Source organism: Streptomyces sp. NPDC050549, from assembly GCF_040655035.1.
Taxonomy (GTDB): domain Bacteria; phylum Actinomycetota; class Actinomycetes; order Streptomycetales; family Streptomycetaceae; genus Streptomyces.
Genome location: NZ_JBFAJD010000010.1, coordinates 56,395 through 112,953, shown reverse-complemented (window position 1 = coordinate 112,953; position 56,559 = coordinate 56,395). Strand labels below are relative to the sequence as shown.

Below are 56,559 nucleotides of genomic sequence, written 5' to 3'. Positions count from 1 at the left end.
AGTCGATGGTCCAACAGGTCGTCGGCAGCGGCATGTTCAAGTCCCTGGCGCGTTCCGTCGGCACCCAGATCGGCCGTGAGATCACCCGCTCGCTGTTCGGCACGGCCCGGCGGAAGCGGTAGCGCTCCGCCGGAAGCCGAAAGGGTGGCGAGCGCTGTCGGCCGGCTGCGGCGCCGTTGTGGCCGGGATCGCCCACGCGGCGGCAGCCGCACACGGGTACGGCCCCGCGCCCCTTTGGGGGGCGCGGGAACCGCAGCCGGTTCGTCCGACCTGCTCAGCGCTCCTGTTCCTTCGGGGCCCGTTGGGGTTCGGGCCGGCGGACGTCTGGCTTCGGCGCGTTGCGTACGGCCTCCGCGCGCAGCAGGGCGCGCAGGACCGCGTACGGGTCTGTGGGCATGCCGGTGTTCCTTGCGTCGTACTGACTTGGCTGACCTTGCTCGGGGCGGTCGGTCCGTCAGCAGCGCAGGACCACGGTGCGCCGGGCCCGCAGGGTGTACGACGGCCCGTGCGGCGCGGGGAGGGATCGGCTCGCGGGGCCGTGGAACACCGGGGCAGGCGCGGGGCGCAGGGGCGCGGTGGCCCGGTGGACGGTGAGGGAAGGGGGTCGTACGGCGGCCGTGTCGAGGACGTCGTACTCGATGGTCGTCTCGACGGACGAGGCGACGGGCATCACACGCATCTCCGCGTGCGTGCCCGGTACCAGCAGGGCGAGCAGCAGCACGAGCGCCCGCAGCCAGGCACGGCTGCGGGGGAGGCTGCGTGCGGTGCTCACGGGGGTCAATCTGCCCTGTGGATCCACGGCGTTCATCGCGTCCGGAGCGGGATACGCCCGCATGGAGTACGGGTCCCGGTCACAGGGAGGTCGGTACCTGCTTGGCCCGGCTCCGCATCCGGACGGCCGTGATGATCTCGACGACGCCGACCGCGACCAGCCAGATGCCGCCGACGAGGGTGAGGACGGCGACCGAGCGGAACGGTGAGTCGATGAGGACGATGCCCGCGATGAACGTGACGATCCCGAGGAAGATCTGCCAGCCGCGCGCGGGCATGTTCTTGTCGGAGGCGGCGGCCAGGGTCTGGGTGATGCCCCGGATCAGCCAGCCGATGCCGATCCACAGGGCGAGCAGCAGGATCGACTGCATCGGGCCGCGGAAGCAGAACAGGCCCAGCACGATCGACAGCGCGCCGCTGATGAACGCCAGCACGCGCAGCGAGGTCGCCCTGTGGGTGCCGAAGGCGGCGACCAGCTGGAAGACGCCGCTGATCAGCAGGTAGACGCCGAAGAGGATGCCGGCCGCGAAGAGGGACGCGCCCGGCCACACCAGGACCAGGACGCCCAGGATCAGGGACGCGATGCCGGTGAGCAGGACGACCTGCCAGGCGGCCCTGGACAGGGCGTGCAGGGGACCTTCGAGGTCCGGTTCCCGGTAGCCCTCGTCCTGCGGGGGCCGCGGTGCGTGGGCGCGGCGGTCGTCGAACTCCGGGCCCCAGGAGGGGCCGCTCGGTGCCTCGTTCATGGTCCATCGTTTGACCGGGGTCGGACGGCCCGCCACCGGGGGCGGGCCACCTGGCTGACGCGGTGGCCGACGCGGTTACCTGCCGTCGGCCGCCTTCGCCGCCTTGGCCGCCGCCTTCATCTCCTGCTTGTGCGCGCGCACCTTGGCCAGTGACTCGGGGCCGGTGATGTCGGCGACCGAGCGGTAGGACCTGGGTTCGCCGTAGGCGCCGGCCGCCTCCCGCCAGCCCTTCGGGGTGACGCCGAGCTGCTTGCCGAGCAGGGCCAGGAAGATCTGCGCCTTCTGCTTGCCGAACCCGGGCAGTTCCTCAAGGCGCTTCAGCAGGTCCGCCCCGGTTCCGACGCCCGCCCAGACGGCGCCGGCGTCCCCGTCGTAATGCTCGACGAGGTACTGGCACAGCTGCTGGATCCGCTTGGCCATCGAGCCCGGGTAGCGGTGCACGGCCGGCTTCTCGGAGAGGAGTGCGGCGAAGACCTCGGGGTCGCGGGCTGCGATGTCGTGCGCGTCCAGGTCGCCGGCGCCGAGCCGGTCGGCGATCGTGCGCGGCCCCTTGAACGCCCACTCCATCGGCACCTGCTGGTCGAGCAGCATCCCGACCAGCGCGGCGAGCGGGGAACGGCCGAGGAGTTCGTCGGCCTCGGGGTCCTGGGCGAGGTGAAGGGTGACGTCCATGGATCGATGATGGCGCGGACGGGAGCGGGATGCCTCCTCTTGCGCGTCCGGCTCAGGACGCCCGCCAGTACCCCAGCGCGTGCATCCGCTCCCGCCGTACGCCCAACTCCTTGCGGACGTACGACGACAGCGCCCGGGTCGTCGTCGTGTCGCAGGTGATCCAGACGTAGGGGGCGGGAGTGGCCTTCAGGAGGTCGGGGAGTTCCGCGCGGACCCGCTCGACCAGCCGGCCCCTGGGGAGCGCGCGGATCTCGTGCCGGTCCGGGTCGGTGCGGAGGGGGAGTCCGTCGGGCTCGCCCTCGAACCAGATCGTCGCCGGGAGCGTCGAACCCACCGCGCCCAGCAGGGAGTTGACGGCGGGGACGGATGCCGGGTCGCCGATCGCGAAGAGGTGGGAGGGTGCCGGGTCGGGGGCCTCGAAGCCGGTGCCCTGAACCGTCGCCTCGATGGTGTCGCCGGGTTTCGCGGACCGTGCCCAGTCGCTGGCGCGGCCCTCGTGCAGGGCGAATTCGAGGCCGAACGTGCCGGCCGCCGGGTCGGGGTCGACCAGGGTGTACGCCCGCTGGTGCGGCTTGCCCGCGTCGTCGAACCAGAGCCGGACCCACATCGTCGGGTGGACGCCGGTCGCCGCGAGCATGCCGCCGTCGGTGAGACGGAGGCGGCGATAGCGCGGGGTGACGTCCTCCGCCCGCGTGACGGTGAACTCGAAGTCCTTGGCGCGCAGCAGCCGGAGAACCGCGCCCTCCCATCCGCGCCCCTGTGCCATCGTCCTTTCACCTTTCGCGTACGCTTTCTCCACCAATAACTTAGGCAAGGCTAACCTAAAGAACAGCCTGCAAGCAGAGAAGCAGAGGGGCCACAGGGTGACGACCCAGATCTACCGCGATGCCTGGGGAATCCCCCACCTGCGCGCCGGAGACGCCGACGAACTCGCCCGCGCCCAGGGCCGCGTCACCGCCCACGACCGCGCCTGGCAGCTGGAGGCCGAACGGCATCGCGCACAGGGCACCTCGGCCGCCTTCCTCGGTATCGGCGCCCTGCCCTGGGACCTCTTCGCCCGCCGCGCCCGCCTCGACGACACCGCGAGACGCTGCTTCGCCGCCCTGGAGAGGCGGGACCCGGAGACCGCGCGCTGGGTCCGTTCGTACGTCGACGGTGTCAACGAAGGTCTCGCCGAAGCGGGAGCCGAGGCACCCGAGTTCGCCGAGTCGGGCCTCGCGCCCGGCCGTTGGGAGCCCTGGACCCCACTCGGGGTCTGGCTCGCCACGCACATCCTGTTCGCCGGGTTCCCGGCCAAGCTCTGGCGCGAGGAGGCGATACGGCACCTCGGTCCGGACGCCGTCGGCCTGTTCGCCACGGACGGGCCCGGCACCTCCGGCAGCAACGGCTGGCTGGTGAGCGGGGCCCGGACCACGACCGGCCTGCCCCTCCTCGCCGGTGACCCGCACCGCTTCATCGAGGACCCCGGCGTCTACCAGCAGATCCACCTCTCCTGCCCGGAGTTCGACGTGGTCGGCCTCGCCGTGCCCGGCGTCCCCGGCATCGCCCACTTCGGCCACACCGGCACGGTCGCCTGGGCCATCACCAACGCGATGGCCGACTACCAGGACCTCTACCGGGAGCGGTTGCGCCGCACCGGCGCCGGAGTGGAGGCCCTCGGCCCGGACGGCGCCTGGCGGTGCGCGGCCCGGCACACGGAGACGGTCGAGGTGGCGGACGAGGAACCCGTCGAGGTCGAGGTCGTCGAGACCGAACGCGGGCCGGTCGTCATCGGCGGGCCTGAGGGACTCGACGGCGGAGTCACCGCGCCGCCCGGCACCCCACCCCTCGCCATCAGCCTCCGCTACCCGCCCCGCGTCACCGAGGACCTCGGCTTCACCACCCTCCTCCCCCTCCTCCGCGCCCGTCGAGTCGCCGACGTGGACCGGGCGTTCGACGACTGGGCCGAACCCGTCAACGTCGTCCAGGCCGCCGACACCGAGGGCGGACTGCTGCACCGGGTGGCCGGAAACGTGCCGCTCCGCGCCGAGGCCAACCGCACCCGGCTCGTCCCCGCCTGGGAACCCGGCCACGAATGGCACGGCCGGCACCGGCCGCCCCGCGCCGAACCGGCCGCCGACGGCATCGCGGTCATGGCCAACCAGCGCGGCCCGGCCACCCCGCTCGGAATCGAGTTCGCCCCGCCCCACCGCGCCGACCGCATCACCGCGCTCCTCGCCGGGCGCGCGTACTGGTCGGCCGCCGACCTGCCCGCCATCCACATGGACACCCATCTCGGCTCCGCCGCACCCCTGTTGGACCACCTGGCCGCACTCACCGACCTCACCCCGGAGGCCGCCGTACTCCGCGACCGGCTGCTGACCTGGGACCGCCGCATGGACGCCGGCAGCACGGACGCCGCCGCCTACGCGGCCGTGCGCGGCGCGGTCGTGCGACGGCTCGCGGCCCATCCGGCGTTCGCCGCACTGGCCGAGCCGCCCGCCTACCCGGAGGTGTTCCTGCCGTGGCTCGCGCTGCTCCCGCGCGTCGGCTTCGCGCTCGAACACCTGCTGCGGGCACGGGAGCTGTACGGCATCGAGCGGTCGGAGATCGTCCGCGAGGCGGTCGAGGAGGCCGCCGCCGAGCAGGCCGGTGCGTGGGGTGACACCCACCGCCTGACTCCCTGGCGGGCGCTGACCGACACCCCGACTCCGGGGCCGGGCCTGTCCGGTGACCACGACTGCGTGCTGTGCACCTCCTCCGTGCCGGGCCTCACCGACCTGAGCGCACGCGGTCCGGCGGCCCGCTTCGTGTGGGACCTCGCGCGGCGGGAGGACAGCCTGTGGGTGGTGCCGCTGGGCGCGTCGGGGCTGCCCGGTTCACCGCACCACCACGACCAACTCCCCTTGTGGCTCAAGGGAGATCTGGTCCCGGTGATCACCGACTTCAGCCGCCTCGAACCCGAGACCCCCGCCCGTGAACCGGTCCACGAACAGCACGTCGACGGCTTCGGCACCGTCCGCGTCCTGCCCCTGGACCCGGCGGCCGACGCCGAGGTGGTCCACCGCTGGGTCAGCGAGGAACGGGCCGCGTTCTGGGGCATGAACGGCCTCACCCGGGACCAGGTCGCCGCGATCTACGCCCACATGGACACCCTCGACACCCATCACGCGTACCTGGTGCTCAGGGACACCGAACCGGTCGCCCTCCTGCAGACCTACGAGCCCGCCGCCGACCGCGTCGGTGACTGCTACGCCGTAGAACCCGGGGACATCGGCATCCACCTCCTCCTCGCCCCCGCCGGACCGGACGGCACCCGCCCCGGCTGGTCGGCGGCGCTGATGGGCGTCCTCGCCGCGTACGCCCTGCTGGGTCCGGACCGGCGCCGGATCGTGGTCGATCCGGACGTGCGGAACGAGAAGGCGATCACGCGCTTCCTGCGGCAGGGCTTCGTGGCGGGCCCTCAGGTGGTGCTCCCGGAGATCGACGTCCCGGACGTGTTCCTGCCCGAAAAGCACGCCCAACTGGCGTTTCTCCCTCGCGAGGTGGCCTTCCCGTAGCCTGCCGGAGTGACCCCAGAAGACCTCGTCGCCCACTACGACCTGGAGCCGATCCCCCGCGAGGGCGGCCTGTTCCGCCGTACCTGGGCGGGCCCGGAACGGTCCGACGGCCGTCCCGAGGGCACCGCGATAGTCGCCCTCCTCGCCGCACCGGACTTCTCCGCCCTGCACCGCCTGCCCAGCGACGAGGTCTGGCACTTCTACCTCGGCGACCCCCTCGAACTCCTGCTCCTCGCCCCCGACGGCACCTCCCGCACGGCGGTCCTCGGCCCGGAGATCACCCGTGGCCAGCACCTCCAGTTCACCGTGCCGGCCGGCACCTGGATGGGGGCGCGGGCGGTCGGCGCGTGGACGTTCTTCGGCTGCACGATGGCGCCCGGTTTCACCTACGGGGGCTACGAGCACGGCGACGCCGCCGAGCTGACCGCCCGCTACCCGTCCGAGGCCGCCCGCATCGCCGGGCTGTGCCGCCCGTGAGCGGCCTGCTGTCGGGCCAGGTCGCCCTGGTCACGGGCGCGGGCGGCGGCATCGGCCGGGGCATCGCCCTGCGGTTCGCCGAACAGGGCGCGGCGGCGGTCGCGGTCCACTGTCGTACGGCGGTGGAGGCGGCCGGTGAAGTCGCTGCCCGCGTCAGGGAGTTGGGCACCCGGTCCGTCGTACTGCGAGCAGATCTGACCGACGAGGACGACTGCCGGGCGCTGGTCCGCGAGGCGGCGGAGTTCGGTGGCGGGCGGCTGACGGCGCTGGTCAACAACGCGGGCGTCCAGCCGACGCAGCCGCTGGACGGGATGACGGCCGCGGACTGGCGGGCGGTCGTCGACACCAACCTCGGCAGCGTCTTCGCGTGCACGCAGGCGGCGGTGGAGATCATGCGGGAGCAGGGCGCAGGCTCCGTGACACACATCGCGTCCATCGAGGCGAGCGCGCCGGCGCCGCTGCACGCGCACTACTGCGCGTCCAAGGCGGCCGTGGTGATGCACGCGCGGTCGGCGGCCCTGGAGTACGGCCCGTACGGCATCCGCGTCAACACGGTCTCGCCCGGTCTGATCGACCGGGAGGGGCTGGGGGAGGCCTGGCCGGAAGGGGTGCGGAGATGGCGGGAGGCGGCACCGGCCGGGCGACTGGGCCGGCCCGAGGACGTGGGTGACGCGTGCGTGTTCCTGGCGTCCCCCCTCGCCTCCTGGATCACCGGGCACGACCTGGTCGTGGACGGCGGAGTCTCGGCCCGGCCCACGTGGTGAGCGAAAGGCGGGGCGCGTCCGTACGTAGTCCGAGGCCTGCAAGTCCGAAGACGGAGATATGACGTGCGCCGACGACGGAACGAGGGACAGCGTTTTGGACGCGACGGAGTCGACCGGGACCACGGAGGCAGTCGGCGGCGAGGAGTTCAAGGGCTGGTGCTGCTGGGCACCGTGCTGGTCCTGCTCCTCCTCGGCGGCGCGGGCACCGCGTCCGCGCACGCCGCACTCGAATCCACCGACCCCGCCGACGGAAGCGTCCTCAAGTCGGCCCCCCGCACCCTCACCCTCACCTTCTCCGAGTCCGTCGCCCTGCTCGACGACTCCTTCCGCGTCTACGACCCAGACAACCGGCGGGTGAAGACCAGCTCCGCGCACCATGCGAAGGACGCCGCAGACACGGCGAGCGTCACCCTTCCGGCCAGGCTCGGCAACGGCACCTTCACGGTCGCCTGGCGCGTCGTCTCGGCCGACAGCCACCCCGTCTCGGGCGCCTTCACCTTCTCCGTCGGCAAACCCTCCGCCACCACCCCGATCAGCACGGCCCCGAACGAGAACCCGCTGACGGGCAGCCTGTACGACGCAGCCCGCTACTTCGCGTACATCGCCGCCGCCCTCCTCATCGGCACGGCCACCTTCATGGCCCTGTGCCGCCCCCCGAACCCCACGGTCCTCAACAAGCCGATCCTGACGGGCTGGTGGACCCTCCTGGCGTCAACCCTGGCCCTGCTGCTTCTCCGTGCCCCCTACGAGGCGGGCAGCGGCCTGGCCACGGCCCTCGACCCCGCCGCCCTCCCCCGCACCCTCACCACCCGCCCGGGCCAGGCCCTCGCGGCCCGCCTGCTCCTCCTCGCCGCAGCGGCCTTCTACCTCCTACGACTCCGGGGACGGGAGCGCTTCGGACGAGTCGCCCTGGGCACGGGCGCCGCCCTGGCCGTCGGGCTGGCCCTGACCTGGGCGTCGGCGGAGCACGCGTCCGCCGGCATCCAGGTACCGGTCGCGATGACATCGGCGGTCCTGCACCTGCTCGCGATGTCGGTCTGGCTGGGCGGCCTCACGGCCCTCCTGACCGTCCTCTACCGCTCACCCGAGCTGGACGCGGCCCCGGTGGCCCGTTTCTCCCGCCTCGCCTTCATCTCGGTCACCGTCCTGGTCGTCACCGGCGTCTACCAGTCCTGGCGCGGCCTCGGCTCCTGGAACGCCCTGACCGGCACGTCCTACGGCCGCATCCTGCTCGTGAAACTCGGCGCGGTGGTGCTGCTGCTCGCGGCGGCGGCCTGGTCACGACAGTGGACGGCACGGCTTGCCGGGGCTGAAGTACGCCTCGCCGTGCCCGAGTTGGTGCGCACGGGCGCCGACGCGACGACGACGGCGGCCTCCACCGGTGACGACGAGAACCTCCCGGACCCCGGTGCCGGTGACGGCTCCCCAAACGGATACCGCCGCGGCCTGCGCCGCTCGGTCCTGCTCGAAGTCGCCGTCGGCGTCACCGTGTTGGTGATCACGACCCTGCTGACCAACACACTGCCGGGCAGGGCAGCGGCGGAGGCACAACAGACGGCGACCTCGGCCGGCATCCCCGCGGCCTCCGTCACCATGGTCCCCTTCCGCGTCGGCGACGCCGGCGGCAAGGTACAGATCACCCTCGACCCCGGCCGCGTCGGCGAGAACTCCGTCGAGGCGGTCGTCTACGGCCCCGACGGCGGCTTCGCCACGGTCCCCGAACTCCGCCTCTCCTTCACCCTCCCGTCCCAGAAGATCGGCCCCCTCGACGCCGACATCAAGGACGAGGGCGGCTACTGGGGCACCAACTCCCTCAACCTCCCCATCGCCGGCACCTGGACGATGAAGGTGACGGTCAGAACGTCGGACATCGACCAGGTGAGCGTGGAACGGCGGGTGCGGATCGTGCGGTAGGGCATGGCTCCTCAGACCTGGAGCACCGGAGTCGGACGCCCTGACGGTGTCGGCCCGACCGTGGCCCGGGGAGCGTCCTACCGCTGTCCCCGGATCCGCTGCGCGACCTCGCTGTTCTCGGTCTCCCACCAGGGGCGGACGAGTTCCGGTCCGTCCACCGAGGTCTCCGTGGGCGTCGCCCGGACGCGTTCCAGTTCCGTGTCCAGCCGCCGGTCCAGCGCGACCGTCTCGGCGCGTTCGGTGCGCGCCCACTGCACCAGGATCGCGAGCAGGAAGGGGATCGCCACCAGTTCGGCGATGCCGACCATCGCGCCACCGCCGAGCTGCTGGTCGTGCTGGACGTCCGGCGCCCAGGACGGGGAGTGGGCGAGGTACCAGGAACCGGCGATCAGCGTGCCGTGGGTCATCACCACGATGCCCGGCACCGCGTCGATGATTCCGTCGACGAAGACCAGCGCCGCCCGCACCGGATGCGTGCACCAGGCGGGCAGGGCCTCCTCGCGGGTGAGTACGGGCAGGACGAACAGGCTCCCGGCGAGCAGCAGCTGGAGGTACATCAGCTGGTGCAGCCAGCTGTTCGCCAGGGCCGTCTCGAAGTACGGCGTGAAGTAGATCGTCAGTTCTGTCGTCAGCACGAGGGCCGTGCTGACCAGGGGGAAGGTGAGCAGCCGGAGCAGGCGGCCCGTCACTGCTCCCTGCGTCCGAGCCGCCGCGCGTTCGGGCAGGGCGCGCAGGGCCAGCCGCAGCGGATCGCCGAGGGCCAGGCCGAGCGGGGCGATCAGGTCCAGGAGGACGTTCTGGACGGCGGCCGGCCAGAACAGCACGCGGTCGTACACGGCGAGCGCGGACATCGTCGCGACCACGATCGTGCCGAGGCCGAACAGTGCGAACGCGGCGGTCCGCGCCACCGGCCAGCTCTCGCCGCGGCGCCTCAGCCGCAGGACGCCCCAGCCGTACAGCCCGCCGAGGAGCACGACGAGCAGCAGCGCGGGGACGTCCGCCTGCCAGGAGGAGAACAGCCGTCCCACGGTGAGCTGTGGCAGGTTCTCCATCGCGATCTACCTCCACCCACGCCTGCCGGACCTGCCGCAGCACTCTATGCCGCCGAGTGCCGCGGCCAGGACCCGCCCCCGTGGCCGAGCGGACCTACATCGACTGGCGCATGATCCAGTCCCGGATGCCGGGGATCGTGTACGCGACCTGCCAGGTGGCCATGTGCGCACTGGTCGTGGATCCGTCGGTACGACTGTGCCGGCCTCGAACGCGGCGAAGTTCACCTGCGTCCGCTGGGCCTTCGTGCTGCGCACGTCGGCCGCGAAATCGGCCGCGGCGGACTGCCCGTCCCACAGCGCGGTGCTGACCTGCGTGCCCTGCTCCTGGATGACGGCGGAGATCGCCTGCTCGCCGGGGTGGGCCTTGGTGTCGTCGGCGGAGACCAGGATCCACAGGTCCTTCTTCGCCAGCGGCGCGGCCTGCGCCTCGGGCCACTGCCCGGCGACGATGAACGCCGCCGCGAACAGGTCGGGGTACTTGATGTTCAGGCCGAGCGACATCATCGCGCCCATCGACTGACCGGTCGTGTAGCGGCGCCTGCGGTCGATGCTGTACTGCTGCGTCACGGACTCGACGAGGTTGGCGGTGGCGTCGAACAGCGTCGACGGCGGACAGTCGTCGTCGATCACGACGGAGCCGTACTCGGGCGCGAGCACGAAGGCCTCGTGCCGGGCCTGGTCCTCCGGGCTCGCCCAGCACACCGCGCCGAGACCCCGGACGAGTGGACCTTCGGTGGCGACGTTGACCACGCTCGCATCGTGCAGGAACAGCACCAGCGGGTAGCTCTTGCGCGGGTTGTGGTCCTTGGGTACGAACAGGTTGTAGTTCAGCAGCGCCGGATCGCTGAGCAACGCCCGCGCGATGGCGACCCGTTGACGCTCACCACCGGACAGCCGGTCCGGCCGGAAACCCACCCGGTGCCCCAACCTCACCTGTCCCAGAGCCGGATGGGCCCGCGCGAGCGCCCGCCGCGCCCGCGTTCGGGACGCGGTCTGCGGCAGGCCTCGGCCAGCATGACGTTCTCGTCGACCGTCCGGTACGGCAGCAGATGGAAGGACTGGAACACGAACCCGATACGGCTCCCGTGCAACGAGGTCCGCTCCAGATCCCCGAGTCCGGTGGTCTCCACCCCGTCCGGCAGATACGACCCCGCCGTGGGCCGGTCCAGCAGCCCGAGCGTGTTGAGCAGCGTCGACTTCCCGGGGCCGGACGCCCGACGATGGCCCGGGTGTTCGCCGCGCCGGACGGTCAAGTGGACGTCACGCAGGGCGTGCACGGGCGGTTCGGAGGGGAACGTCCGCTCCACACCGGTGAGTTGGATGACGGTGTCGATCGTGCTCTCCACAACGGTGTCGGTCACTCGCCCACCGCCACCCTCTCGCCCGCCTTCAATGTGCCCTCGGCGGGCTTGACTTCGACGATCCCGGCGACGGACAGCCCGACGGTGACATGGACGTCGGTCACGGTGGTGCCGTGCTCGACCTGGACCCGGGCCCGCTCGTCGGACGAGGTGTGGATCGCGGCCATCGGCACGGTGAGCACCTTGCAGTCGGAGGCGCCGACCTTGACGGTCACCTTCACGGCGGCCCCGGCCTCCCCCAGTCCCCGCACAGGAGATGAGCCGAACGCCGCAGATGCGCCTGCCGACTGCGCGCGAAGTCGTCGAAGTCCAGACCGTTTTCGACGACACCACCGGCATCGGAGACGTCCTGCCCGACCTGCGTGCGGATCACGGGCCACCTTCGCCCGGCACCGGCGCGGTGCGCGGTGAGAAGTACTTCATGCCTGAGGAACGGGCATACAGGAGTGGGAGGTTGTCACCTCCGGAGAATTTTCTTCACCGCCGATCACGGCACTGCGACAATGAACGACCGCATCGGACACGGACCGGAACGACGACAACGGGGTGGGTGGCAGTGATGGAGGCTTCGCCGAGCAGGGCAGAGTTGCCGGTCGAGGTGCGGTACCGCATGACCGTATGGCAACGGGCGATCCCGTTTCTGCCGGCGTTCGCCATCTCAGCGGCCTTCTTCGGCACGTCCACAACCGAGGCCGGGACCACACCCCCGGGCGGACTGCCCGGCCTGCTGGCGTTCTGGATCGCCCTACTGATCCTGACCGCCCTGTTCCCCCACCGCTTCGGCATCACCCTCACCCCGTCCGCGGCCGTGGTCCACAACCTGCGCCGCCGCACCATCCCCTGGTCCGACATCCAGGCAGTCCAGCCCGAATCCCTTTTCGGCACCACAACGATCGTGCTCTACGAGGCAAACGGCCGCCGTACCCGCCTACGGGCACCCAGCACCGGATTCCTCGCCCGGGACCGCCACTTCGAGGAGAAGTTCCACACCATAGGAACCTGGTGGCTGACCCACAGGGGCCCCGACTGGACCCCGGTCCCACCGCGACCGGTCTGGCCGACCACCCCAACCCCACCCGCACCGGACGAGAACCCGTTCGCTCCTCCTGCATGACGGCCGCCAGGGGGAGGCGCATCCGGACGACGACGTACCGGTCCGCGTTCACCGGTGGTGGGTCGTCCTGCTCCCGAGCCGGGGCCCGCTCCCGAAGAGGCGGGCGCGCCGAAGGCGGGAGAGGAGCCTCGGCGCCGACCGAGGGGGCCGGCCGACAGGCAGGCCGGCCGACGGTCAGGCGATGATCTTGCCCTTGAGCCGGACGTCGACCCAGTGCGGCGCGACATCGCCGTAGAGCCGCACGGTCACCGTGTTACTGGTCCGGTTGGTCCGGACGGAGCGTTCCGTCGCGCCGGGGTCCAGCGAGCCCGAGTCGTCGAGACTGGGGGGCGTCGGGCTACGGCTTGCGCGCGTCCCGGGCGCTGGTCTGGCTGAGGTTCCCCCCACGGGCCGCCTCCACTCGCCCGCCCGCAGACGCCTACGTCTGCAGCCACCCCCGCCCCCACCAAACCCCTCGCTGACGACCTGACGGAAAGTGAAACCCCATGCCTGCCACCGACTCAACCACCCTCCCGGTCCTCGTCGTCGGGGCGACCGGCTCCCTGGGGAGCAAGGTCGTCGACGAACTCCTGGCGCGCGGCAAGAACGTCCGCGCCCTGGTGAGGCCGGCCAGCGACGCCAGCCGACTCGAAAGCCGGGGCGTTCAGATCGCCCGCGGCGGCATGCTCGACGTCGACTCACTCGTGGCCGCCATGAACGGCGCCGACGCCGTCATCACCACCGCCGCCGGCTACACCCGCGGCGGCAAGAACGCCAACGACATCGACACCATTGGCAACGCCAACCTCGCCGAGGCCGCCCACCGCACCGGCATCCGGCGGTTCGTCCTGACCAGCATCCTCACCAGCGACCAGACGCCCGATGTCCCGCACTTCTGGCACAAGAAGCTCGCCGAGGACAGACTCGAACAGCGGGGCGTCCCGTTAGTCGCCCTGCGCCCGGGGGCCTTCCTCGACCAGGTCGCGACCATGGCGGGCAACCCGCTCGACAAGGGCCGCCTGATCTGGATGTCCAAGGCCACCGTTCCGCTGACCTTCGTCCGCACCTCCGATCTCGCGGCCTACCTGGCGGTCGCGGTCGACGCCGAGGCGGAGGCCGGTGAGCGGATCGACATCGGCTGGGACCGTCCGGTCAGCATGCGCGAGGTGGCCGACGCGATGGGCCACCGGGCCGGAAAGAAGATCAAGGTGTGGGCCCTCCCCTCCGTCGTCGTCCGCGCCGCAGGAGCCGTCGTCGGCCGCTTCAATCCGGTGGTCGAGGACATGGCCGCGATGTTCGGCTGGTTCGACACCGGACGCTACGTCGCCGACCCCCGCCGCCAGGAGCAGCTGTTCGGCTCCGTCCCCACGGCCGAGGACGCCCTCGCCCAGTTCACCGACGAGCTGCGCACCGCACAGCACCGATGACAGGCCCGCGTCCCGCCCCTCGCCGCCCGGCGATCTGACCAGGAGGCCTCGGGCCCACCCCTCCTGGACCCGAGAAAGGAAACACCCATGAACGGACCGACCCTGCAGACGTTCGCTGCCGAATGCGCGCAGGAACTTCCCGGAGCCCAGCTGGAGCATCCCTTCGGCCCCGACTGGGAGGTCTTCAAGGCACGCGGCAAGGTGTTCATGCTGATGACCGAAGTCCCCGGGCGCCCCGTCGTGATCCTCAAGGCGGACCCCGGCGAGGCCCAGGCTCTCCGGGAACACAACAGCCGCATCACCCCCGGCTACCACATGAACAAGAAGCACTGGATCACGCTGGAGGGCGGGACAGGCGTCGACGAGCAGCTCGTCACGGAACTCGTCACCGACTCCTACCTGCTCGTCGTCTCCCACCTGCCCAAGGCCGAGCAGCCCGTCGACCCGCACACCTACGGCACCGGCACTCGGGCAGGCCGGTGAGCGCAGCCGGTGACCGCCTTCGGATCACCGTCCGCAAGGCGGCCCTCGATCCCCCCGACGTCAGCCACGGCTACCCCTTCACTCCCGGACTCGACGTGTACAAGGTCGCGGACAAGGTGTCCTGATCGTCACCGACGACCCGGACGAACAGATCATCACGGTCAAGTGCGAGCCCGAGCACATGCGGGCACCGGAACGCGGTTCCCCCGAGCGCAGGCCGTATGAGCCCCTGCTGCCCCAACCGGCTGGACGATCGCCGTCCCAACCTCAGATGGCCGGCCAAGTCGCCATCTTGAGCCCCCAGGAATCCGCGAACCTGTCGGCTTCCACCAGGGCCCAGCCCGAGCCGCACAACGTGCGTCCCTCTCCGCCCGGCCCCCTGGCCAGGCCCACCCTGGCGCCGGCCGCCGCGCTCTCGGCCACCGGATGCGGGGACTTTCCCGGAGCCGAATCGCCGACCGTACCCGGCTCGGGGGTCAGGGGCCGCACCATGGTCGACGGCGGCTGCGGCCACAGCCCCTGCCCCGACCGGCCCCTGAGCGCCCGCCTGACCATCACCAGCGGCGATGCCGAACAGGCGGTCACCGAGACCACCAGCGACGCCGACGGCCACTTCCGCATCCCGCTGCCGCCAGGCACCTGCACCATCAGCCCGGCCAATCTCACCGGCGCCGTCGTCCCGGTCGCCCAGCCGGCGTCCGTCACCGTCAGGAGAGGACGGTTCACCACGGTCGAAATCTTCTCCGACTCGGATATTCGCTGACGGGTGATACAGCAGCGGTGGACCTGCCGTTGTCCATCAGAACGGCACCGAGCACGGGTCCGTCGACACCACGTCCAACTCCTCGTCCTCCGGTTCGAAGGAGATGTGGCGCAGAGCCGCCCCGGCGAACCTGCCGGGGCGGCTGTTGCGATCAGGGGTTTTCGGTCAGGGGCTGTCCTCGCCGCCCCCGGTGCCGCCGTTGGCCAGCCATTGGGCGTAGGCGATCGCGGCCAGGCGGGCCGAGAGGGCGTTGTCACGTGCGGTGGCGGTCGTTGCGGTGGTGGTGCCGGTGGCCGCGGTGAGGCCCGAAGTCGGCGTGTACATCGCCTCGTTGAAGACCGATCCGCTGGGGGCCGAGGCGACGGCGAAAACGGGGTGTGCCGTTCCGCCGGAGAAGGACGTCGAGATGTAGTCGCCGACCATGGTGCCCTGCGTGGTGCTCGCCAGCCAGGAGTGGGTCATCGGACCGGCCAGCTGGGTCGGCGCCGTCCAGGTGCTGCCGCCGTTGGTCGAGGAGACGTACCCGACGTCCAACTGGCATGTGACGGCCGTGCAGTTGGCGACCGGGTGGTAGTAGTACGCCAGCGCCAGGTGCGCGGTGCTGCCCGAGGTGGTCGGGTCGACGGCGAGGCCGGGGATGAAGTGGTCGACGGTGCTGGTCGTCGCGTCGATCGGGATGCGGGTCACCGACGACCAGGTGGTGCCGTTGGTGGTCGTCGCCATCACGATGTCGTTGGCGGTGCAGGAGCCGCCGCTCGCGCGGAAGCGGCAGTCCTGCCAGACGACGTAAACCTTCCCGGCGGCGTCGATCTCGGCGGAGGGCAGCGGGCCGCTGCGCAGGCTCCCGCGCACGGTGAACGTGCTGACGGTGGCCACGGTGGTGGCGTTGGTCCAGGTGCTGCCGCCGTTGGTGGAGGTGAAGGCGCGGATCGCGGTCTCCGAGGCGTTGGCGATCGGTACCACCACGGTGCCGTTCGGCTGGACGACGGGCTGTCCGCCCAGGCCGGTGGCGTTGTTGCCGGTGTTCTTCGAGGCGCCCCAGGTGAGTCCTCCGTCGGAGGAGGTGGTCATCTTGATGCGGTCGCCGTCGCCGTTGTTGTCGTACTCGGTGTAGCAGTTGCCGTAGAAGGCGCTCGTGGCGGTGTTGTCGCAGACGATCCAGTTCTTGTCGAGGCTGGAGCCCGTCGCGGTGATGACGGGGTTGCTCCAGGTCAGGCCGCCGTCGGTCGAGCGGCTCGTGTACACCTGGGGCACAGTGACGGAGGACGTGATGGGGATGGAGGAGATCAGCCAGGTGTTGTGCTTGGCGTCGTAGGCCACCGACGGGTCGCTGACCCGTTGGAAGGTGCCGCCTGCCTGTGTGGTGATCCCCGGCAGGAATCCCTTGGTCCAGGTGCCGCCGCCGTCGGTGGAGGTCGCGAAGCCGACGTTGGAGGAGCCGCCGTCGGTGAACCGGCCGACCTGGAAGGCGGAGACGATCGTGGAGCCGTACGAGAACGTGTCCGGCTCGACCTCGGTGGCGTGCTGGCTGGTGGAGTTGGTGTAGGGGTCGGTGCTGATCTGGGTGAGGGCGGGCGCGGCGCTGGCGGTGGTCGTCGACAGGGTCAGCAAGCCGGCCGCGAGGGCCGCCGTCACCAGGCCGGGTCTCGCCAGGCGGTGGAGCAGGGATGCCAGGGACATGATCCGTTCCCTTTCGAAGAAGGGGCACGTCCGGCATCGGTGCGTCGCGAAGTTGGGTCGGGAGCATGCCTCGTACACGTCCGCGCCGTGAGGGCGGGCGGAGCCCGGCCGAACCGAACGTCGTGCTGGACGTGCTGAAGGACGCCGCCACTCTGCTGCGCAAGCATGGTCATGTCAACTCTTTCCATGGCAACACAGCCCGTATCGGCGGGAATTGACATCCCCTTGACCCTCGGACACCCCGACGGCCGGCCTTGCCGCACCACGCCTGATGACGGCCAGCCCTTGCCGGTGGGACGGCACACGGCAGGACCAGAACTGCGACCACGGCACCTCAGCCGCTGCTCATGCTCATGCTCTGCGCCAGGCACTGAGCAGTTCGTCGGGCCCGTACGCCGCATGAAGCCCAGTACAGCTGATTCCATTTCGGGAAACTGCCACGAGCGGCACTGGCTCGTCGGTGATCGCCGCCCGGTGCTTCTGCAGCGCGGCCAGGTCGTGGTTGTCGAGCGGGGAGTTCTCCAGCCACTTGATCGAGCCGAGGAAGAGCAACTGCTTGGCCACCGGCTGCCGGTCGGCGCCGACCAAGTCGATCTCGACGTCGTTGCTGCGGGTCCAGTAGCCGCCGATCGCCGGGGCGGCGGGCAGGAGCCCGTCCGGCAGGAGACGGGCGAGGGATTCCCGGACCAGGGGCTCGATCGCGCGGCCCCGCCAACTCGTCCACTGCTCCCTGATCCGGCTCAGCGTGAGATCTCCCCGCATCCGCTCGATCTCAGCCATGTGCGGATCCAGAAACGCGAGCCAGAACCGCAGGTAAGGGTCTGACACCCGGTAGCGGCGTTCTTTCGACGGGCGCATGGAGAGGGGCAGTTCGGCTGCCACCACCCGCTTCTCGGTCAGGACGTCCGTTGCCCGGGTAAGCGTGGTGTGGGCGATGCCACCGGCGGCGCGCGCGATGTTGGTGAAGGTTCGTTCCCCGGCTCCGATGGCCCGTAGGACTTCCCTGCTCATCGCCTGCGGTGGGAACTCCGCGGCCAGTGAACGTTCGGCGGAGACCAGCAGCGCCGAGATCGGGTTGTCGAGCGAGTCGCGGAGGAATTCCCAGACGTCGGCTCCGGCCCGCCACTCCGCACAGACCAGCGGAAGACCGCCCGTGATCAGGGCGGCGTCGAAAGCGACCGCCGGCGACAGGTCGAGCATCTCGCCGATGTCGGCCGGGTTCAGCGGCCCCACGACCATTTCCCGGCCCCGCTGATGGAAGGGGCGGTCGTAGCTGTTCAGCGCCTCCATCATCGACAGGTCGGATCCGACCAGGAGGAGGAGCACGGGCTTGCGGCTGAGCAGCCGGTCCCAGGCCCGTTGCAACATCCCCTCGAACGTGTCGATTCGGTCCATGAGATACGGAACCTCATCGATGACGACCACGCTCGGGCTGTCGTCGGGCAGGACCTCGGCAAGCAGCCTGAATGCCGCATTCCACTGCTCCGGGGCCTCCTCCGAGAACAGTCCGCGCTCCGGGAGGGTGGATCTGGCGACGGCGTCGAGCAGTTCTGTCAGCTCGTCGTCCGCCGTGCCGCCCGCCGCGGTGAAGAAGAGGTACGGCGTCTCGGTGCGCCGGAGAAATTCCTCGACGAGGCTGGACTTGCCGACCCGCCGCCGTCCGCGCATGAGGATGCACTGGCCTGGTTTCGCCGACCCGGCCGCATCATGAACCGCCCGCAAGGCGTTGCCGAGCAGGTTCAGCTCGCGGTCCCGCCCGATGAAGCGACGCATGGCAAGCCTCCCGCGGGCGATGGTATCGCTGGAGATACTATCCCTACCGATACCATCGCCCTTTTCATTCGGGCATGACACTCATGACGCTGTGGATGCGGGAGAGGGTGAAAACGCGCTCGGCCTCCCGCAGGTGGCACCAGGCTTCCAGGTAGGGCGGGTCGAGTTCGAGCTGGCTGAGGGTACGCACAGTCTGCCTGCCAGAGGTGGCGACGTATTCGACGGTGATGGGCTGACCGGCATCGATGGCATGCGCGAGCTGGCGGATGTCGCTGTACGGCAGGCGCTTCGCCCACCCTGCGACGATCTCTTCGGTGTCCGTGGCGAAGGGAACCCCTCCGTCGAACGGCGCGGGTTCGGGAGTCGTGGGCGGGGCGGCCAGAAGCTGGTCCGCCAAGGTGTTCGGGTCGACGGCGGCGGGTGCCTTCGCGCGCGTGGCAGCGACAGCCATGCGGCCGCTGCCCCGCGTGCTGGTGGCGCGTGGAGTGGGAACGCGAGCGGCGGCGGCCCGCTGAGGCCGGGCCTTCTCGATGCGCACCGTGCCCTCGGCAGTCTCGGCGACAGGGGCGTATCCCTCGGCCCGGAGCGCGGCGAGGGTGGTGTCGATCGGGCTGCGACTGATGAGCACCGTCGGCGCCAGCTGCCGCAGTCCGAGCCCGGCGAGCCCTCGGTGGGCGGCGAGCTCGGCCAGGAGCACGGGCTCGTCGCCGTGGATGACGCAGCCGGCAGGGGCGATGCGCACGCGTCCGTGGCCGCGCGCGGTGTCGGCGATCAGATACGACAGCGGCTGTGGCAGGGGCCCGCCGGCGACAGCGGCCAGGTCGGCTGCGATGTCCTCGGGGATGCGGCCGGCATCCAGAGCGCGGCGGACACCGCCGGCGCTGAACCGCCACACCGATGCCGTGCCGCTGGTCTCCCGATCGGCGACGGAATCCAGGAGCGCGGTCAGTCGCGTGGACGGCGTGCCGGTGACGACGGCGGTGAGGTCGGCGCCGATCCGGGCCACTGCCGTGGCCGAGGGGACCAGTCGCCGGCACTCGATGCTCAGCGCCTCCGTATCGCCGGTCCGAAGGTGGATGCCGAGAGCGGACAGGGCGCCACGCGCGAGTACTCCGAGGAGCTCGGCCTCACGGATCACGGCGGCGAACGGCGTTCCGTCCTGAGGTGACGAGTGGGCGAGGGGGCGGTGCCAGGCGATCAGTGGCCCCAGCTCCGCGGCGACTCGCGCACCCTGCCCTGCCGGGAGCTGTGCCGCCGCGGCCAACAGCCCGAGGCGGGCCTGCGCACAGCCGCCGCAGGGAGGTGCTCCGGCGACGGCGGGGAGCGCTCTGTTGTCCTCGTCCCGTGCCTGGGTGGGGGTGAGCGGCAGGTTCTGCCACGCCCGGAGCAGCAGTGCGAACTGTTCCGGGGGTTCCTGTTCCGCCCAGGCGTCGTATGCCTCGGTGGGGGCCACCCGGTCGCCGTCCCGGCCCAGTAGCCCAGCGGCGTACGAGGTCTCCAAGGTGATGCGTACGACAGCGTCGTCGGCCTGGGCTGCCTTGCCGATCCGGGCCAGTTCCCGCGCACCGATCCCGCCGGACTTCAACCGGGCCGGTGCGGTTGCCGAGCAGGCCGCCAGGACCGAGGCGGCATGGGTGACGAAGGCCGTGGCCGCGGCCGATGCTTCGCGATCGGTCTCCGCCGGGGTGACAGATGCCGGCCGGGGGCACGGTGGGACGGGCTCGAACGGGGCGTGCCACCCGGGCCCGCGCAGCGCGAGTGCCACCTCGGCGGGCATACGCGCCGGGCCGTATCGGTGCCGGTCCTGGATGAGGAGCCCCCGGTCCAGTGCCCATCGTGCGCCCGGTTCGAGCTCGGGCCCAGGAAACCCGGACACGACGAACTGCGGCTGCCTCGCCGAGGTCCGCGCCAGGCGGTCGAGCAGTTTCCGGGCGGTCTCGGGGGCCTTTGCGACCACGGAGGCGATCTGCTCCGGGTCGCTGTGGTGCTCCACCAGGGCGGCCAGTCGCTGCGGCTTGGCGCCCGGCGGCTTGACGCCCAGTGCCACCAGCATGCCGCGCAGTTCGTCGGAGGTCGTGCCCGCGAGCAGTTCCTCCAGCGCAGCATCCAGCCCCAGGGGTGTGTCCCATGCCTGCCGCAGTGGTCCGGTCATACGGGGCTGCCCCGCGCCGTCCGGCCAGACCAGAGCGTGATCGGCCAGCGCCTCCAGTACGGCGTCCAGTTCGCGGGTGGTCGCGTCGTCCACGACTCCCAGCAGTTTCACCAGAGCATCGCGCGATGCGTGGACCCCCAGCGCCGCCAGCGCCTCGGCCACCTGGAGGTGCGGCAGCGCGAGCCGCGGCAGGACCAGCGCCACCGATCCCGGGCGCTGAAGCCGATCCGCCAGTTCCCCCAACGAACGCGGCTCCGGAGGCGACACCGCGTCCTGCCGTGCCCCGAGCACGCGTGCCAGACGAGAGCCGTCGAGGCTGCCGAGCCATGTCGCCAGCGTGGATCGGGACTTCATGCGACGTGCACCTCGTCAGACCAGGGAGCTTCGTAGCGGGGCCGAATCAAGGATGGCGTATCTCTGTGATCCGCGGGTGCCGCACGGGGCAGGTTCCCCCTTGGCGGGCATCGGCGGCTTGTGGGCCGTCTCAATTGCGGCGCGAGAGGGCCGACAGTTCGGCTAAATGTCTGAAATGGAAGCTTGTAAATACAACCAGAAATGCAACCAGTGCACGTCGAAGGGCCCCACCGCGAGGTGGGGCCCTTCGACATCGTGCCCGGTGAGGCACTGGCGGAGGATACGAGATTCGAACTCGTGAGGGGTTGCCCCCAACACGCTTTCCAAGCGTGCGCCCTAGGCCACTAGGCGAATCCTCCGCGGCAAACAATACAAGACGTTGAGGAGTGCTCGCGAACTCGTTCCCCCCGCTCAGATCCTGTAGCCTGTGCGGAGCCCCTCACGCGGCGCTATCTGACTGAACTCCCCCAGGGCCGGAAGGCAGCAAGGGTAGGTTGGCTCTGGCGGGTGCGTGGGGGGCGCTTACGTGTCCGGTGTCCGGTGCCCCGGTGTCTGCCGCTCCGGCGTCCGCGCGAGCTCGCCCGTCGGCGCCCGTTGTCAGTGCGCGCCTATAACCTCGTACGCGTGTCGTCTCTCGCGCTGTACCGCCGTTATCGCCCGGAGTCGTTCGCCGAGGTCATCGGGCAGGAGCATGTAACCGACCCGTTGCAGCAGGCGCTGCGGAACAACCGGGTCAATCACGCGTACCTGTTCAGCGGGCCGCGCGGCTGCGGCAAGACCACGAGCGCGCGCATCCTGGCCCGCTGTCTGAACTGCGAGAAGGGACCTACGCCCACGCCCTGCGGCGAGTGCCTGTCCTGCCGCGACCTTGCACGCAACGGGCCCGGATCGATCGACGTCATCGAGATCGACGCCGCGTCGCACGGTGGTGTGGACGACGCCCGTGAGCTGCGCGAGAAGGCCTTCTTCGGGCCCGCGAGCAGCCGGTACAAGATCTACATCATCGACGAGGCCCACATGGTCACGTCGGCGGGCTTCAACGCCCTGCTCAAGGTCGTCGAGGAGCCCCCGGAGCACCTCAAGTTCATCTTCGCGACCACCGAGCCCGAGAAGGTCATCGGGACGATTCGGTCGCGGACCCATCACTACCCCTTCCGGCTCGTGCCGCCGGGGACGCTTCGCGACTACCTCGGCGAGGTGTGCGGGCGGGAGAACATCCCTGTCGAGGACGGCGTGCTGCCGCTCGTCGTGCGCGCGGGTGCCGGTTCCGTTCGTGACTCCATGTCCGTCATGGACCAGCTGCTCGCGGGCGCGAGCACCGACGGTGTGACCTACGCCATGGCGACCTCCCTCCTCGGCTACACGGACGCGTCGCTGCTCGACTCCGTGGTCGAGGCCTTCGCCACCGGTGACGGCGCCGCCGCCTTCGAGGTCGTCGACCACGTCATGGAGGGGGGCAACGACCCCCGCCGTTTCGTCGCCGACCTGCTGGAACGGCTCCGCGACCTGGTGATTCTCGCCGCCGTGCCCGACGCCTTGGAGAAGGGCCTCATCGACGCCCCGGCCGATGTCCTGGAACGCATGCAGGCACAGGCCGGCACCTTCGGTGCGGCCGAACTCAGCCGCGCCGCCGACCTCGTCAACACCGGCCTGACCGAGATGCGCGGCGCCACCTCCCCCCGCCTCCAGCTGGAACTCATCTGCGCCCGCGTGATGCTCCCCGCTGCGTACGGCGACGAGCAGTCGGTCATGGCCCGCCTCGACCGACTCGAACGAGGCGTCAACTTCGTGGGCGGCGGGGGAGCGCCCGCCATGGGATACGTCCCCGGACCTGAAGCCCACGGCGGCCATCCCCAGGCACAGGCACAGGCCCGGACGCAGGTCCAACCCCAGCCCCAGGCCTACGGCGGAGGCGGCGCCCCATCCGTCCCGCCGGGCGGCGGTGCCGCTGCCGCCCGGGCCGCGGTACGAGGTCCAGGGGCACCTGGCGCCGCCGCGGCCCCCGCCTCCGGCGCCCCCTTCGCCGGTACGACACCGGCCGCTCCCGCGATGCCGCCGGAGCAGGCGCCCGCCCCCGCGGCCGCCGCCCACTCCCAGCCCGCCCCGCCGCCTCAGGCGCCCGCGCAGCCGCAACCCCAGGCGCAACCCCCTGCCACCGCTCCCGCCCCGGGCGCCTGGCCCACCGCCACGGCCGCAGGCAGCGGTCGCCGCCCGGGCGGCTGGCCCACGGCAACCCCGGCGGGCGGCGGGCAGTCCCCGTCCGCCCACAGCGCACCTCCGCCCGCACCCGCGGCCGTAGCGGCCTCCGCACCCCAGGCTCCCGCCGCGGCCCCCGCTCAACCCCCGGCCGGCAGCCTCGACCCCAGGATGCTCTGGCCGAACATCCTGGAAGTGGTGAAGAACCGCCGCCGTTTCACCTGGATCCTGCTCAGCCAGAACGCCCAGGTCACTGGCTTCGACGGCACGACCCTCCAGATCGGCTTCGTCAACGCCGGGGCGCGGGACAACTTCAACAGCAGCGGCAGCGAGGACGTACTGAAGCAGGCGCTGGCCGAGCAGTTCAACGTCCAGTGGAAGATCGAGGCAGTCGTCGACCCGTCGGGCGGTGGCACCCCGCCCCCGCCGCCGGGCGGTTCCTACGGCGGTGGCGGCGGCGCGGCGGGTGGCTACGGCACCGCACCCGGTGGCTACGGCAGCCCCGCCGCGCCCGCCTCCCGCCCGGCATCCCCGCAGCCCACCCCTGCCTCCGCGCCCGCACCCACGAACACCACGAACTCACCCTCGGCACAGGCGCCCGCCCAGCCCCAGCCCCCTGCCGCCCCCTCCCCGGCCCCCGTCCACCACACCGTCTCCGCCGAGGACGACACCCCCGAGGACGACGACCCCGACCTCGACGAGTCGGCCCTCTCCGGCCACGAACTGATCGTGCGGGAGCTGGGAGCGACAGTGATGGAGGAGTTCACCAACGACTAGACACCGCCCGCGACGCACAGCACCGGCCCCGGCACGGACCGCGCCTCCCCACACCGCCTCACCCCGACGCCCCCAGGGGCGCGAGGAACTGCGCGACCAGCCCCCACGCCCCCGCACCCCGCGATGAACCGGTGCCACCCACTCCCGCCCCGGCGGCAACCCCGCGCTCGCCCGCACACCCCATGAACCGGTGCCACCCACTCCCGCCCCGGCCGCAACCCTGCGCTCGCCCGCACACCCCCAATGAACCCGAGCCGGCCCCCCTCACCCGGCGGCAACCCCGCGCTCGCCCGCACACCCCCCAATGAACCCGAGCCAGCCACCCCCCTCACCCGGCCGCAACCCCGCGCTCGCCCCCGCCCAACCCCCGCCCCGACCCACCCCACCCCCACCGTGTCCTAGGCTGACCCCCGTGAAGGTCCTCGTCATTGGTACCGGCGCCCGCGAACACGCCCTGTGCCGTTCTCTGTCCCTCGACCCCGACGTCACCGCGCTGCACTGCGCTCCAGGCAACGCCGGCATCGCCGAGGTCGCCGAACTGCACCCGGTCGACGCCCTCGACGGTGCCGCCGTGGCCGCGCTGGCCACGGAGCTCGGTGCCGAGCTGGTCGTGGTCGGTCCGGAGGCACCCCTCGTCGCCGGGGTCGCCGACGCCGTGCGCGAGGCCGGCATCCCGGTCTTCGGCCCCTCCGGGGAGGCCGCGCAGCTGGAGGGCTCCAAGGCCTTCGCCAAGGAAGTGATGGCGGCGGCCGGTGTCCCGACCGCCCGCTCGTATGTCTGTACGACGCCGGAGGAGGTCGAGGAGGCTCTCGACGCCTTCGGTGCGCCGTACGTCGTGAAGGACGACGGACTGGCCGCCGGCAAGGGTGTCGTGGTGACCGGCGACCTCGACGCGGCGAAGGCACACGCCAACGCCTGCGAGCGGGTCGTCATCGAGGAGTTCCTCGACGGGCCCGAGGTGTCGCTCTTCGCGATCACCGACGGCGTGACCGTCGCCCCACTCCAGCCCGCGCAGGACTTCAAGCGCGCGCTGGACGGCGACGAGGGGCCGAACACCGGCGGCATGGGCGCGTACTCCCCGCTGCCGTGGGCCGACCCGAAGCTGGTGGACGAGGTCATGCAGACCGTCCTCCAGCCGACCGTCGACGAGCTGCGGCGCCGCGGCACCCCCTTCTCCGGCCTGCTCTACGCCGGTCTCGCGATCACGAGTCGCGGTGTGCGGGTCATCGAGTTCAACGCCCGCTTCGGCGACCCGGAGACCCAGGTGGTCCTGGCCCGGCTGAAGACCCCGCTGGCCGGTGTCCTGCTCGCCGCGGCGAACGGCACCCTCGAAGACCTGGCGCCCCTGCGCTGGAGCGAGGATGCGGCGGTCACCGTCGTCATCGCCTCGCACAACTACCCCGACACCCCGCGCACCGGCGACCCGATCACCGGCCTCGACGAGGTGGCCGCACAGGACGCCCCGCATGCGTATGTGCTGCACGCCGGGACCAGGCACGACGGTGACGCGGTCGTCAGCGCGGGCGGCCGGGTCCTGTCCGTCACGGCCACCGGCAGGGATCTGACGCAGGCCCGCGAACGCGCCTACGCGGCCGTGGCCCGGATCCGCCTGGACGGCTCCCAGCACCGCACGGACATCGCGGCGAAGGCGGCGGCGGGCGAGTAGACCCAAGCGCTCCCGCACCCCGATGAACCCCGCAGGCCCCGAATTCGTCTCAGGATTCGGGGCCTGATCCTTGCCCTCCGTCATCCACCTTTCCCCTGAGCCATTCCATCGAGTGACCGATGCCCCATCCGGCTGACGGGGGCCGGGGCCCCAACTATGGTGCGGCGCAAGCGTTCCGGCACTTGGCCCACCGGCATTGCGATGTCAGTGGCGGGTGCCACAGTGGGGGAGTGAGCAACGCCAGCAGAGCGGGACAGCACGGAGGGGGTGAGGTCCGGTCGTGACCGGTATGGGTGTGGAGGCGGGCGCGCAGGCGGCGCGCTCCAGGGCCTTGGCCGTGCTGCGCATCCGCAGCCGCGCGCTGGCCGTCGCCCTGTTGCCCGCCGCCGTCGCGGTGATCCTGCTCGCCGGTGGTTCCACCGGCCATCTCGTGGGCCGGGGCTGGGACCTCGCCCGCTGGATCATGGGCGTGGCCGCGGTCCTCGTGCTGCTCGCGGCCGGCGCGATCGCGCTGGTCGTCGCGCGCTCCCGGCCCGCCGTGAGCCCCACGGTCGCGATCGCCGAGGAGTCGGCCCCCGACCTGTACCGCATGGTGCGCGACCTGGCCGACCGCCTCGACGTTCCCGCGCCGTCCGCGATAGCCCTCACCCCGGACTGCGACAGCTGGCTGGAGGACCGCACCCACCCGGCCCACGGCCCGCTCCCGCACGAGGACCGCGACGAGATCACGGGAGTACGGGGCCTCACCCCGGCTCGCTCTCGTCGTACGGCGGCCTCGCCCGTCCTCGTCATCGGCTCCCCGTTCCTGTGGTGGATGCGGGTCGGTGAGCTGCGCGCGGTGCTCGCCCCGGTCGTCGCGGGTACGGGACCCTCCGCGCACCCGGACATAGCCGCCGCACGCCGTTTCGTGCGGGGCCTGGACGCGGCGGTGGCCGTGACCTCGGCACCCCGTGGTCCAGGGTTCCGCTCGGTGCTCGCCGGTGTCGGCTGGGTGGCCCGGCTGCTGCTGCGCAGTTGCCGTGGGCACGCGGCCGAGATGGAGCGGGGTGTGGCCGCCGCTGCCGCCGAGCGTGCACAGGCTGTGGATTACGGACTGCGGATCGTCGCCCAGGAGCAGGTGGGGCTGGCGTACGCGGGCTGGGACCGGCTGCTGACCCGGGTCGCGCTGCCCGCGTGGCGGATGGGCCGCTGGCCGTCCCGGCTGGACGCGGGCGTCGTCGCGGCGCTCACCGAGCTGTCCCGCCGCGACCGGCTGGCCGAGGGCTTCGCCTCCCGGCTCGGCGAGCGCCCCGCCTGCGACCTGCTCGAAGAGCCCGGCACCATCGACGAGGCGACCTCGCTCCTCGCTGCCCGCCTCTTCCACGGCGGCCCGGCCGAGGCCGGACCCGACTGGGCGCCGGTGGACTGGCAGGAGTATCCGGAGGAGGTGGTCGACCGCACCTGGCGCACCGACGCGGCCCGCCTCCACCGCGTCCTGGACAGCCTCGGCGTCCGCCGTTCCCCCGACCCCGTCACCCCGCACCACGACGCCCCGACCCTGGCCCGGGTGGTGGACCACCTGACGGACCCGGCGGTGGCGGGCCGGTACGCCGAGCCCGGCGACCAGGCGGCTGCCGACGCGGCTTCCGACGCGGACGATGAGCCGTACGCGACCGAGCCGACTGTCACCACCCCACCCGCGGAGCGGGACACCGCCCCCCACTCCCCTGAGCACTACAAGGCGATGGCGGCCGAGGACGACGAGCTCGGCGAGAACTGCTCGCCCCACAGCGCGGCGCTCGCCGCCGGGCTCACCGCGGAGTTGGCGCGGGAGGAGGCGGCGGCCCCGGCGACCGGTTCGGCCCCGCCCGGGCAGGGGCCCGACTCCGCGCTCTGGGACGACGGCTCGCTGCCCCTCTTCCCGCTGCAACCACCGCGCAGCGGCCGGGAGTTGCTCGCCGATCACGTCACGGCGATGGTGTGCTGCGCCGCGATGGACACGGCCGGCGCGACCCCGGGCCTCGACTGGCTCGACGGCCCCACCCTGCTCGTCAACGGCACGAGAGCGGCCGACCTCGCCCCGAGGGTCCTCAGCCTCGTGGAGGACGGCGACCCGGACCCGCTGCGGGCGTGGCTGATCGACCTGGGCATACGCCCGGAGAAGCCGGTACGCCTCGTCTGACGGCACGCCCCGCCACCCCTCACGCGTATCGGAACCCAGAGCTCCACTTTTGGTCAATTCGCGACGAGCAGTGACAGAGTGAGTGCTTAATGTGATGTGCTGGGGCCGATCCCGTACGCCGTCCGGTATCCGGCAAAGGCTTGCGGCATACGACAGTCGGGCGAAGAGCCGGCACGGGGGCACGAGGGAGGGGAGCGACATGGGGTCGGAGCAGATCCGCCGCTGGGAGTCGGGAGCGCTGGCGCACGCCGTGACGGACCCCTTCGGACAGGGCCCCGTCCCCTGGCTCCGCGGCAGCGAGACCTACTTCGACGACACCGGTCACGTGGTCCCCTGGTACGTGGACCCGGCCCCCGCCCACACTCCGGCGCGCACCCCCGGCAGGACCGCCCCCAGGCTCCCCGCCCCGCGCGCGCCCGAAGGCGGCGGCCCGCGCTCCGCCGACGACGTGCGCCGCCAGATCAAGGGGTTCACCAACGCGAGCGCGGTCGCACCCGGCGAGGCCCTCGACTTCCATGTCACCGTCGACCCGCCCCAGGAGTTCGGCGTCGATATCTACCGCATCGGCCACTACGGCGGTGACGGCGCCGCCAAGATCACCACCAGCCCCCGTCTCTCGGGCATCGTCCAGCCCTCGCCGCTCACCGCCGACCGCACGGTCTCCTGCCATCACTGGTGGCTGTCCTGGCGGCTGCAGATCCCGAGTTACTGGAGCATCGGCGCCTATGTCGCCGTCCTCACCACCGCCGACGGCTACCGCTCCCACATCCCCTTCACGGTCCGCGACAACCACCCCGCCGACCTGCTGCTGCTCCTGCCCGACATCACCTGGCAGGCGTACAACCTCTACCCGGAGGACGGCCACACCGGCGCGAGCCTCTACCACGCCTGGGACGCCGACGGCCGGCTGCTCGGCGAGTCCGAGGCCGCGACGACGGTCTCCTTCGACCGCCCGTACGCGGGCGCGGGCCTTCCCCTCCATGTGGGCCACGCCTACGACTTCATCCGCTGGGCCGAGCGCTACGGCTACGACCTCGCCTACGCCGACCACCGCGATCTGCACGCGGGCCACGTCGACCCCACCCGCTACCGGGGGCTGGTCTTCCCGGGCCACGACGAGTACTGGTCGACCGCCATGCGCCGTACCGTCGAACTGGCCCGCGAGCACGGCACCTCACTCGTCTTCCTCTCCGCCAACACCATGTACTGGCAGGTGGAGTTGGCCCCCTCCCCGTCCGGTGTCCCCGACCGGCTGCTCACCTGCCGCAAGCGCCGGGGCCCGGGCAAGCCGGTGCTGTGGCGCGAAGTAGACCGCCCCGAGCAGCAGTTGGTGGGTATCCAGTACGCGGGCCGGGTCCCCGAGCCGCACCCGCTGATCGTCCGCAACGCCGACCACTGGCTGTGGGAGGCGACCGGCACCGCCGAGGGCGAGGGGATCGAGGGCCTGGTCGCGGGCGAGGCCGACCGGTACTTCCCGCGCATCCAGCTCCCCCCGCACGAGGAGCGCATCCTGCTCGCCCACTCCCCGTACACGGACGGCGAGGGCGCCCTCCGCCACCAGGAGACCTCCCTGTACCGGGCGCCGTCCGGCTCCCTGGTCTTCGCCTCCGGCACCTTCGCCTGGTCACCGGCCCTGGACCGCCCCGGCCACGTCGACGCCCGCGTCCAGCGCGCCACCGCCAACCTCCTGGACCGCATTTGCAAGCACGACTGACCCCGTGACCTGAGGCCGGCCGCGCATACGGGACAATCGAGCCAGTTGGCCCGCCCGTCGCCCACCACCACCCTGTTTGAGCCCTGCGGGCGCCCCTCTTCTTTCAACCACTGGAGGAACCCGTGTCCGGATTCGTAGAAAAGCCCGAGCCGCTCCAGGTCCCGGGCCTGACGCACCTCCACACCGGCAAGGTGCGCGAGCTGTACCAGAACGAGGCGGGCGAGCTCGTGATGGTCGCCAGCGACCGCATGTCCGCCTACGACTGGGTGCTGCCGACCGAGATCCCGGACAAGGGCCGCGTCCTCACCCAGCTCTCCATCTGGTGGTTCGACCAGCTCGCCGACCTGATCCCCAACCACGTCCTGGGCACCGAACTCCCGCCCGGCGCCCCGGCCGACTGGGCGGGCCGCACCCTGATCTGCAAGTCGCTCCGGATGGTCCCGGTGGAGTGCGTGGCCCGCGGCTACCTCACCGGCTCCGGCCTGGTGGAGTACAACGCGTCCCGCACGGTCTGCGGCCTCGCCCTCCCCGAGGGCCTGGTCGACGGCAGCGAACTCCCCGCCCCGATCTTCACCCCCGCCACCAAGGCCGCCGTAGGAGAGCACGACGAGAACGTGTCGTACGAGGAGGTCGCCCGGCAGGTCGGCGCGGACACCGCCGCGCAGCTGCGGCAGGCGACGCTCGCCGTCTACGGCCGGGCCCGGGACATCGCCCGTGAGCGGGGCATCATCCTCGCGGACACCAAGTTCGAGTTCGGCTACGAGGGCGAGACGCTGATCGCCGCCGACGAGGTGCTCACCCCGGACTCCTCCCGGTTCTGGCCGGCCGAGGAGTGGGAGCCGGGGCGCGCGCAGCCGTCGTACGACAAGCAGTTCGTGCGCGACTGGCTGACCGGGCCGGAGTCCGGCTGGGACCGCAAGAGCGAGCAGCCCCCGCCGCCGCTGCCGCAGCAGGTCGTGGACGCGACCCGCGCGAAGTACATCGAGGCGTACGAGCGCCTGACCGGCCAGAGCTGGAGCTAGCCCCGGCACTCGGCGCACGAAAGAACCCCGGTCCACCCGGACCGGGGTTTTCGCTGGAGCGGACGACCAGGTTCGAACTGGCGACCTCAACCTTGGCAAGGTTGCGCTCTACCAACTGAGCTACGTCCGCGCTGCGCCGTGGCGCGAGAGCAACTATACCCAACCTCGCTCGCGTGCGAGACGCACTGCCGTATGACGGTTCTCGGCACCGAGTTTCGAGACGGCCGAAGAGAGATAGTTCCGTACGGTCCCCTGCGACAGCGCGGCCCGTTCGGCGATCTCCGCGACCGGAGCCCCGTCCGCGGCCAGTTCCAGGACCTCGGCCTCGCGCGCGGTCAGCGGCGAATCCCCGGCGGAGATGGCGTCGGCGGCCAACTCCGGGTCGACGTACCGCTGTCCGGCATGCACCGTGCGGATGATCTCCGCGAGCCGCTGCGCGCTCACCGTCTTCGGGACGAACCCCCGCACACCCGCCGCGAGCGCCCGCTTCAGATGACCGGGCCTGCCGTGTCCGGTGACGATCAGGACCTGGCAATCGGGCAGTTCGACGCGCAGGGATGTGGCGACCTTCACACCGTCGGCCCCCGGCATCTGCAGATCCAGTACGGCGACATCGGGCCGGTGCGCCCGCGCCATGGCCAGCGCCTCGGGCCCGGTCGCCGCCTCCGCGACCACCAGCAGATCGTCCTCAAGCCCGAGCAGCGCGGCCAGCGCCCCCCGGATCAGATGCTCGTCATCGGCGAGCAGCAGCCGTACGACGTCGACGGTCATGGGGCGGCTCCGGTGACTGGGGTGGTGAGCAGCAGGTGTGTGGTGATCCGGCGGGCGGTGGGCGCCGGACGGGTGGGGGCTCCGTGCGCGGCGGTTGGCGGGCGGGTGCCGACTCGGCTCGCGACGATTGGTGGGCGGATGTCGCCCCGGCTCGCGGCGGACAGCGGGCGAGCCGTGACTCCGCTCGCGAAGACCGTCGGGCGCCCGGAGATTCCGGTCATGACGCGACACCCCCCGCCACCGTCGGCAACGGCACGGTCGCCACCACCCGGAAACGGTCGCCGTCCACGGACCCCGCCTCCAGTTCGCCGCCCACCGCGGTCAGCCTCTCCCGCAGCCCCACGAGCCCCGCCCCACCGCCGGCTCCACCACCAGCACCGGTACCCCCGTCGACCGCCTTCGCCCCGTCGTTCTCCACCGTCAGCACCACACTCCCCTCCGCCACCCGGACCGCGACCGAGCAGCGCCCCGCGTTGCCGTGCCGCAGTACGTTGGTCGTCGCCTCGCGGACCACCCAGCCGAGCGCCGACTGCACCTCGGCCGGCAGTCCCGCTGCCTCCCCGGTCACCTCGCACTCGATGCCTGCCGCGGTCAACACGCCCTGCGCACCGGCGAGTTCGACATCGAGCGCGGTCTCGCGATAGCCCCGTACGACATCCCGCACCTCCCGTTGCGACTCCCGAGCGATCCGCTGCACCTCGATCATCTGCTCCACGGCCTCGGCCCGCCCGCGCCGTGCCAGCTGTACGGCCAGTTCGCTCTTCAGCGCGATCACCGACAGATTGCGGCCCATCACGTCGTGCAGATCGCGCCCGAACCGCAGCCGTTCCTCGGCGACGGCGAGCCGGGCCCGGGTCTCGCGGGCCTCGTCGAGTTCGTAGACGGCGTCGAGGAGCCACACGGAGAAGGCGGCGGTGAAGGCGAGGCCGCCGGCGGCGAAGAGAACGATGATCGCGGTGACGAGCGCGGCCGGGGCGGCCACCCCCAGCGCGAGCTGGAGGACCGGCGTGCCGCCCACCACGCCCGCCATCACCGTGAGGACCTGCCGCCGGCCGCGGACGCCGAGTGTCAGGGTGCCGGTGCCGAAACTCAGCACGCCCACCAGGAGCGTGGTCGCGGCGGCCTGCACCTCGTTGTCGTCGGGACCCCGCTCCCCCAGGACGATCGCGACGACGGCGATCAGCGCGGTCACCGCCCCCAGGAACCACAGCAGCCGTACGGGCTGCGCCCGCCGGCCGCGCGTCCAGTCGAGCGCCCGGGAGGCGGTGGCGGAACAGAGCAGCGCGTGCACGGTCACCAGCACCGCCGCCCAGCCCGCGACATCTGCTCCGACCTGCGCGAACAGCGGCAGCCCGACGGCCGCGACCTCGACCGCGGCGAAGAAGTGGAAGGACCACCGGGTGTACGTCTCGACCTTCCCGGGCGTGGTCTTCCGCCGCCACCAGCCGTCGGAGCCACGCGTGCTGCCAGGTGTCCGCATGATCCGGTGCTCCCCGTACGTCAGCGCCGCGGTTCCCAGCGGAACCACCGCCGTACAGCAAACACCGCGAGGACGGTCCAGGCCAGCGTGGTCAGGACGGCGCCCAGTGCGTCGTAGCCGGACAGGTCGCCGGTCCAGCCGCCGCTGATCAGCCGGATCGCGGGGGAGAGGGGGAGGAACTGGCAGACGTCGGCGACCCGGTCGGACAGGAGCTGGAGCGGGACGATGATCCCGGATCCCATCATGGACACCAGCACGATCGGCAGCGCGGTCACCTGCGCGCTCTCCGCCGTCCTGGTCACGCTCGCCGTGAGAGCCGCCAGCGCGGCGCTCAGGACCAGGCCGAACAGCAGCCCCAGTACGACGAGTTGGGGCATCGCGGGGGCCCCGGCGTCGAGCAGCAGCACACAGGCCACGGCCAGCAGCACGGACTGTACGAAGCCGAGGCACACAGCTGGGAGCGCGGTGCCGGCGAGAATCTCGGAGTCGCCGGGTTCCCCGGTGCGCAGCCGCTTGAGGACGAGTTCCTCGCGGCGCGCGACGAAGGCGCTGACGAGGGACGAGTACACGGCGAAGAGCAGCGAGAAGCCGATCGCGGCGGTCAGCATCACCGAGCCGACCGACAGTCCCTCCCCCTTCAGATCCAGCTGGTCGACCGCGGGCCGCACACTGAACGGCAGCGCCAGCGGCACGAACAGCGCCGTGACCACCGCGTTCCGGTTCCGCCCGAGCAGACTCAGCTCGGCCCGCCCCAGCGCCCGCATCCGCCGTACCGGAGTAGTCGTCACGGCGTTCATACGGCCACCTCCCGTTCCCGAGCGATCCCCAGGAACGCCTCCTCCAGCGAGGCCGACCGCACCTCCAGCCGCCGCAGCTCGATCCGCGCCTGGTCGGCCCACACCAGCAGCCCGGTCGCCGCCCGCTGCAACTCGTGCGTCCGCAGCCGTACGACTCTCCCGGCCACCTCGTGCCCGACGACCCCCAGTTCGGCGAGCGGTGGCAGGTCCCCCACGAAGTAGCCCGCGGGGAGTTCGAAGGAGATCCGCGACGGCCGCCCCGCCGTGACCTCGGCCGGCGTGCCGGTGACCGCGATCCGCCCCTCGCTCAGGATCGCCAGCCGGTCGGCGAGGCCCTCGGCCTCCTCCAGGTAGTGCGTGGTCAGCAGCACGGTCGTACCGCCGTCCCGCAGCGCACGCACCAACTCCCAGGTGTCGCGGCGCCCTTCGGCGTCAAGACCGGTGGTCGGCTCGTCGAGGAACAGCACCTCGGGCTCCCCGAGCAGCGCGAGCGCGAGATCGAGCCGCCGCCGTTCACCCCCGGACAACTGCTTCACCCGTACGGCGGCCCGCTGCTCAAGCCCGACCAGCGCGAGCGCCTCCGGCACGGGCCGGGCCCCGCTCGTGCAGCCGGCCCACATCCGCGCGGTCTCGGCGACGGTCAGCTCGGACGGAAAGCCGCCCTCCTGCAGCATCACCCCGGTCCGCGGCCGTACGGCGGCCCGCTCGGTGTGGGGATCGTGCCCGAGGACGCGCACCCGGCCGCCGGAAGGAGCCGTGAGGCCCTCCAGCACCTCGACGGTCGAGGTCTTGCCGGCGCCGTTGGTGCCGAGCAGCGCGAAGACCTCTCCGCGCCGCACGGAGAATGTGATCCCCCGCACAGCCTCGAACCCGCCCCCGTACACACGGCGTAGGTCGGTGACCTCAATCACGTGTTCGTGTTCGTTGGTGTCCATGGCTCCAGCGTCCCGGCGGCGGGGACGCGGCAGCAGTGCGAGGTGTCATCACTCGGCATGACAAATGTCAGACGGACGTCGAGGCACACGAAAAGACCCCGGTCCAATGGACCGGGGTCTTTTTCCCGAGCGGACGACCAGGTTCGAACTGGCGACCTCAACCTTGGCAAGGTTGCGCTCTACCAACTGAGCTACGTCCGCATTGCCTCCGACCGGCTCTCACCGATCGGCGCGAGCACCAGCCTACCCGATCCACAGCAGTGGTCCGGACGGTGATGCAGAGCGGGTGACAGGAATTGCACACTGCGCCTTCCCCCTGGAAGGGGGATGTTCTGCTACTGAACTACACCCGCATGTACTCCGTGAGCTGGGCCTTTCGGCCTCGCCCCTCGGCGTGCTCCGAACTCTAGCTGACCAGGAGGGGTGCAGCGCAAGTCGGTTCCCCCGAGGGCCCGGTGACCGGTCGTCGGCCCGGGGCCCGTCCGGCGGATCCTGTCGCAGACGCGGGGTGTGGTGCGTGCTCCCCCACGGCCTTGAAGGCGTGGGGGAACCTCCAGTCGCGTTGTTGTCGGTCGCCGACGTCCCCCGGCCTTCGGCCAGGAGATGCCCCCATCGCGTCGGCGCCCTCCGCCGCCTTGCAGCCGCGCGCACCACACCCCGCTCACCGGCGCCGATCAGGCCCCGCCGATTTCCTGCGACCTGATCCGCCGGACAGGCCCAGCCGCACGGTCCGCCTACTGCGCGGCGGCGAACGCCTCGTAGACCTTCTTGGGGATGCGTCCGCGGGCCGGTACGTCCATCTTGTTCGCCTGTGCCCAGGCGCGGACGGCCGCCGGGTCGGGGGCCACCTCGGTCTGGCGGTAGGCCTTGCCCGACCTCGACCGCTTGCGACCTGCGTCCACGTACGGCGCGAGCGCCTTACGCAGTTTCTTGGCATTGGCTTGATTCAGGTCGATCTCGTACGACTTGCCGTCGAGTCCGAAGGCGATCGTCTCCGCCGCTTCCGAGCCGTCGATGTCGTCAAAGAGAGTGACCACGACCTTCTGCGCCACGAATATCGGTCCCTTCGTGCGACACCTGAAACCGCACTATCCGCGAGGGCGCACGGAGACGCCACGGAGGTGCGGAGATGTCGACTGTCCGCCTGTTAATGGGCAAAGTATCGGCTATTGGCAATTCATTTGTACAGTGCCCGGCAATGCAATGTGAAGCCCGACTAAATCTTCCCGCGTGTCTCCGCGCAATAGTGAACCGGGATCGATCCGGGATCTTTCCCTGAACTTTTCGTGAAGACCCCCACTCGATGCCGGATCGTGACGGTCCTCACGTAGATTCCTACAACTCTACCCGCGTAGAAATTTTGTGCGGGTAGTCTGAAGACACCTGTCGAAGACCCGCAGGAACCTGCTCAGCACCACAACACCGGGAGTGCCAGTGGCACGCGTCGTAGTCGACGTCATGCTCAAGCCGGAGATCCTCGACCCCCAGGGCCAGGCGGTCCAGCGTGCGCTGCCGCGCCTGGGTTTCGAAGGCATCTCCGACGTACGTCAGGGAAAGCGATTCGAACTGGAAGTTGACGGACCGGTCGACGAGGCCGTGCTCGCCCGCATCCACGATCTTGCGGAATCCTTCCTCGCCAACACCGTGATCGAGGACTTCACCGTCAAGGTGGAGGAAGTCGCGGAGGCCGCGAAGTGACCGCTCGTATTGGCGTCGTCACTTTCCCGGGCAGCCTCGACGACCGGGACACCCAGCGCGCGATCCGCCTCGCCGGCGCCGAACCGGTCGCCCTCTGGCACAAGGACAAGAACCTCCACCAGGTGGACGCGGTAGTCCTCCCCGGCGGTTTTTCCTACGGCGACTATCTGCGCGCGGGCGCCATCTCCCGCTTCTCGCCGGTGATGGAGACGGTCATCGAGCAGGCGAAGTCGGGACTCCCCGTCCTCGGCATCTGCAACGGCTTCCAGATCCTCACCGAGGCGCACCTCCTCCCCGGCGCGATGCTCGGCAACAACCACCTGCACTTCATCTGCCGTGACCAGAAACTGCGGGTGGAGAACGCGGACACGTCCTGGACCGGTGACTACGCGTCCGGCCAGGAGATCCACATCCCGCTGAAGAACATGGACGGCCGCTACGTCGCCGACGAGCACACGCTCGACGAGCTGGAGGCCGAGGGCCGGGTCGTCTTCCGCTACCTCGACGTGAACCCGAACGGTTCGCTGCGCGACATCGCCGGCATCACGAACGCCGCCGGGAACGTCGTGGGCCTCATGCCGCACCCCGAGCACGCGGTCGAGCCGCTGATCGGGTCCGGCCGCACCGACGGCCTTCCCTTCTTCACCTCGATCCTCAAGAAGCTGGTCAACGCATGAGCCGGACGCCTCTGGACACGGTCGAGCACGCGGCCGAGACCCCCGACGTCGAGCTGCCCTGGGCCGAACTCGGCCTGAAGAAGGACGAGTACGAGAGGGTCGTGGAGATCCTCGGCCGCCGGCCCACCGGTGCCGAGCTGGCCATGTACTCCGTCATGTGGTCCGAGCACTGCTCGTACAAGTCCTCCAAGGTCCACCTCCGCCAGTTCGGCGAGAAGGCCCCCCAGTCCGACGCCCTGCTCGTCGGCATCGGCGAGAACGCGGGCGTGGTCGACGTCGGCCAGGGCTACGCGGTCACCTTCAAGGTGGAGTCGCACAACCACCCCTCGTACGTCGAGCCCTACCAGGGCGCGGCCACGGGCGTCGGCGGCATCGTCCGCGACATCATCGCGATGGGCGCCCGCCCGGTCGCCGTGGTCGACCCCCTCCGCTTCGGCGCGGCCGACCACCCCGACACCAAGCGCGTCCTGCCGGGCGTCGTCGCGGGCATCGGCGGCTACGGCAACTGCCTGGGCCTGCCCAACATCGGCGGCGAGGTCGTCTTCGACGCCTGCTACCAGGGCAACCCGCTGGTCAACGCCGGTGCCATCGGCGTGATGCGGCACGAGGACATCCACCTCGCGAAGGCCTCCGGCGCGGGCAACAAGGTCATCCTCTACGGCGCCCGCACGGGCGGCGACGGCATCGGCGGCGCGTCCATCCTCGCCTCCGAGACCTTCGACGACGCCAAGCCCTCGAAGCGCCCGGCCGTCCAGGTCGGCGACCCCTTCCAGGAGAAGCTCCTCATCGAGTGCACCCTGGAGGCCTTCAAGGAGAAGCTGGTCGTCGGCATCCAGGACCTCGGCGCGGCGGGCCTGTCCTGCGCCACGTCCGAGCTGGCGTCGAACGGCTCCGGCGGTATGACCGTCACCCTGGACGACGTCCCCCTCCGTGACTCCACGCTCTCGCCCGAGGAAATCCTCATGAGCGAGTCGCAGGAACGCATGTGCGCGGTCGTCGAACCGGCGAAGGTCGACCGTTTCCTGGAGATCTGCGAGAAGTGGGACGTCATCGCCACCGTCATCGGTGAGGTGACCGACGGCGACCGGCTGGAGATCTTCTGGCACGGCGGCAAGATCGTGGACGTCGACCCGCGCACGGTCGCGCACGACGGCCCGGTCTACGAGCGCCCGTACGCCCGCCCGGAGTGGCAGGACGCGCTCCAGGCGGACGACGCCAACAAGCTTGCCCGGCCCGGGACTTCGGAGGAACTGAAGTCCCAGGTCCTGGCACTGGTGTCGTCCCCGAACCAGGCCTCCAAGAAGTGGATCACCTCCCAGTACGACCACTTCGTGCAGGGCAACACGGTGCTGGCGCAGCCCGAGGACTCGGGCATGATCCGCATCGACGAGGAGACCGGCCTCGGTGTCGCCATCGCGACGGACGGCAACGGCCGGTACGCGAAGCTGGACCCGTACGCGGGCGCGCAGTTGGCGCTGTCCGAGGCCTACCGCAACGTGGCGACGACGGGCGCGAAGCCCCTCGCGGTCTCCGACTGCCTGAACTTCGGTTCGCCCGAGGACCCGGCGGTCATGTGGCAGTTCGCCGAGGCGATCCGTGGACTGGCCGACGCCTGCCAGCAGTTGGGCACCCCGGTGACGGGCGGCAACGTCTCCCTCTACAACCAGACGGGCGACGTCGCCATCCACCCGACCCCGGTCGTGGCCGTACTGGGCGTCATCGACGACGTGGCGCGCCGCACGCCGGTCGCCTTCCAGGAGGAGGGCCAGCTGCTGTACCTCCTCGGCGACACCCGCGAGGAGTTCGGCGGCTCGGCCTGGTCGCAGGTCGTCCACGACCACCTCGGCGGCCTCCCCCCGAAGGTCGACCTGGAGCGCGAGCGCCTGCTGGCCGAGATCCTGATCTCCGCCTCCCGCGACGGCATGATCGACTCGGCGCACGACCTGTCCGACGGCGGTCTGATCCAGGCGGTCGTGGAATCGGCCCTGTTGGGCGAGAAGGGCGCACGCCTGATCGTCCCCGACGGGCTCGACGCCTTCACCTTCCTCTTCTCGGAGTCGGCGGGCCGCGCGGTCGTCGCCGTCCCGCGCTCGGAGGAACTCCGCTTCAACGACATGTGCGGCGCACGGGGCCTGCCGGTCACGCGCATCGGTGTCGTGGACGGCGACGCGGTGGACGTACAGGGCGAGTTCGCGCTGTCCCTGGCTGAACTGCGCGAGGCGCACGAGGGGACGATCCCGGCGTTGCTGGCGTAGGTCGCCGTAGGAACGCGTGCGAAGGCCCTGTCCGGGATCCGGGCAGGGCCTTCGCACGTGCTAACTTCGACGGACCGTGGGCGTGGAACGGGGGAGCGGGAACGTGGAAGTACCGGTGGGGACAAGCGAGTTCGGCGGTGGCCGGAGGTGCGCGTGAGCTTTCACAGTGAAAACACGCCTGAATCCTCCGAGCGGGCCCGGGCGCCCTTTCCGCGCTCCCGCTGGCTGACTCCGGACCGAGGGAGCCGTCGGCGCAACGCCTTCAACCAACTCGTGGCTGTGGCAGCGGTGTTCGGGGTCGGTGCGGGTGGCTGGGGGCTGTGGCTGGAGACGGAGGACCACCTCGACCGGTCCGCCAGCCGGGACCGGATCGGGCGGGCCTGCGACGGGCTCGTCGACGCCGACCGGGTACTGGGGCTCAACGGGGGTACGACGAGGGCGCGGGCAGGCAGCGAGAAGAAGGACTCGATGGCCGATCTCGGTACGGGCTCGCTGCCCGCGCAGTGCCAGATCTACCGCGTCGGGAAGCCGGGCACCACGTACGGCCACTTCCTGCTCTCGGTCTGGTCGAACCCGAGCGACGACTTCGCGCAGTTGGTGAGCGGGTGGGACGACCCGTTCGGGATGTTGGGCGGAAAGGCGAGGGCCGACATCACACGGGAGGCCGACCAGACGGAGGCGGCGTACCCGATCGGTGACGGGCGGCTCGGTGTGTACTACGGCAACGCGGCTGTGGTGAAGGCCGAGTGTGCCGACGAGTCGGGCGGGATGACGTCCGTCAACACGATGACCGTGGCCAAGTACTCCGAGGACGCCCCGGTCACGGACGCCGACCGCAGAACGCTTGCGGATCTGGCCCGCACCGCGGCCGTACGGGCGGCGAAGAAGCTGGGCTGCAAGGCCACGCTGCCCGCGCTCCCGGCCGAACTTCCCACGCCCGGTACGAAGTTGGAGAACGCGAAGTCGGCCGGCGGAACGTGCGGCTGGTACGCCGGGTACGTCGGGGCGAAGGGCCGCTGGCGGTTCCCCGACCGCGCCCTGGCCACCCCTGCTGCCCACGCGCAGGAGGAGAGCTGCCTGCTCGGGGTGAGCAACAAGGAGGTGCGCGGGATGTGGCCCGGCCTCGGCAAGGACGAGGTCGGCGCCGACAGCCTCGACGACGTGCTCCGGGTCGCGCCCTTCTGGCTGCGGACCGAGTCCTACTTCGGCGACGAGGCACGCGAGGTCGCGACGGAGCACTTCGGCAGGGACCAGGTGGCGTTGAACCCCGGCACGGCGGGCTACGACCGTGACGACAACGTGTGGTGGGCCTCCTCCACCTGCGCCGGACAGCCGGCCGTCCACACGCTGAGCACCGACTATCCGTACAACAAGGTCGTCCGGAAGCGGCTCCAGGCCCTCTTCAAGGCGTACGTCACGGATGTCGCCGCCCGACGTGACTGCACAGGCCTGAAGTTCCCTGCCGCCGCGACGTTCCAGCCGTCCAAGACCTAACGCTTCCTACACGGTCCGCCCGTCCCTGCCGGAGGCGTCGATCAGCTGCTGGCCCATCGCCTCGTTGGTGGCCACGGCATCGGTCGCCGCTGCGGCGCTACGGGGGAACAGTGCTTCCTCGTACGAGGTGAGCGCGGCCTCGATGTCGTCGGGGTGCGCGGCGATGAACTTGCCGAGTTCGGCACCGTCCTGCATCGCCAGGTTGGCGCCCTCACCGTCCGGCGGCGAGAGGTGGGCGGCGTCACCGATCAGGGTCGCTCCGGGCACCCGGTCCCAACGGTGGCCGATCGGGAGCCGGTTGAGGGGCCGCAGAACGGGAGCGGTGTCGCTGTCGGTGATCAGCGCGGTGATCTCGGGGGCCCAGCCGTCGAACTCGGCGACGATACCTGCGGTGGCCGCGGCGGCGTCGCTGAAGTCGATGCGGGCGAACCACTCCTGCGGCTTGGCCAGCATCACGTAGGCGTGCAGCGTTTCGCCCTTCTCCCTGTGTGCCGCGATCCACCTGCCGCTCGCTCCGGTGTCCCGGGCGAACACGAACAGTGATCCGCCGCCGACGGTCTTCGCGGCGGTCGGGTGCCGGGTCTCGCTGTCGTACAGATAGGTCTCGACGAAAGCCCGGCCGAAGTACTCGGGGGTGGCGTCGGACAGCAGAGGCCGGACGCGGGACCAGGCGCCGTCCGCGCCGACGAGGAGGCTGGTGACGACGGTGCCGCCGTCCGCGAAGACCACCTCGTGCCGCCCCTCGCCGAGACCGCGCACCCCGGTGACCTTCTGTCCCCACCGCACGGTGCCGGCCGGGAGCGAGTCGAGCAGGATCTGCCGCAGCTCGCCGCGCTGCACCTCGGGGCGGCCACCCGTACCGTCGTCGGGCTCCTCCATCAGGACGGTTCCGTCCAGGTCGAGGACGCGGGTCGCCTGGCGGCCCTCCAGGATGATGGCGCGGAACTCGTGCATCAAGTCGGCGGCTTCCAGGGCAAGTTGGCCGTTGTACTCATGGATGTCGAGCATCCCGCCCTGGAGGCGGGACATGGGTGAGGCCTCCGCCTCGTAGACCGTGGCCGGTATGCCGTGGACGTGCAGGACGCGGGCGAGGGTCAGTCCGCCGAGTCCGGCGCCGATGATCGTGACGTGTGTGGTCATGAGGATTCCTTGCGTGCGACGGGCCCGCCGGACGGCTGCCCGACGGGATCCCGGCCAGATTTCAACGCGGCACCGACAGCCCGCCGACGCACCGCCGACACCGCCGACAGACCGCCGACACGGCGCCCTCCCGTACGCGCGCTGCACGCGCCGAAAACGTCCATGAGACCGCCCCGCGACAAGCACTAGGCTCGCCGCCATGCCCACGGCCAAGAAGCGCGCGCGTACGTACGACCCCGTCAAGACCCGCACCGCGGTGCTCGCCCAGTTCGGGAACGTACGAGAGGCGGTGGCGGCCCTCAGCCCCGAGCAGCTCGCGCTGCCGACCAGGCTCGGGGAATGGACCGTACGAGAGCTGGTCGCACACGTCGGAATGGCTGTGACCGCCGTCCATCGTGCCCTGGACCGGCCGGCCCCGCCGGCGCAGGACGCCGTGCTCCTCGACTGGCCCTTCGCCACCGCGGCCAGCTCCTCCGCCATCGCCGACTTCACGCGGACGCTCGCCGAGCGCCACCCCGACCTCGGCGTCTACCTCGCCGACGTCGAGCAGACCCTCACCGGGCACCTCGACGCCCACCCCGGCACCCGGCTGCTCGAAACCAACGCCGGCGCCATGCCCCTGGCCGACTACCTCGTCACCCGCACCGTCGAACTCGTCGTCCACACCGACGACCTCAACGCCGCCGTTTCCGGCCTCGACATCCCCTACGACCGCCAGGCCCTCGCCGCCTGCACCCGGCTGCTGGCCGACGCGCTGGCCGTGAAGGCGCCCGGTGGTTCGACCGAGGTGCGGATCCCGCCGTATGCCGTCGTGCAGTGCGTCGAGGGACCCCGGCACACCCGCGGCACCCCGCCCAACGTCGTGGAGACCGACCCCCTGACCTGGATCCGGCTCGCGACCGGGCGGCTCGGGTGGAAGGACGCCGTGGAGGGGGCGAAGGTGCGCGCGAGCGGGGAGCGGGCCGACCTCGCGGGGCTGTTGCCGATCATGTCCTGAGGCCGGTTCGGGGCCGGTCGGGGCGCGGCAGGATGTGCGACCGCTCACCTCGTAGGGCGGGCGACAGGGTCGCCGTAGCGCCGCTTTTCGCGTTTTCGCTGGTGAGAGCGGTGGCCTCGGGGAGTGATCCATTGCAGGCGTGTATCCCGAATTCGGACCAGTGGTCGATCTCGCCTACACTCGGTGCCGTGCCACGTGGTGACGGTCGACTCAGTCATGATCTGCTCCCCGGCGAGAAAGGACCTCAGGACGCTTGCGGCGTCTTCGGGGTCTGGGCTCCCGGTGAAGAGGTCGCCAAGCTCACTTACTTCGGGCTCTACGCCCTCCAGCATCGAGGCCAGGAATCCGCGGGGATCGCGGTCAGCAACGGCTCGCAGATCCTCGTCTTCAAGGACATGGGTCTGGTCTCCCAGGTCTTCGACGAGACCTCGCTCGGTTCGCTCCAGGGTCATATCGCGGTCGGTCACGCCCGCTACTCGACCACCGGTGCCTCCACCTGGGAGAACGCCCAGCCGACGTTCCGTGCCACCGCGCACGGTTCGATCGCGCTCGGCCACAACGGCAACCTGGTCAACACCGCGCAGCTCGCGGAGATGGTCGCCGACCTCCCCAAGAAGGAGGGCGGCCGCACCCCGCGCGTGGCCGCGACCAACGACACCGACCTGCTGACGGCCCTGCTCGCCGCCCAGGAGGACCTCGACGGCAAGCCGCTGACCATCGAAGAGGCCGCCCATACGGTCCTTCCGCAGGTCCGGGGCGCCTTCTCCCTCGTCTTCATGGACGAGCACACCCTCTACGCGGCCCGCGACCCGCAGGGCATCCGCCCGATGGTCCTCGGCCGCCTGGAGCGCGGCTGGGTCGTCGCCTCCGAGTCGGCAGCCCTCGACATCTGCGGCGCCGCCTACGTCCGCGAGATCGAGCCGGGCGAGTTCGTCGCCATCGACGAGAACGGCCTGCGCACCTCCCGATTCGCGGAAGCGAAGCCCAAGGGCTGTGTCTTCGAGTACGTCTATCTGGCCCGCCCCGACACCGACATCGCCGGGCGGAACGTGTACCTCTCCCGTGTGGAGATGGGCCGGAAACTCGCCAAAGAAGCTCCGGTCGAGGCCGATCTGGTCATAGCTACTCCGGAGTCCGGCACCCCGGCCGCCATCGGCTACGCGGAGGCCTCGGGCATCCCGTTCGGCGCCGGTCTGGTGAAGAACGCCTACGTGGGCCGTACGTTCATCCAGCCCTCGCAGACCATCCGGCAGCTCGGTATCCGCCTGAAGCTGAACCCGCTGAAGGAAGTCATCAAGGGCAAGCGCCTGGTCGTCGTCGACGACTCGATCGTGCGCGGCAACACCCAGCGGGCGCTGGTGCGCATGCTCCGCGAGGCCGGGGCCGCCGAGGTCCACATCCGGATCTCCTCGCCGCCCGTGAAGTGGCCCTGCTTCTTCGGCATCGACTTCGCCACCCGCGCGGAACTCATCGCCAACGGCATGACCATCGACGAGATCGGCACCTCGCTCGGCGCCGACTCCCTGTCGTACATCTCCCTCGACGGCATGATCGAGGCGACCACCATCGCCAAGCCGAACCTCTGCCGCGCCTGCTTCGACGGCGAGTACCCGATGGACCTCCCGGACCCCGAGCTGCTCGGCAAGCAGCTCCTGGAGACCGAGCTGGCGGCCGGTCCGGCCGCCACGGCCGCGGCCGACGCGATCCGTCGCCCGTAGAAGCCCCGTATCACCAACCCGAAAGATCCCAGGCAATGTCTGAGAGTCCCGCTTCCGGTGCTTCCTACGCGGCTGCCGGTGTCGACATCGACGCCGGCGACCGCGCCGTAGAACTCATGAAGGAGTGGGTGAAGAAGACCCAGCGCCCCGAGGTCCTCGGCGGCCTCGGCGGCTTCGCCGGGCTCTTCGACGCCTCCGCCCTCAAGCGGTTCGAGCGCCCCCTGCTCGCCTCCGCCACGGACGGCGTCGGCACGAAGGTCGACATCGCCCGCCGTCTCGGCGTCTACGACACGATCGGCCACGACCTGGTCGCGATGGTCATGGACGACATCGTGGTGTGCGGCGCGGAGCCGCTCTTCATGACCGACTACATCTGTGTCGGCAAGGTGCACCCCGAGCGTGTCGCGGCCATCGTCAAGGGCATCGCCGAGGGCTGTGTGCTGGCCGGCTGCGCCCTGGTGGGCGGCGAGACCGCCGAACACCCCGGTCTGCTCGGCCCGGACGACTTCGACGTCGCCGGCGCCGGTACGGGCGTCGTGGAGGCCGACCGGCTGCTCGGCGCGGATCGCATCCGCACGGGTGACGCGGTCATCGCCATGGCCGCCTCCGGACTTCACTCGAACGGGTACTCGCTCGTCCGGCATGTGCTCCTCGACCGGGCCGGCCTGGACCTGGAGGCGCGCGTCGAGGAACTCGGCCGCACGCTCGGCGAGGAACTCCTCGTGCCCACGAAGATCTACTCGCTGGACTGCCTCGCGCTGACCCGCACGACCGACGTCCACGCCTTCTCGCACATCACCGGCGGCGGACTCGCCGCCAACCTCGCCCGGGTCATCCCGGACGGCCTGCACGCGATTGTGGACCGCTCCACCTGGACCCCGGCGCCGGTCTTCGACCTCGTCGGGAAGACGGGCCGGGTCGAACGCCTGGAGCTGGAGAAGACCCTGAACATGGGCGTCGGCATGATCGCGATCGTCCCGGAGGACTCCGCGGACGTGGCCCTGGAGACCCTGGCCGACCGCGGGGTCGGGGCATGGGTCGCCGGCGAGATCACCGAGCGCGGCGACCACGTGACGGGCGCCGAGCTGGTCGGCACGTATTCGATTTAGAGCGCCTCGGTCTGATCACAGCAGCCGCCTGCCGAACGGCAGCACAAAACCCGGTCCGGCGGTGTTGCCCCGGACCGGGTGAGGTGCAGCTGTTCCGGCTATGCGGAAACCGCGAGGGACGCTGCTGTGTCAAGCGCCACGACGTTGCGACGTAGGACCGGACTCGTCGTCCTCGTCCTCGTCGTCGTCGTTGTAGAGATCCGCGTACTGAGCGTACGGGTCGTCTTCTTCCTCGTCGTCGTCCTCGAACGGCTCGCCATTCGGCGGCTGGCTCGAAGTCGAAGCGCCCAGCTCATTGGCCAGACGCGAGAGGTCAGTCCCGCCGCTGCTGTACTTCAGCTGGCGGGCGACCTTCGTCTGCTTGGCCTTTGCCCGGCCGCGCCCCATGGCTCGACCCCCTCGGATACGAGGCTCGGTGGCCTCAGAGTCTTGACACGCGTTCATGATCTGGAACGGACTCTCCGTGGAGAGACCGGTCCGTAGGGCTTCCACGGTACCTGAGCCCGCGCCCATACGGTACGTCGCCCGCAGCACGTGCCGGGCCACAGGACCCGCGAGGTGCCCTGTCCTCGCTGGTCAACCCCGATTTTAACCACTTCTTGGCAGGCGACCCGCCGACGAACGTGAGAGTTCTCTCGAAGTCGTCGCCGACGGGTACCGCTCACCTGTTCCGCGCAGCCGCCTCGTGCATCCGCTGCTCGGCGATCCGGTCGGCCGCCGCGGCCGGCGGAATCCCGTCGTCCTTCGCACGTGCGAATATGGCCAGCGTGGTGTCGAAGATCTTCGCGGCCTTCGCCCTGCACCGTTCGAAGTCGAACCCGTGCAGCTCGTCGGCGACCTGGATCACCCCGCCCGCGTTCACCACGTAGTCGGGCGCGTAGAGGATCCCGCGGTCGGCGAGGTCCTTCTCCACACCCGGGTGCTCCAGCTGGTTGTTGGCCGCGCCGCACACCACCTTGGCGGTCAGCACCGGCACGGTCTCGTCGTTCAGGGCACCGCCGAGCGCGCAGGGGGCGTAGACGTCGAGCCCCTCGACCCGGATCAGCGCCTCCGTGTCCGCGACGGCCCGCACACCGGCCGGGTGCTTGTCGAGGATCCGCTGTACGGACTCCTCGCGCACATCGGTGATCACGACCTCGGCGCCCTCGTCCCGCAGGTGCTCCACCAGGTGGTGCCCGACCTTGCCGACGCCCGCGATGCCGACCGTACGGCCGCGCAGCGACGGATCGCCCCACAGGTGCTGGGCGCTGGCCCGCATGCCCTGGAAGACGCCGAAGGCGGTCAGCACCGAGGAGTCGCCCGCGCCGCCGTTCTCCGGGGAGCGGCCGGTCGTCCAGCGGCACTCGCGGGCCACGACGTCCATGTCGGCGACATACGTGCCGACATCGCAGGCGGTGACGTAGCGCCCGCCCAGCGAGGCCACGAACCGGCCGTAGGCGAGCAGCAGTTCCTCGGTCTTGTCGCGCTCCGGGTCGCCGATGATCACGGCCTTGCCGCCGCCGTGGTCCAGGCCGGCCATGGCGTTCTTGTACGACATCCCGCGGGCGAGGTTGAGCGCGTCGGCGACGGCGTCGGCCTCGCTCGCGTAGGGGTAGAAGCGGGTACCGCCGAGGGCGGGGCCCAGCGCGGTGCTGTGGATGGCGATGACGGCCTTGAGGCCGCTGGCCCGGTCCTGGCAGAGCACGACTTGCTCATGACCGCCCTGATCCGAGTGGAACAGGGTGTGCAGGACGCCGTTGTCTACGTCGGTCACTGTGGTGACTCCTGGGTGAGTAGCGGCGGTTGGAGACAGGCCCCCGTAGGGGTGGCGGGTGCCGTGGCACGAGCGTAGGGCCTGCGTCCGGCCACCATCGGTGCAGTGTTCAGGATCACCTACCGAAGAGGGGTGGCCGTGCGACGATTTGCATAGTTTTCCCGCCCGTTTGTGAGCGGGTTCCGGAGGTTTTCCGGACGGACGGCGGGGGAGGGAGCAGGCGTGCCCAAGAAGGTGTCCTCGGTGATCGTCCCGTACGCGACCTATCTACGGGTCTACGAACCGCTGGCCGCTTTCCCGGAGCCGGAGCGCGGCCACTGGGCGCGCTACGCCCGCCGGCCCGACCGTCCCTCGTACCAGGACGAACTGCGCCGCGCGCTGGCCGACTTGCTGCCCATCCCGCCGGTCGCGGTGCCGGTGCACGAGAGCGCCGACGCCTTCGTGGCGGAAATCGACGGCGTGGTCTGCGTCTGCCCCTGGCGCACCCGGCTGCGCGGCTGGCAGGCCCTGGGAGACCTCGCGGAGGAACTTCCGCCGTCGGTCCTGGACGCCGTACTGCCGCCGCTCGTACGGCACCAGGCCACCCAGGACTACGAGCGCTGGCTGGCCCGCAACCCCGACGCCAGGCCGTGGATCCGGACGGCGACCTGGCAGGTGCCGCTGAACTGGTTCGTGCTCGTCGGGGACGAGGAGCGCCGCTACGACAAGGCTTCCGGGGACGATCCGCCGATGCTGCGCTACCGGACGCCGATGGTGCAGGCGCGGCGGCGCACGGCGCGGGCGCTGCGGACCCTGAAGGACGCGATCGACGACGGGCCGCTGATCGACGGTCTGGTGGACGTGGGGCGTTGGCTGGAGGAGTTCCACCCGCGTTCGCTGGTGGAACTGGACTACGGCGGGCTCGTGCACGTCCTGCCGGCCGGCGAGCTGGAGGACGACCACTCGGCGGCGGACGTGGCCGAGGGCATCGAGGCGCTGCGGACCGGGGACGGGGCGGCGGCGGGCGAGGCGTACGGGCGGCTCGTGGAGCGGTGGCGGTCGGTCAGGGACCGGCGCTCGGCCAACTGACGCGAGGATCTTCGAGGCTGACAGCTTCGAACAAGTGCGCATAGGATTCTTACGGTTCGTCAACACGGGACGTAGGTCCCGATCCGGACGATTGATGTCAAGGGTGACGGATCGCACGTGCGGATCCCTTGCGCCCCTTGCCCGCCCTCATGCCAAAATAGGACAAGGAGTCCGGGGAGGACTCCGTCCGTCCCGTTGTGGGTGGAATCTCAGCATTGCGTGCTTTGGGGGGTCTCGATGACTCCTGATCATCCTGTGACTGATCGTCACAGTGGTGTGACTGTCCGTTATGGCATGGTCCATCGGCTTCCGTCGCTGATGGGCACCTGGGATGGCAATTCCATCGGTTTGGCCGTAGCGGTTGGACAGATGGTGTAGTTGTAGTGCCGAGGACATGCCGTTCGTCCTATAACCGACTCGACCCGCACACGCCATTTCGGGCAACGCGGGTCAAGGTGCAGAATTTAGAGGAAAGAACCGAGAAGGTTCGGTTCTCCCGAGGAGGCCGCTCATGACCGCTCGCACCCCTGATGCCGAGCCGCTGCTGACCCCGGCTGAGGTCGCCACGATGTTCCGTGTGGACCCCAAGACGGTCACGCGGTGGGCGAAGGCCGGCAAGCTCACTTCGATTCGCACGCTCGGCGGACACCGCCGTTACCGCGAGGCGGAGGTCCGTGCACTGCTCGCGGGCATTCCGCAGCAGCGCAGCGAAGCCTGACCAACTGAATAAGGGCGAAACGGCTGGTCCCCCAACCGGTCACGGCGCCCGACAGCACAGCTCCAAGCGACGCGGGTTCTGCCCCAACAGAGCCCACGCCCAACGCTCTTAGACATGTGAACACAGGGTGCGTCGTAGATCGCGCTGGACTCCGCCGGGTCCAGCGCGATCTTTTTTGTGCCTGGTCGTGGGTCCGTGCGCGCCTCACGGCGGGTCCTGTGAGGGACCTTGTCGGAGTCTGGGGAGGGCTGTCGGATCTCCTGTGGACCATCGCCCGCAGGGGTGCAATTGCACATATTAAATTGACCAGTTGTAGGCGAGTCTTAAGTTCCACCGTTTCAAAAACTTATGCGGTGACACCCGTCACATGCCAGAGGACTTGTTGCCCATGGTCTATGTGCGCTAAGGGAGTTGGTCCGGTGGATCGTCCTGGGGCTCCGGTGGCGGAGGGGAGTCCAGGGCCAGCCGCAGCAGGCGGTGGCAGATCGGACAGTGCCGGGTCACATGGCGGTAGGAACTGGCGGCCGACAGGTGCGCACGGAGCAGAGCCCGCGTCTCACGCCTGACCGAAGCCGCCATGCGCCACCTCCAGTGGCCCTGCAGAAACGGGGCCTGGTTTCTGGGTACCTGGCGGGGTGAACGGCGTCAAGGGGGCCGTCCCTGGGGGCTGCGCCCCCAGGCTCCCGCTTAGGCTCCGAAGGGGCCTCGTCCTCGAACGCCGGACGGGCTGGGGGTGTGGGCGGCGCCGACGGGCCGATGTATGCGCACGAAAAAACCCACCCCCTGAAGGAAGTGGGTCTCGTTCACTGCGGTCCTGACGGGATTTGAACCCGCGGCCTCCACCTTGACAGGGTGGCGAGCACTCCAAACTGCTCCACAGGACCTGGTTTCGCGGCACTTGATGGTGCGTTGTGCTGCGAGACGAGACTGTACAGGAGGGTGGCCCGCCTGGTCGAACTCACCCTGTGTGCAGGTGTCGTTACGGTGCGGCGGCGTCGATCGCCTTCACGATGCGCTTGTCGGAGACCGGATACGCCGTGCCCAGGGCGTGCGCGAAATAGCTCACCCGGAGCTCCTCGATCATCCAGCGGATGTCACGCACGGAGGAGGGGACCGGGCGGCCCTGCGGGAGTTGTTCCAGGAGCCACGCGTACTCGTCCTGCATCTCGTGGACCTTCTCCATGCGGGTCGTGTCCCGCTGCACCCCCGTCGGCATCTGCTGGAGACGACGGTCGGCGGCCACCAGGTAGCGCATCAGGTCGGGCAGGCGACGTATCCCGGCCGCCGTCACGAACCCGGGCTTCACAAGGGCGTCCAGCTGCGCCCGTACGTCCGCGAGGTTCGGGAGGAGGGCCGGGCTGCTCGCCGCCTTCAGACGGCGCTCACAGGCCTGCCAGGCGGCCAGCACCTGCTGCACCTGCCCCACCGCCCGCACCGTCGTGTCGACGATCTCCGCCCGCACCCGCTCGTACAGCTTCCGGTACGACTCCTCGTCCCACGCCGGCCCACCGAAGTCACCGATGAGTTTGTCGGCCGCCGCCAGCGCGCAGTCGTCGAACAGAGCCTGGATCGAACCGTGCGGATTCGCGGACAGCGCGAGCTTCTGCGCGTTGGTGAGCTTTTCGGAAGCGAACTTCGCCGGATTGACCGGGATGTTGCGCACGATCAGCCGTCGCGTGCCCTTCCACATCGCCTCCGCCTGCTCGGCCTCCGTGTCGAAGAGCCGCACGGAGACCGTGTCGCCGTCGTCGACCAGCGCCGGGTACGCCTTTACCGGCTGACCCGCCCGACGCGTCTCGAAGACCCGCGTGAGCGTGCCGATCGACCAGTCGGTGAGGCCCTTGCGTTCCAGGGACTCGCCGCCCTCGCGCTCGGCCGTCGCCGCAGCCGCCTGCGAGATCGCCTGCCGTGCCTTCGGCTTCAACCGGAGCTTCAACGCCTCCAGGTCCTTGTCCTCGGCCAGCTTCCGGCGCCGCTCGTCCACGATCCGGAAGGTGATGAGGAGATGGTCCGGGACCTTCGACCAGTCGAAGTCGTCGGCCGTGAAGGGGACCCCGACCATACGCTTCAACTCGCGGGCCATGGTGGTGGTGAGGGGTTCCTGGAGGGGGACGGCTGTGGCCAGGAAGCGCTGCGCGAAGTTCGGCGCCGGCACGTAGTTGCGGCGGATCGGCTTCGGGAGGGAACGGATCAGCTCCGTCACGACCTCCTCCCGCAGGCCCGGGATCTGCCAGTCGAAGCCCTCGTCCGTGACCTGGTTGAGAACGTGCAGCGGAATGTGGACCGTGACACCGTCCGCGTCCGCACCCGGCTCGAACTGGTACGTCACCCGGAACTTGAGCGGACCCTGCCGCCACGAGTCCGGATAGTCGTCCTTGCTGATGTCGCCCGCACGCTCGTTGATGAGCATCGAGCGCTCGAAGTCCAGCAGTTCGGGCTCTCTGCCTTCTTCGGTCCGCTTCTGCTTCCACCAGGAGTCGAAGTGGGCTCCGGACACCACGTGTCCGGGCACCCGCTGGTCGTAGAAGTCGTAGAGCGTCTCGTCGTCGACCAGGATGTCCCGGCGCCGGGCGCGATGCTCCAACTCCTCCACCTCGGTGAGGAGTCTGCGGTTGTCCGCGAAGAACTTGTGGTGCGTGCGCCAGTCGCCCTCGACCAGCGCGTTGCGGATGAACAGCTCGCGCGACGCCTCCGGGTCGATCCGGCCGTAGTTCACCTTCCGCTGCGCGATGATCGGGACGCCGTAGAGCGTGACCTTCTCGAAGGCCATCACCGCCGCCTGGTCCTTCTCCCAATGCGGTTCGCTGTACGTCCGCTTGAGGAGATGGCCGGCGAGCGGCTCGACCCACTCCGGCTCGATCTTCGCGTTGACACGCGCCCAGAGGCGCGAAGTCTCCACCAGCTCCGCCGACATGACGAAACGCGGCGTCTTCTTGAACAGCGCCGAACCCGGGAAGATCGCGAACTTGGCACTGCGGGCGCCCAGATACTCGTTCTTCGCGCCGTCCTTCACGTCCTTCATGCCGATGTGCGACAGCAGGCCCGCGAGGAGGGACACGTGGACGCTCTGCTCGGACGCGTCCTCCTCGTTGAAGTGGATGCCCATCTGCTTGGCCACCGTGCGGAGTTGGCTGTAGATGTCCTGCCACTCACGGATGCGGAGAAAGTTCAGGTACTCCTGCTTGCACATCCGCCGGAAGGCCGACGAACCCCGCTCCTTCTGCTGCTCGCGGATGTACCGCCACATGTTCAGGAACGCGAGGAAGTCACTCGTCTCGTCCCGGAAACGGGCGTGCTGCTGATCGGCCTGCGTCTGCTTCTCGGCGGGGCGCTCGCGCGGATCCTGGATGGAGAGCGCGGCGGCGATCACCATGACCTCGCGGACACAGCCGTTCTTGTCGGCCTCAAGGACCATGCGGGCCAGGCGCGGGTCGACCGGGAGCTGGGCCAGCTTGCGGCCCGTCTGCGTGAGCCGCTTGCGCGGGTCCTTCTCGCCCGGGTCCAACGCGCCCAGTTCCTGGAGGAGTTGGACACCGTCGCGGATGTTGCGGTGGTCCGGCGGGTCGATGAACGGGAACTTCTCGATCTCGCCGAGCCCGGCCGCGGTCATCTGCAGGATGACGGAGGCGAGGTTCGTCCGCAGGATCTCGGCATCCGTGAACTCCGGGCGGGCGAGGAAGTCGTCCTCGGAGTAGAGGCGGATGCAGATACCGTCCGACGTACGGCCACAACGACCCTTGCGCTGGTTGGCACTTGCCTGGCTGACCGCCTCGATGGGCAGCCGCTGCACCTTCGTACGGTGGCTGTAGCGGCTGATACGGGCGAAGCCCGGGTCGATCACGTACTTGATGCCCGGGACCGTGAGGGACGTCTCGGCGACGTTCGTCGCCAGAACGATCCTTCGGCCCGTGTGCTGCTGGAACACACGATGCTGCTCGGCGTGCGAGAGCCGGGCGTAGAGGGGCAGGACTTCCGTGAACCGGTAGTTCTTCTTCACCAGCGCGTCGGCGGTGTCGCGGATCTCCCGCTCCCCGGAGAGGAAGACGAGGATGTCGCCCTTGCCCTCGCCCTGAAGCTCCTCCACGGCGTCACAGATCGCGGTGATCTGGTCGCGGTCGGAGTCCTCGGAGTCGTCTTCGAGGAGCGGGCGGTAACGGACCTCCACCGGATACGTCCGACCGCTCACCTCGATGACCGGGGCCTCGCCGAAGTGCCGCGAGAAACGCTCCGGGTCGATCGTCGCCGAGGTGATGACGACTTTCAGGTCCGGCCGCTTGGGGAGCAACTGGGCCAGGTAACCGAGCAGGAAGTCGATGTTGAGGGACCGCTCGTGCGCCTCGTCGATGATGATCGTGTCGTAGGCGCGCAGTTCGCGGTCGGTCTGGATCTCGGCGAGCAGGATGCCGTCCGTCATCAGCTTGATGAACGTCGACTCCTGGTTCACCTGGTCGGTGAAACGGACCTTCCAGCCGACGGCCTCACCGAGCGGGGTGTCCATCTCCTCCGCCACGCGCTCGGCCACGGTCCGGGCGGCGATACGACGGGGCTGGGTGTGCCCGATCATGCCGCGGACACCACGACCGAGTTCGAGACAGATCTTCGGGATCTGTGTCGTCTTGCCGGAACCGGTCTCACCGGCCACGATCACCACCTGGTGATCACGGATCGCGGCCGCGATGTCGGCCTTCTTCTGGCTGACCGGCAACTGCTCGGGATACGAGATCGCGGGGATACGACGGCGCCGCTCGGCCATCCGCTCCTCACCACGGGCCACCTCGGCCTCGATCTCGGCGAGAACGGCGGCACGGGCCTCCGGCTTGCGGATTCTGCGCGCGCCTTCGAGCCTGCGCCCGAGCCGGTGCGCGTCGCGCAGGGTCAGCTCGGTCAGGCGGGGGGCGAGGTCGCCGAGGGCCGGGGTACCGGGGCCGGTAGTACCGGAAGCGGACGAGCCGGGCGCGGAGGCGGGGTGCGTAGACATACGCCGTCCAGGATCTCACCTTGGCGAAATTCCTGGCGAATGAATTGGCGGGGGCGGCTCGGCAGGGTCGTGCGGGTGAGTCAGGGTGCCGTTGTCGGAGCAGTGGGCGAGAGGATGCCTGCCGTCCCCGAGGGCTCCGCCCCCGGACCCCCGTCGGCCTGAACGGCCTCGCCCTCAAGCGCCGTACGGGCTGATTGTTGCCGCTCGGCGTCCTGCTGGCGGCCCGCTTCCTTGGACATCGACTGGGCCGTGTTCGAAACGGCCTTGATGCCCAGGTATGCCGTCGTCAGTCCCGCCATCGCGGTGAACGCTGAGGTCAGGACGCCCACGATCACCGCGCGGTCGCCGTTCAGCTGCCATACGCCGAAGACGGCCACCGCCGTGATCGCGATGTTGCTGCCGACCACCGCGAGCAGTCCGTACCGCGCCCGTATCTTCTCCAGGTCGATGTCCTGGCCCATCGCGCCCCACCCTGTGTAGTCCGGGTTACGACGAAAGCCCCGTCCCGGTGGGACAGGGCTTTCGACCCGGTGGCTGGGGCCGGGGTCGAACCGGCGACCTATCGCTTTTCAGGCGATCGCTCGTACCAACTGAGCTACCCAGCCACGAGGCTTCCGGGGAAACCTCAGCGGTCCTGACGGGATTTGAACCCGCGGCCTCCACCTTGACAGGGTGGCGAGCACTCCAAACTGCTCCACAGGACCCAGCTGTTGCGTGCGGACTGGCTGAGCCAGTGTCGCACACGGTGTTGCGTGCCCCCAACGGGATTCGAACCCGTGCTACCGCCTTGAAAGGGCGGCGTCCTAGGCCGCTAGACGATGAGGGCTATCGGCCCGCCTGGGCGCTTCTCAGCGCGTCGGGGACGTGAGAAGCATATGGGATGGCGGGAGGTATCGCCAAAACGGTTTACGGGGTCCTCGACGCCGCACTCGGTGAGGGACTCGGGGACTGGGCTGCGCCCGGCAGGTTCTCCTTCGGGAGGTGGCGGCTGACCTCGGCCGTCGTCAGGCCCAGGCCGCCCAGCCTGATCTCGTCCCAGGCCTGGAGGCGGTGGGTGTCGCGGTCGATGTAGAGGATCGACGCCTCGATCGGGTCGGGGTACTTGCCCTCCACCGCGCGCAGGCCGCTGCCGCCGGTCGAGCCCTCGATGCGGAGGCGGGTGCCGTGCTTCATGACCTCGGTGCCCTCGTGGTGGAGGTGGCCGGCCAGGACGAGGGGGACTTCGCCGTCGGTCTGGCGTGCCGCCGACGGTTCGTGGACGAGGGCGATGTCGACGGGGGTGCCGGCGGCCCGCTGGTCGCGGAGGGAGGAGGCGAGCTGGTCGCCGGCGAGCTCCTCGGCCGCGTTGCCGCCGGGGGCGACGGAGCGGTCGGGGGTGAACTGGGGGTCGCCGATGCCGGCGAAGCGTACGCCCGCGACCGTTTCCGCGCGGCCCTCGTCGAGGACGTGCACGTTCTTCATGCGCCGCAGATAGCGCTGGGTGACGAGGGAGTCGTGGTTGCCCCTGACCCAGACGTAGGGGGCGCCGAGGTCGGCGATGGGGTCCAGGAAGCCGTTCTCGGCGGCCGTGCCGTGGTCCATGATGTCGCCGGTGTCGACGATGACGTTCACCTGGTACTGCTGCACCAGTGACGCGATGATCTTCCAGCTCGCGGGGTTCAGGTGGATGTCGGAGACGTGGAGGACGCGGATGGTGGTGGGGTCCGGCTGGTAGGCGGGGAGGGTGGAGGTGACGTCGTAGAGCTTGGTCACGTTGGTGACCAGGCGGGCCAACTCCTGCTGGTAGACGTTGAATTCGGTGACGATGCTGCGTGCGTTGCCGACCACGGAGGGGGCGGAGGAGAGCAGCCCGGAGAACTTCGGTTCCAGGATGGATTTGGGGTTCCAGGTCGCGTAGGCGGTCGCTCCGGACGCGGCGAGGAGGGTGAGGGCGAGGCCCCCCGCGGTGAGGGCGCGGCGGGGGCGGCGGTAGACGGCGAGGCCGAGGGTGGTGGCGCCGAGGACGACGGCGGCGCAGGAGCGTACGGCGAGGTCGAGGGTGCCGTGTTCGACGTCGTGGGCGACTTCGTCCTGGAGGCCGGAGATGCGTTCGGGGTGGTCGACGAGGGCCTGGGAGCGTTCGGGGTCGAGTTGGTCGACGTTGACGTCGAGGCGGACGGGGGCGTGGTGGCTGTCGAGGGAGAGGGCGCCCAGCGGCGAGATGTTGATCTTGGTGCCGCCGGTGAGGGAGGGGCGCAGGGTCATGGTGGTGTTCATGGGGCCGACCTGGGCGCGGACGTTGCCGACGACGAGCAGGCCGAGCCAGGCTCCGACGAGGACGACCATGCAGAGGCCGAGGGCGCGGGGCCAGGGGTGGGGCTGGGGGACGAGTCCGAGGGTGGGGCGGGGGCGGCGGGCGCGGTAGTGGTGGGTCA

Annotated in this window: 51 protein-coding genes, 8 tRNA genes and 1 other RNA gene (2 of these 60 cut by a window edge); 25 read left to right on the top strand and 35 right to left on the bottom strand. The window is 70.6% G+C overall.

Going from position 1 to position 56,559, the window contains the following annotated elements:
- Positions 1–122, top strand: partial view of a helicase HerA-like domain-containing protein gene (locus AB0I51_RS17170; RefSeq protein WP_362975814.1) — the 3' portion only. The gene continues 1,393 nt to the left of window position 1, outside the view; the window shows 122 of its 1,515 coding nt (coding positions 1,394–1,515); its start codon lies beyond the left edge, outside the window; it ends in the stop codon at positions 120–122.
- A gap of 152 nt (positions 123–274) precedes the next feature.
- Here the strand turns inward: AB0I51_RS17170 and AB0I51_RS17165 are convergent, their stop codons facing one another.
- The 5 genes from AB0I51_RS17165 to AB0I51_RS17145 all read right to left on the bottom strand — a co-directional run bounded on the left by AB0I51_RS17165 (position 275) and on the right by AB0I51_RS17145 (position 2,955).
- Positions 275–397 carry a hypothetical protein gene (locus AB0I51_RS17165; protein ID WP_362975812.1) on the bottom strand — a complete coding sequence of 41 codons (123 nt, stop codon included), beginning with the start codon at positions 395–397 and terminating at the stop codon, positions 275–277.
- A 57-nt stretch (positions 398–454) separates the two neighbouring features.
- Positions 455–772, bottom strand: coding sequence for a hypothetical protein (locus AB0I51_RS17160; RefSeq protein ID WP_362975810.1), 318 nt, complete (start codon positions 770–772; stop codon positions 455–457).
- A gap of 79 nt (positions 773–851) precedes the next feature.
- Positions 852–1,517, bottom strand: a complete 666-nt coding sequence (locus AB0I51_RS17155; RefSeq protein ID WP_362975808.1) for an HdeD family acid-resistance protein — start codon at positions 1,515–1,517, stop codon at positions 852–854.
- A gap of 75 nt (positions 1,518–1,592) precedes the next feature.
- A complete protein-coding gene (locus AB0I51_RS17150) occupies positions 1,593–2,189 on the bottom strand; it encodes an HhH-GPD-type base excision DNA repair protein (protein ID WP_362975806.1) in 597 nt (198 codons plus the stop codon).
- Positions 2,190–2,241: 52 nt separating this feature from the next.
- Positions 2,242–2,955, bottom strand: a complete 714-nt coding sequence (locus AB0I51_RS17145; RefSeq protein WP_362975804.1) for a siderophore-interacting protein — start codon at positions 2,953–2,955, stop codon at positions 2,242–2,244.
- A 97-nt stretch (positions 2,956–3,052) separates the two neighbouring features.
- Here AB0I51_RS17145 and AB0I51_RS17140 point away from each other — a divergent pair, with 97 nt between their 5' ends.
- From AB0I51_RS17140 to AB0I51_RS17125, 4 genes are all read left to right on the top strand, one after another.
- A complete protein-coding gene (locus tag AB0I51_RS17140) occupies positions 3,053–5,728 on the top strand; it encodes a GNAT family N-acetyltransferase (RefSeq protein WP_362975802.1) in 2,676 nt (891 codons plus the stop codon).
- Positions 5,729–5,737: 9 nt separating this feature from the next.
- Positions 5,738–6,205, top strand: a complete 468-nt coding sequence (locus tag AB0I51_RS17135) for a cupin domain-containing protein (RefSeq protein ID WP_362975800.1) — start codon at positions 5,738–5,740, stop codon at positions 6,203–6,205.
- Complete coding sequence (locus AB0I51_RS17130; protein WP_362975798.1) at positions 6,193–6,969, top strand: glucose 1-dehydrogenase; 777 nt, start codon at positions 6,193–6,195, stop codon at positions 6,967–6,969. The genes AB0I51_RS17135 and AB0I51_RS17130 overlap by 13 nt, the downstream gene beginning before the upstream one ends.
- Before the next feature lie 156 nt (positions 6,970–7,125).
- Positions 7,126–8,883, top strand: coding sequence for a copper resistance protein CopC (locus AB0I51_RS17125; RefSeq protein WP_362975796.1), 1,758 nt, complete (start codon positions 7,126–7,128; stop codon positions 8,881–8,883).
- Positions 8,884–8,960: 77 nt separating this feature from the next.
- Here the strand turns inward: AB0I51_RS17125 and AB0I51_RS17120 are convergent, their stop codons facing one another.
- The 5 genes from AB0I51_RS17120 to AB0I51_RS17100 are packed head-to-tail and all read right to left on the bottom strand — an operon-like array spanning position 8,961 to position 11,669.
- Entirely contained in the window at positions 8,961–9,935 is a 975-nt protein-coding gene (locus tag AB0I51_RS17120; protein WP_362975794.1) for a cytochrome c oxidase assembly protein, read from the bottom strand.
- 6 nt (positions 9,936–9,941) lie between these two features.
- Complete coding sequence (locus tag AB0I51_RS17115; protein ID WP_362975792.1) at positions 9,942–10,850, bottom strand: alpha/beta hydrolase-fold protein; 909 nt, start codon at positions 10,848–10,850, stop codon at positions 9,942–9,944.
- 14 nt (positions 10,851–10,864) lie between these two features.
- Positions 10,865–11,296 (bottom strand): ATP-binding cassette domain-containing protein, encoded by a 432-nt coding sequence (locus AB0I51_RS17110; RefSeq protein ID WP_362975790.1) that lies wholly within the window; start codon positions 11,294–11,296, stop codon positions 10,865–10,867.
- Entirely contained in the window at positions 11,293–11,517 is a 225-nt protein-coding gene (locus AB0I51_RS17105) for a hypothetical protein (RefSeq protein ID WP_362975788.1), read from the bottom strand. Before AB0I51_RS17105 ends, AB0I51_RS17110 begins: the two co-directional genes overlap by 4 nt.
- On the bottom strand, positions 11,514–11,669 hold the full coding sequence (locus AB0I51_RS17100) for a hypothetical protein (RefSeq protein ID WP_362975786.1): 156 nt from the start codon (positions 11,667–11,669) through the stop codon (positions 11,514–11,516). Before AB0I51_RS17100 ends, AB0I51_RS17105 begins: the two co-directional genes overlap by 4 nt.
- Before the next feature lie 237 nt (positions 11,670–11,906).
- On the opposite strand from AB0I51_RS17100, the gene AB0I51_RS17095 reads away from it, so the two are divergent.
- Positions 11,907–12,410 (top strand): hypothetical protein, encoded by a 504-nt coding sequence (locus AB0I51_RS17095; protein ID WP_362975784.1) that lies wholly within the window; start codon positions 11,907–11,909, stop codon positions 12,408–12,410.
- Positions 12,411–12,584: 174 nt separating this feature from the next.
- Here the strand turns inward: AB0I51_RS17095 and AB0I51_RS17090 are convergent, their stop codons facing one another.
- Positions 12,585–12,797 carry a hypothetical protein gene (locus tag AB0I51_RS17090; protein ID WP_362975782.1) on the bottom strand — a complete coding sequence of 71 codons (213 nt, stop codon included), beginning with the start codon at positions 12,795–12,797 and terminating at the stop codon, positions 12,585–12,587.
- Positions 12,798–12,895: 98 nt separating this feature from the next.
- Here AB0I51_RS17090 and AB0I51_RS17085 point away from each other — a divergent pair, with 98 nt between their 5' ends.
- From AB0I51_RS17085 to AB0I51_RS17070, 4 genes are all read left to right on the top strand, one after another.
- Complete coding sequence (locus AB0I51_RS17085; RefSeq protein WP_362975780.1) at positions 12,896–13,816, top strand: SDR family oxidoreductase; 921 nt, start codon at positions 12,896–12,898, stop codon at positions 13,814–13,816.
- An 87-nt stretch (positions 13,817–13,903) separates the two neighbouring features.
- Positions 13,904–14,299: an MmcQ/YjbR family DNA-binding protein gene (locus tag AB0I51_RS17080; RefSeq protein WP_362975778.1), complete on the top strand. Its 396-nt coding sequence runs from the start codon at positions 13,904–13,906 to the stop codon at positions 14,297–14,299.
- Complete coding sequence (locus AB0I51_RS17075) at positions 14,296–14,424, top strand: hypothetical protein (protein WP_362975776.1); 129 nt, start codon at positions 14,296–14,298, stop codon at positions 14,422–14,424. Before AB0I51_RS17080 ends, AB0I51_RS17075 begins: the two co-directional genes overlap by 4 nt.
- Before the next feature lie 365 nt (positions 14,425–14,789).
- Positions 14,790–15,062 (top strand): carboxypeptidase-like regulatory domain-containing protein, encoded by a 273-nt coding sequence (locus AB0I51_RS17070; RefSeq protein WP_362975774.1) that lies wholly within the window; start codon positions 14,790–14,792, stop codon positions 15,060–15,062.
- A gap of 165 nt (positions 15,063–15,227) precedes the next feature.
- Here the strand turns inward: AB0I51_RS17070 and AB0I51_RS17065 are convergent, their stop codons facing one another.
- The 4 genes from AB0I51_RS17065 to AB0I51_RS17050 form a co-directional block, all read right to left on the bottom strand.
- Entirely contained in the window at positions 15,228–16,742 is a 1,515-nt protein-coding gene (locus AB0I51_RS17065; protein WP_362975772.1) for a sialidase family protein, read from the bottom strand.
- Between the two features lie 351 nt (positions 16,743–17,093).
- Positions 17,094–18,515: an ATP-binding protein gene (locus tag AB0I51_RS17060; protein WP_362976038.1), complete on the bottom strand. Its 1,422-nt coding sequence runs from the start codon at positions 18,513–18,515 to the stop codon at positions 17,094–17,096.
- Positions 18,516–18,579: 64 nt separating this feature from the next.
- On the bottom strand, positions 18,580–21,021 hold the full coding sequence (locus AB0I51_RS17055; RefSeq protein ID WP_362975770.1) for a helicase C-terminal domain-containing protein: 2,442 nt from the start codon (positions 21,019–21,021) through the stop codon (positions 18,580–18,582).
- 271 nt (positions 21,022–21,292) lie between these two features.
- Positions 21,293–21,380: transfer RNA gene (locus tag AB0I51_RS17050), tRNA-Ser, on the bottom strand.
- A 72-nt stretch (positions 21,381–21,452) separates the two neighbouring features.
- Between AB0I51_RS17050 and ffs the strand changes: the two genes are divergently transcribed.
- From ffs to AB0I51_RS17020, 6 genes are all read left to right on the top strand, one after another.
- Positions 21,453–21,547, top strand: an RNA gene (gene ffs, locus AB0I51_RS17045) — signal recognition particle sRNA small type.
- A gap of 98 nt (positions 21,548–21,645) precedes the next feature.
- Positions 21,646–23,994 carry a DNA polymerase III subunit gamma and tau gene (locus tag AB0I51_RS17040; protein WP_362975768.1) on the top strand — a complete coding sequence of 783 codons (2,349 nt, stop codon included), beginning with the start codon at positions 21,646–21,648 and terminating at the stop codon, positions 23,992–23,994.
- Between the two features lie 412 nt (positions 23,995–24,406).
- Positions 24,407–25,660, top strand: coding sequence for a phosphoribosylamine--glycine ligase (gene purD / locus AB0I51_RS17035; RefSeq protein WP_362975766.1), 1,254 nt, complete (start codon positions 24,407–24,409; stop codon positions 25,658–25,660).
- Positions 25,661–25,949: 289 nt separating this feature from the next.
- The gene (locus AB0I51_RS17030) at positions 25,950–27,821 is read left to right on the top strand and encodes a hypothetical protein (protein WP_362976036.1); all 1,872 of its coding nucleotides are present in this window, start codon (positions 25,950–25,952) and stop codon (positions 27,819–27,821) included.
- Positions 27,822–28,020: 199 nt separating this feature from the next.
- The gene (locus tag AB0I51_RS17025; RefSeq protein WP_362975764.1) at positions 28,021–29,535 is read left to right on the top strand and encodes a N,N-dimethylformamidase beta subunit family domain-containing protein; all 1,515 of its coding nucleotides are present in this window, start codon (positions 28,021–28,023) and stop codon (positions 29,533–29,535) included.
- A 122-nt stretch (positions 29,536–29,657) separates the two neighbouring features.
- On the top strand, positions 29,658–30,557 hold the full coding sequence (locus tag AB0I51_RS17020) for a phosphoribosylaminoimidazolesuccinocarboxamide synthase (protein ID WP_362975762.1): 900 nt from the start codon (positions 29,658–29,660) through the stop codon (positions 30,555–30,557).
- Between the two features lie 54 nt (positions 30,558–30,611).
- On the opposite strand, the gene AB0I51_RS17015 is transcribed toward AB0I51_RS17020, so the two are convergent.
- From AB0I51_RS17015 to AB0I51_RS16975, 9 genes are all read right to left on the bottom strand, one after another.
- Positions 30,612–30,687 (bottom strand) — tRNA-Gly (locus AB0I51_RS17015).
- Positions 30,688–30,710: 23 nt separating this feature from the next.
- Complete coding sequence (locus AB0I51_RS17010; RefSeq protein ID WP_362975760.1) at positions 30,711–31,328, bottom strand: response regulator transcription factor; 618 nt, start codon at positions 31,326–31,328, stop codon at positions 30,711–30,713.
- Complete coding sequence (locus tag AB0I51_RS17005) at positions 31,325–31,549, bottom strand: hypothetical protein (RefSeq protein WP_362975758.1); 225 nt, start codon at positions 31,547–31,549, stop codon at positions 31,325–31,327. The genes AB0I51_RS17010 and AB0I51_RS17005 overlap by 4 nt, the downstream gene beginning before the upstream one ends.
- On the bottom strand, positions 31,546–32,808 hold the full coding sequence (locus AB0I51_RS17000) for a histidine kinase (protein WP_362975757.1): 1,263 nt from the start codon (positions 32,806–32,808) through the stop codon (positions 31,546–31,548). The genes AB0I51_RS17005 and AB0I51_RS17000 overlap by 4 nt, the downstream gene beginning before the upstream one ends.
- A gap of 20 nt (positions 32,809–32,828) precedes the next feature.
- Complete coding sequence (locus AB0I51_RS16995) at positions 32,829–33,605, bottom strand: ABC transporter permease (protein ID WP_362975755.1); 777 nt, start codon at positions 33,603–33,605, stop codon at positions 32,829–32,831.
- Positions 33,602–34,540, bottom strand: a complete 939-nt coding sequence (locus AB0I51_RS16990) for an ABC transporter ATP-binding protein (RefSeq protein ID WP_362975753.1) — start codon at positions 34,538–34,540, stop codon at positions 33,602–33,604. Before AB0I51_RS16990 ends, AB0I51_RS16995 begins: the two co-directional genes overlap by 4 nt.
- A gap of 128 nt (positions 34,541–34,668) precedes the next feature.
- Positions 34,669–34,741, bottom strand: a tRNA-Gly gene (locus AB0I51_RS16985).
- An 80-nt stretch (positions 34,742–34,821) separates the two neighbouring features.
- Positions 34,822–34,893 (bottom strand) — tRNA-Gly (locus AB0I51_RS16980).
- A 381-nt stretch (positions 34,894–35,274) separates the two neighbouring features.
- The gene (locus tag AB0I51_RS16975; protein ID WP_019073805.1) at positions 35,275–35,592 is read right to left on the bottom strand and encodes an Lsr2 family protein; all 318 of its coding nucleotides are present in this window, start codon (positions 35,590–35,592) and stop codon (positions 35,275–35,277) included.
- A gap of 382 nt (positions 35,593–35,974) precedes the next feature.
- Here AB0I51_RS16975 and purS point away from each other — a divergent pair, with 382 nt between their 5' ends.
- The 4 genes from purS (at position 35,975) to AB0I51_RS16955 (ending at position 40,664) form a co-directional block, all read left to right on the top strand.
- Entirely contained in the window at positions 35,975–36,238 is a 264-nt protein-coding gene (purS, locus tag AB0I51_RS16970) for a phosphoribosylformylglycinamidine synthase subunit PurS (RefSeq protein WP_020124274.1), read from the top strand.
- Positions 36,235–36,915, top strand: coding sequence for a phosphoribosylformylglycinamidine synthase subunit PurQ (gene purQ, locus AB0I51_RS16965; RefSeq protein WP_362975750.1), 681 nt, complete (start codon positions 36,235–36,237; stop codon positions 36,913–36,915). The genes purS and purQ overlap by 4 nt, the downstream gene beginning before the upstream one ends.
- On the top strand, positions 36,912–39,170 hold the full coding sequence (purL, locus tag AB0I51_RS16960) for a phosphoribosylformylglycinamidine synthase subunit PurL (RefSeq protein WP_362975748.1): 2,259 nt from the start codon (positions 36,912–36,914) through the stop codon (positions 39,168–39,170). Before purQ ends, purL begins: the two co-directional genes overlap by 4 nt.
- Positions 39,171–39,443: 273 nt before the next feature.
- Complete coding sequence (locus AB0I51_RS16955) at positions 39,444–40,664, top strand: hypothetical protein (protein WP_362975746.1); 1,221 nt, start codon at positions 39,444–39,446, stop codon at positions 40,662–40,664.
- 6 nt (positions 40,665–40,670) lie between these two features.
- On the opposite strand, the gene AB0I51_RS16950 is transcribed toward AB0I51_RS16955, so the two are convergent.
- Positions 40,671–41,804, bottom strand: coding sequence for an NAD(P)/FAD-dependent oxidoreductase (locus tag AB0I51_RS16950; RefSeq protein ID WP_362975744.1), 1,134 nt, complete (start codon positions 41,802–41,804; stop codon positions 40,671–40,673).
- 199 nt (positions 41,805–42,003) lie between these two features.
- Here AB0I51_RS16950 and AB0I51_RS16945 point away from each other — a divergent pair, with 199 nt between their 5' ends.
- The 3 genes from AB0I51_RS16945 (at position 42,004) to purM (ending at position 45,628) form a co-directional block, all read left to right on the top strand.
- Positions 42,004–42,801 (top strand): sterol carrier family protein, encoded by a 798-nt coding sequence (locus AB0I51_RS16945; protein WP_362975742.1) that lies wholly within the window; start codon positions 42,004–42,006, stop codon positions 42,799–42,801.
- A gap of 188 nt (positions 42,802–42,989) precedes the next feature.
- Positions 42,990–44,519 (top strand): amidophosphoribosyltransferase, encoded by a 1,530-nt coding sequence (purF, locus tag AB0I51_RS16940; protein WP_362975740.1) that lies wholly within the window; start codon positions 42,990–42,992, stop codon positions 44,517–44,519.
- Between the two features lie 35 nt (positions 44,520–44,554).
- Positions 44,555–45,628 carry a phosphoribosylformylglycinamidine cyclo-ligase gene (gene purM / locus AB0I51_RS16935; protein WP_362975738.1) on the top strand — a complete coding sequence of 358 codons (1,074 nt, stop codon included), beginning with the start codon at positions 44,555–44,557 and terminating at the stop codon, positions 45,626–45,628.
- 129 nt (positions 45,629–45,757) lie between these two features.
- On the opposite strand, the gene AB0I51_RS16930 is transcribed toward purM, so the two are convergent.
- The gene (locus tag AB0I51_RS16930; RefSeq protein ID WP_362975736.1) at positions 45,758–46,015 is read right to left on the bottom strand and encodes a DUF3073 domain-containing protein; all 258 of its coding nucleotides are present in this window, start codon (positions 46,013–46,015) and stop codon (positions 45,758–45,760) included.
- Between the two features lie 274 nt (positions 46,016–46,289).
- On the bottom strand, positions 46,290–47,381 hold the full coding sequence (locus AB0I51_RS16925) for a Glu/Leu/Phe/Val dehydrogenase dimerization domain-containing protein (protein ID WP_362975734.1): 1,092 nt from the start codon (positions 47,379–47,381) through the stop codon (positions 46,290–46,292).
- 222 nt (positions 47,382–47,603) lie between these two features.
- On the opposite strand from AB0I51_RS16925, the gene AB0I51_RS16920 reads away from it, so the two are divergent.
- The gene (locus tag AB0I51_RS16920; protein ID WP_362975732.1) at positions 47,604–48,449 is read left to right on the top strand and encodes a hypothetical protein; all 846 of its coding nucleotides are present in this window, start codon (positions 47,604–47,606) and stop codon (positions 48,447–48,449) included.
- 511 nt (positions 48,450–48,960) lie between these two features.
- Positions 48,961–49,167, top strand: a complete 207-nt coding sequence (gene bldC, locus AB0I51_RS16915; protein WP_003949541.1) for a developmental transcriptional regulator BldC — start codon at positions 48,961–48,963, stop codon at positions 49,165–49,167.
- A 402-nt stretch (positions 49,168–49,569) separates the two neighbouring features.
- Here bldC and AB0I51_RS16910 read toward each other — a convergent pair whose 3' ends face one another.
- From AB0I51_RS16910 to AB0I51_RS16875, 8 genes are all read right to left on the bottom strand, one after another.
- On the bottom strand, positions 49,570–49,746 hold the full coding sequence (locus tag AB0I51_RS16910) for a DUF6274 family protein (RefSeq protein WP_362975730.1): 177 nt from the start codon (positions 49,744–49,746) through the stop codon (positions 49,570–49,572).
- Positions 49,747–49,976: 230 nt separating this feature from the next.
- Positions 49,977–50,051 (bottom strand) — tRNA-Asp (locus AB0I51_RS16905).
- A gap of 95 nt (positions 50,052–50,146) precedes the next feature.
- Positions 50,147–54,145 (bottom strand): ATP-dependent RNA helicase HrpA, encoded by a 3,999-nt coding sequence (gene hrpA, locus AB0I51_RS16900; RefSeq protein WP_362975728.1) that lies wholly within the window; start codon positions 54,143–54,145, stop codon positions 50,147–50,149.
- A gap of 80 nt (positions 54,146–54,225) precedes the next feature.
- Positions 54,226–54,606: a hypothetical protein gene (locus AB0I51_RS16895; protein WP_362975726.1), complete on the bottom strand. Its 381-nt coding sequence runs from the start codon at positions 54,604–54,606 to the stop codon at positions 54,226–54,228.
- Between the two features lie 70 nt (positions 54,607–54,676).
- Positions 54,677–54,750 (bottom strand) — tRNA-Phe (locus AB0I51_RS16890).
- Between the two features lie 24 nt (positions 54,751–54,774).
- A tRNA-Asp gene (locus AB0I51_RS16885) sits at positions 54,775–54,849 on the bottom strand.
- A 49-nt stretch (positions 54,850–54,898) separates the two neighbouring features.
- A tRNA-Glu gene (locus AB0I51_RS16880) sits at positions 54,899–54,971 on the bottom strand.
- 80 nt (positions 54,972–55,051) lie between these two features.
- Positions 55,052–56,559, bottom strand: the 3' portion of a protein-coding gene (locus AB0I51_RS16875; protein ID WP_362975724.1) for a metallophosphoesterase. 55 nt of this gene lie beyond the right edge of the window; only the last 1,508 of its 1,563 coding nucleotides appear in the window; its start codon lies beyond the right edge, outside the window; it ends in the stop codon at positions 55,052–55,054.

Excerpts from the sequence above, each read along its gene's own strand:
- AB0I51_RS17165 (WP_362975812.1), bottom strand. The coding sequence starts at position 397 with ATGCCCACAGACCCGTACGCGGTCCTGCGCGCCCTGCTGCGCGCGGAG.
- AB0I51_RS16895 (WP_362975726.1), bottom strand. The coding sequence starts at position 54,606 with ATGGGCCAGGACATCGACCTGGAGAAGATACGGGCGCGGTACGGACTG.
- AB0I51_RS17145 (WP_362975804.1), bottom strand. The coding sequence starts at position 2,955 with ATGGCACAGGGGCGCGGATGGGAGGGCGCGGTTCTCCGGCTGCTGCGC.
- AB0I51_RS17025 (WP_362975764.1), top strand. The coding sequence starts at position 28,021 with ATGGGGTCGGAGCAGATCCGCCGCTGGGAGTCGGGAGCGCTGGCGCAC.
- AB0I51_RS16945 (WP_362975742.1), top strand. The coding sequence starts at position 42,004 with ATGCCCACGGCCAAGAAGCGCGCGCGTACGTACGACCCCGTCAAGACC.
- hrpA (WP_362975728.1), bottom strand. The coding sequence starts at position 54,145 with ATGTCTACGCACCCCGCCTCCGCGCCCGGCTCGTCCGCTTCCGGTACT.
- AB0I51_RS17055 (WP_362975770.1), bottom strand. The coding sequence starts at position 21,021 with ATGAAGTCCCGATCCACGCTGGCGACATGGCTCGGCAGCCTCGACGGC.
- AB0I51_RS17010 (WP_362975760.1), bottom strand. The coding sequence starts at position 31,328 with ATGACCGTCGACGTCGTACGGCTGCTGCTCGCCGATGACGAGCATCTG.
- AB0I51_RS17030 (WP_362976036.1), top strand. The coding sequence starts at position 25,950 with ATGGGTGTGGAGGCGGGCGCGCAGGCGGCGCGCTCCAGGGCCTTGGCC.
- AB0I51_RS16950 (WP_362975744.1), bottom strand. The coding sequence starts at position 41,804 with ATGACCACACACGTCACGATCATCGGCGCCGGACTCGGCGGACTGACC.
- AB0I51_RS16990 (WP_362975753.1), bottom strand. The coding sequence starts at position 34,540 with ATGGACACCAACGAACACGAACACGTGATTGAGGTCACCGACCTACGC.
- AB0I51_RS16995 (WP_362975755.1), bottom strand. The coding sequence starts at position 33,605 with ATGAACGCCGTGACGACTACTCCGGTACGGCGGATGCGGGCGCTGGGG.
- AB0I51_RS17150 (WP_362975806.1), bottom strand. The coding sequence starts at position 2,189 with ATGGACGTCACCCTTCACCTCGCCCAGGACCCCGAGGCCGACGAACTC.
- purM (WP_362975738.1), top strand. The coding sequence starts at position 44,555 with ATGTCTGAGAGTCCCGCTTCCGGTGCTTCCTACGCGGCTGCCGGTGTC.
- AB0I51_RS17120 (WP_362975794.1), bottom strand. The coding sequence starts at position 9,935 with ATGGAGAACCTGCCACAGCTCACCGTGGGACGGCTGTTCTCCTCCTGG.
- AB0I51_RS17060 (WP_362976038.1), bottom strand. The coding sequence starts at position 18,515 with ATGCGTCGCTTCATCGGGCGGGACCGCGAGCTGAACCTGCTCGGCAAC.
- AB0I51_RS17085 (WP_362975780.1), top strand. The coding sequence starts at position 12,896 with ATGCCTGCCACCGACTCAACCACCCTCCCGGTCCTCGTCGTCGGGGCG.
- purL (WP_362975748.1), top strand. The coding sequence starts at position 36,912 with ATGAGCCGGACGCCTCTGGACACGGTCGAGCACGCGGCCGAGACCCCC.
- AB0I51_RS16930 (WP_362975736.1), bottom strand. The coding sequence starts at position 46,015 with ATGGGGCGCGGCCGGGCAAAGGCCAAGCAGACGAAGGTCGCCCGCCAG.
- AB0I51_RS17065 (WP_362975772.1), bottom strand. The coding sequence starts at position 16,742 with ATGTCCCTGGCATCCCTGCTCCACCGCCTGGCGAGACCCGGCCTGGTG.
- bldC (WP_003949541.1), top strand. The coding sequence starts at position 48,961 with ATGACCGCTCGCACCCCTGATGCCGAGCCGCTGCTGACCCCGGCTGAG.
- AB0I51_RS17080 (WP_362975778.1), top strand. The coding sequence starts at position 13,904 with ATGAACGGACCGACCCTGCAGACGTTCGCTGCCGAATGCGCGCAGGAA.
- AB0I51_RS17005 (WP_362975758.1), bottom strand. The coding sequence starts at position 31,549 with ATGACCGGAATCTCCGGGCGCCCGACGGTCTTCGCGAGCGGAGTCACG.
- AB0I51_RS17070 (WP_362975774.1), top strand. The coding sequence starts at position 14,790 with ATGGTCGACGGCGGCTGCGGCCACAGCCCCTGCCCCGACCGGCCCCTG.
- AB0I51_RS17095 (WP_362975784.1), top strand. The coding sequence starts at position 11,907 with ATGACCGTATGGCAACGGGCGATCCCGTTTCTGCCGGCGTTCGCCATC.
- AB0I51_RS17000 (WP_362975757.1), bottom strand. The coding sequence starts at position 32,808 with ATGCGGACACCTGGCAGCACGCGTGGCTCCGACGGCTGGTGGCGGCGG.
- AB0I51_RS16910 (WP_362975730.1), bottom strand. The coding sequence starts at position 49,746 with ATGGCGGCTTCGGTCAGGCGTGAGACGCGGGCTCTGCTCCGTGCGCAC.
- AB0I51_RS17155 (WP_362975808.1), bottom strand. The coding sequence starts at position 1,517 with ATGAACGAGGCACCGAGCGGCCCCTCCTGGGGCCCGGAGTTCGACGAC.